This window comes from Paenibacillus lentus (genome assembly GCF_003931855.1).
GTDB classification, from domain to species: Bacteria; Bacillota; Bacilli; order Paenibacillales; family Paenibacillaceae; genus Fontibacillus; species Fontibacillus lentus.
In genome coordinates, this window is the sequence record NZ_CP034248.1 from 865,074 (window position 1) to 922,744 (window position 57,671).

General features: G+C 47.0%; 46 protein-coding genes, 3 tRNA genes, 3 rRNA genes, 1 other RNA gene, 1 pseudogene and 2 riboswitches (2 of these 56 cut by a window edge). Of the genes and pseudogenes, 17 read left to right on the forward strand and 37 right to left on the reverse strand.

Annotation, left to right across the window (positions count from 1 at the left end; all coding sequences use genetic code 11):
* From EIM92_RS03975 to ffs, 11 genes are all read right to left on the reverse strand, one after another.
* Window positions 1-2,544: ribosomal RNA gene (locus EIM92_RS03975) — 23S ribosomal RNA — on the reverse strand; it reaches 531 nt to the left of the window's first position.
* A gap of 359 nt (window positions 2,545-2,903) precedes the next feature.
* Window positions 2,904-2,979: transfer RNA gene (locus EIM92_RS03980), tRNA-Ala, on the reverse strand.
* Between the two features lie 44 nt (window positions 2,980-3,023).
* A tRNA-Ile gene (locus tag EIM92_RS03985) sits at window positions 3,024-3,100 on the reverse strand.
* 43 nt (window positions 3,101-3,143) lie between these two features.
* Window positions 3,144-3,260 (reverse strand): 5S ribosomal RNA (gene rrf, locus EIM92_RS03990).
* A gap of 165 nt (window positions 3,261-3,425) precedes the next feature.
* Window positions 3,426-4,980, reverse strand: a 16S ribosomal RNA gene (locus EIM92_RS03995).
* The 16S, 23S and 5S rRNA genes sit together here with 2 tRNA genes alongside, the layout of an rRNA operon.
* Window positions 4,981-5,317: 337 nt before the next feature.
* A complete protein-coding gene (locus EIM92_RS04000) occupies window positions 5,318-5,581 on the reverse strand; it encodes a pro-sigmaK processing inhibitor BofA family protein (RefSeq protein WP_125081580.1) in 264 nt (87 codons plus the stop codon).
* 34 nt (window positions 5,582-5,615) lie between these two features.
* Window positions 5,616-5,915: a DUF2508 family protein gene (locus tag EIM92_RS04005; protein WP_246021198.1), complete on the reverse strand. Its 300-nt coding sequence runs from the start codon at window positions 5,913-5,915 to the stop codon at window positions 5,616-5,618.
* 181 nt (window positions 5,916-6,096) lie between these two features.
* Window positions 6,097-6,696: a recombination mediator RecR gene (recR, locus tag EIM92_RS04010; protein WP_125081581.1), complete on the reverse strand. Its 600-nt coding sequence runs from the start codon at window positions 6,694-6,696 to the stop codon at window positions 6,097-6,099.
* Between the two features lie 27 nt (window positions 6,697-6,723).
* A complete protein-coding gene (locus EIM92_RS04015) occupies window positions 6,724-7,035 on the reverse strand; it encodes a YbaB/EbfC family nucleoid-associated protein (protein ID WP_125081582.1) in 312 nt (103 codons plus the stop codon).
* Between the two features lie 65 nt (window positions 7,036-7,100).
* Window positions 7,101-8,870, reverse strand: coding sequence for a DNA polymerase III subunit gamma/tau (gene dnaX, locus EIM92_RS04020; RefSeq protein WP_125081583.1), 1,770 nt, complete (start codon window positions 8,868-8,870; stop codon window positions 7,101-7,103).
* A 203-nt stretch (window positions 8,871-9,073) separates the two neighbouring features.
* An RNA gene (gene ffs, locus EIM92_RS04025) (signal recognition particle sRNA large type) lies at window positions 9,074-9,341 on the reverse strand.
* 142 nt (window positions 9,342-9,483) lie between these two features.
* Between ffs and EIM92_RS04030 the strand changes: the two genes are divergently transcribed.
* On the forward strand, window positions 9,484-10,746 hold the full coding sequence (locus EIM92_RS04030; protein WP_125081584.1) for a stalk domain-containing protein: 1,263 nt from the start codon (window positions 9,484-9,486) through the stop codon (window positions 10,744-10,746).
* A 109-nt stretch (window positions 10,747-10,855) separates the two neighbouring features.
* Here EIM92_RS04030 and rpmE read toward each other — a convergent pair whose 3' ends face one another.
* The 8 genes from rpmE to rpoE all read right to left on the reverse strand — a co-directional run bounded on the left by rpmE (window position 10,856) and on the right by rpoE (window position 19,592).
* Window positions 10,856-11,053: a 50S ribosomal protein L31 gene (gene rpmE / locus EIM92_RS04035; protein WP_110929797.1), complete on the reverse strand. Its 198-nt coding sequence runs from the start codon at window positions 11,051-11,053 to the stop codon at window positions 10,856-10,858.
* Between the two features lie 109 nt (window positions 11,054-11,162).
* Window positions 11,163-12,431: a radical SAM protein gene (locus EIM92_RS04040; RefSeq protein WP_125081585.1), complete on the reverse strand. Its 1,269-nt coding sequence runs from the start codon at window positions 12,429-12,431 to the stop codon at window positions 11,163-11,165.
* Window positions 12,432-12,495: 64 nt separating this feature from the next.
* Window positions 12,496-13,842, reverse strand: a complete 1,347-nt coding sequence (gene rho, locus EIM92_RS04045) for a transcription termination factor Rho (RefSeq protein WP_125081586.1) — start codon at window positions 13,840-13,842, stop codon at window positions 12,496-12,498.
* A gap of 165 nt (window positions 13,843-14,007) precedes the next feature.
* Window positions 14,008-15,261, reverse strand: coding sequence for a UDP-N-acetylglucosamine 1-carboxyvinyltransferase (locus EIM92_RS04050; RefSeq protein WP_125081587.1), 1,254 nt, complete (start codon window positions 15,259-15,261; stop codon window positions 14,008-14,010).
* Window positions 15,262-15,447: 186 nt separating this feature from the next.
* The gene (gene fba / locus EIM92_RS04055; protein WP_125081588.1) at window positions 15,448-16,302 is read right to left on the reverse strand and encodes a class II fructose-1,6-bisphosphate aldolase; all 855 of its coding nucleotides are present in this window, start codon (window positions 16,300-16,302) and stop codon (window positions 15,448-15,450) included.
* A gap of 298 nt (window positions 16,303-16,600) precedes the next feature.
* Window positions 16,601-16,978, reverse strand: coding sequence for a response regulator (locus tag EIM92_RS04060; protein ID WP_125081589.1), 378 nt, complete (start codon window positions 16,976-16,978; stop codon window positions 16,601-16,603).
* Between the two features lie 184 nt (window positions 16,979-17,162).
* Window positions 17,163-18,764 (reverse strand): CTP synthase, encoded by a 1,602-nt coding sequence (locus EIM92_RS04065; RefSeq protein ID WP_125081590.1) that lies wholly within the window; start codon window positions 18,762-18,764, stop codon window positions 17,163-17,165.
* 285 nt (window positions 18,765-19,049) lie between these two features.
* Window positions 19,050-19,592, reverse strand: a complete 543-nt coding sequence (gene rpoE, locus EIM92_RS04070) for a DNA-directed RNA polymerase subunit delta (protein ID WP_125081591.1) — start codon at window positions 19,590-19,592, stop codon at window positions 19,050-19,052.
* Between the two features lie 542 nt (window positions 19,593-20,134).
* Between rpoE and EIM92_RS04075 the strand changes: the two genes are divergently transcribed.
* Window positions 20,135-21,286, forward strand: coding sequence for a S8 family peptidase (locus EIM92_RS04075; RefSeq protein WP_125081592.1), 1,152 nt, complete (start codon window positions 20,135-20,137; stop codon window positions 21,284-21,286).
* Window positions 21,287-21,488: 202 nt separating this feature from the next.
* Here EIM92_RS04075 and argS read toward each other — a convergent pair whose 3' ends face one another.
* The 5 genes from argS to speE form a co-directional block, all read right to left on the reverse strand.
* Entirely contained in the window at window positions 21,489-23,168 is a 1,680-nt protein-coding gene (gene argS / locus EIM92_RS04080; RefSeq protein WP_125081593.1) for an arginine--tRNA ligase, read from the reverse strand.
* A 1-nt stretch (window position 23,169) separates the two neighbouring features.
* Window positions 23,170-23,589, reverse strand: coding sequence for a YwiB family protein (locus EIM92_RS04085; RefSeq protein WP_125081594.1), 420 nt, complete (start codon window positions 23,587-23,589; stop codon window positions 23,170-23,172).
* 175 nt (window positions 23,590-23,764) lie between these two features.
* A complete protein-coding gene (locus tag EIM92_RS04090) occupies window positions 23,765-24,784 on the reverse strand; it encodes a hypothetical protein (protein ID WP_125081595.1) in 1,020 nt (339 codons plus the stop codon).
* Between the two features lie 460 nt (window positions 24,785-25,244).
* Window positions 25,245-26,114: an agmatinase gene (gene speB / locus EIM92_RS04095; RefSeq protein WP_125081596.1), complete on the reverse strand. Its 870-nt coding sequence runs from the start codon at window positions 26,112-26,114 to the stop codon at window positions 25,245-25,247.
* Window positions 26,115-26,132: 18 nt separating this feature from the next.
* The gene (gene speE / locus EIM92_RS04100) at window positions 26,133-26,960 is read right to left on the reverse strand and encodes a polyamine aminopropyltransferase (RefSeq protein ID WP_125081597.1); all 828 of its coding nucleotides are present in this window, start codon (window positions 26,958-26,960) and stop codon (window positions 26,133-26,135) included.
* Between the two features lie 1,006 nt (window positions 26,961-27,966).
* Here speE and EIM92_RS24090 point away from each other — a divergent pair.
* The 6 genes and pseudogenes from EIM92_RS24090 to EIM92_RS04140 all read left to right on the forward strand — a co-directional run.
* Window positions 27,967-28,980 (forward strand): annotated as a pseudogene (locus EIM92_RS24090) (IS256 family transposase); the annotation flags it as partial.
* Window positions 28,981-29,104: 124 nt separating this feature from the next.
* The gene (locus EIM92_RS04120) at window positions 29,105-29,773 is read left to right on the forward strand and encodes a hypothetical protein (protein WP_125081598.1); all 669 of its coding nucleotides are present in this window, start codon (window positions 29,105-29,107) and stop codon (window positions 29,771-29,773) included.
* A 563-nt stretch (window positions 29,774-30,336) separates the two neighbouring features.
* Window positions 30,337-32,391 carry a transglycosylase domain-containing protein gene (locus EIM92_RS04125; protein ID WP_125081599.1) on the forward strand — a complete coding sequence of 685 codons (2,055 nt, stop codon included), beginning with the start codon at window positions 30,337-30,339 and terminating at the stop codon, window positions 32,389-32,391.
* A 54-nt stretch (window positions 32,392-32,445) separates the two neighbouring features.
* Complete coding sequence (locus EIM92_RS04130) at window positions 32,446-33,108, forward strand: DNA-3-methyladenine glycosylase (RefSeq protein ID WP_125081600.1); 663 nt, start codon at window positions 32,446-32,448, stop codon at window positions 33,106-33,108.
* Window positions 33,109-33,406: 298 nt separating this feature from the next.
* Window positions 33,407-33,793, forward strand: a complete 387-nt coding sequence (locus EIM92_RS04135) for an ArsR/SmtB family transcription factor (protein WP_125081601.1) — start codon at window positions 33,407-33,409, stop codon at window positions 33,791-33,793.
* Window positions 33,786-36,104, forward strand: coding sequence for a heavy metal translocating P-type ATPase (locus EIM92_RS04140; protein ID WP_125081602.1), 2,319 nt, complete (start codon window positions 33,786-33,788; stop codon window positions 36,102-36,104). The genes EIM92_RS04135 and EIM92_RS04140 overlap by 8 nt, the downstream gene beginning before the upstream one ends.
* Window positions 36,105-36,277: 173 nt before the next feature.
* Here EIM92_RS04140 and EIM92_RS04145 read toward each other — a convergent pair whose 3' ends face one another.
* Window positions 36,278-36,802, reverse strand: a complete 525-nt coding sequence (locus EIM92_RS04145) for a YwhD family protein (protein WP_125081603.1) — start codon at window positions 36,800-36,802, stop codon at window positions 36,278-36,280.
* A 192-nt stretch (window positions 36,803-36,994) separates the two neighbouring features.
* Here EIM92_RS04145 and EIM92_RS04150 point away from each other — a divergent pair, with 192 nt between their 5' ends.
* The 6 genes from EIM92_RS04150 (at window position 36,995) to EIM92_RS04175 (ending at window position 43,147) form a co-directional block, all read left to right on the forward strand.
* On the forward strand, window positions 36,995-38,986 hold the full coding sequence (locus EIM92_RS04150) for a M1 family metallopeptidase (protein ID WP_125081604.1): 1,992 nt from the start codon (window positions 36,995-36,997) through the stop codon (window positions 38,984-38,986).
* A gap of 236 nt (window positions 38,987-39,222) precedes the next feature.
* Window positions 39,223-40,044 carry a hypothetical protein gene (locus EIM92_RS04155; protein WP_125081605.1) on the forward strand — a complete coding sequence of 274 codons (822 nt, stop codon included), beginning with the start codon at window positions 39,223-39,225 and terminating at the stop codon, window positions 40,042-40,044.
* A gap of 219 nt (window positions 40,045-40,263) precedes the next feature.
* Window positions 40,264-40,401, forward strand: a riboswitch (cyclic di-AMP (ydaO/yuaA leader).
* 5 nt (window positions 40,402-40,406) lie between these two features.
* Window positions 40,407-40,898 (forward strand): C40 family peptidase, encoded by a 492-nt coding sequence (locus tag EIM92_RS04160; protein ID WP_125081606.1) that lies wholly within the window; start codon window positions 40,407-40,409, stop codon window positions 40,896-40,898.
* A 189-nt stretch (window positions 40,899-41,087) separates the two neighbouring features.
* Window positions 41,088-41,227: riboswitch (cyclic di-AMP (ydaO/yuaA leader) on the forward strand.
* Between the two features lie 4 nt (window positions 41,228-41,231).
* Window positions 41,232-41,708 carry a C40 family peptidase gene (locus tag EIM92_RS04165; RefSeq protein WP_125081607.1) on the forward strand — a complete coding sequence of 159 codons (477 nt, stop codon included), beginning with the start codon at window positions 41,232-41,234 and terminating at the stop codon, window positions 41,706-41,708.
* A gap of 339 nt (window positions 41,709-42,047) precedes the next feature.
* A complete protein-coding gene (locus EIM92_RS04170) occupies window positions 42,048-42,545 on the forward strand; it encodes a GNAT family N-acetyltransferase (RefSeq protein WP_125081608.1) in 498 nt (165 codons plus the stop codon).
* 242 nt (window positions 42,546-42,787) lie between these two features.
* Window positions 42,788-43,147 carry a c-type cytochrome gene (locus EIM92_RS04175; RefSeq protein WP_125081609.1) on the forward strand — a complete coding sequence of 120 codons (360 nt, stop codon included), beginning with the start codon at window positions 42,788-42,790 and terminating at the stop codon, window positions 43,145-43,147.
* 80 nt (window positions 43,148-43,227) lie between these two features.
* Here the strand turns inward: EIM92_RS04175 and EIM92_RS04180 are convergent, their stop codons facing one another.
* Window positions 43,228-43,533 carry a 4a-hydroxytetrahydrobiopterin dehydratase gene (locus EIM92_RS04180; RefSeq protein WP_125081610.1) on the reverse strand — a complete coding sequence of 102 codons (306 nt, stop codon included), beginning with the start codon at window positions 43,531-43,533 and terminating at the stop codon, window positions 43,228-43,230.
* A gap of 239 nt (window positions 43,534-43,772) precedes the next feature.
* Window positions 43,773-44,066, reverse strand: a complete 294-nt coding sequence (locus tag EIM92_RS04185; RefSeq protein WP_125084999.1) for a hypothetical protein — start codon at window positions 44,064-44,066, stop codon at window positions 43,773-43,775.
* A gap of 191 nt (window positions 44,067-44,257) precedes the next feature.
* On the opposite strand from EIM92_RS04185, the gene motA reads away from it, so the two are divergent.
* Window positions 44,258-45,061 (forward strand): flagellar motor stator protein MotA, encoded by an 804-nt coding sequence (gene motA / locus EIM92_RS04190; protein WP_125081611.1) that lies wholly within the window; start codon window positions 44,258-44,260, stop codon window positions 45,059-45,061.
* Complete coding sequence (gene motB / locus EIM92_RS04195) at window positions 45,045-45,854, forward strand: flagellar motor protein MotB (protein WP_125081612.1); 810 nt, start codon at window positions 45,045-45,047, stop codon at window positions 45,852-45,854. The genes motA and motB overlap by 17 nt, the downstream gene beginning before the upstream one ends.
* A gap of 77 nt (window positions 45,855-45,931) precedes the next feature.
* Here motB and rluF read toward each other — a convergent pair whose 3' ends face one another.
* Both rluF and EIM92_RS04205 read right to left on the reverse strand, forming a co-directional pair.
* A complete protein-coding gene (gene rluF, locus EIM92_RS04200; protein WP_125081613.1) occupies window positions 45,932-46,636 on the reverse strand; it encodes a 23S rRNA pseudouridine(2604) synthase RluF in 705 nt (234 codons plus the stop codon).
* A 72-nt stretch (window positions 46,637-46,708) separates the two neighbouring features.
* Window positions 46,709-48,589 (reverse strand): ATP-binding protein, encoded by a 1,881-nt coding sequence (locus EIM92_RS04205; protein WP_125081614.1) that lies wholly within the window; start codon window positions 48,587-48,589, stop codon window positions 46,709-46,711.
* A gap of 342 nt (window positions 48,590-48,931) precedes the next feature.
* Here EIM92_RS04205 and tadA point away from each other — a divergent pair, with 342 nt between their 5' ends.
* Window positions 48,932-49,423 (forward strand): tRNA adenosine(34) deaminase TadA, encoded by a 492-nt coding sequence (tadA, locus tag EIM92_RS04210; protein ID WP_125081615.1) that lies wholly within the window; start codon window positions 48,932-48,934, stop codon window positions 49,421-49,423.
* 96 nt (window positions 49,424-49,519) lie between these two features.
* On the opposite strand, the gene EIM92_RS04215 is transcribed toward tadA, so the two are convergent.
* From EIM92_RS04215 to guaB, 8 genes are all read right to left on the reverse strand, one after another.
* Window positions 49,520-50,587, reverse strand: coding sequence for a DUF6612 family protein (locus EIM92_RS04215; RefSeq protein WP_125081616.1), 1,068 nt, complete (start codon window positions 50,585-50,587; stop codon window positions 49,520-49,522).
* A 397-nt stretch (window positions 50,588-50,984) separates the two neighbouring features.
* A complete protein-coding gene (locus EIM92_RS04220; protein ID WP_125081617.1) occupies window positions 50,985-51,137 on the reverse strand; it encodes a small acid-soluble spore protein P in 153 nt (50 codons plus the stop codon).
* A gap of 583 nt (window positions 51,138-51,720) precedes the next feature.
* Window positions 51,721-51,809: transfer RNA gene (locus EIM92_RS04225), tRNA-Ser, on the reverse strand.
* 47 nt (window positions 51,810-51,856) lie between these two features.
* Window positions 51,857-53,155, reverse strand: a complete 1,299-nt coding sequence (serS, locus tag EIM92_RS04230; RefSeq protein WP_125081618.1) for a serine--tRNA ligase — start codon at window positions 53,153-53,155, stop codon at window positions 51,857-51,859.
* Between the two features lie 163 nt (window positions 53,156-53,318).
* Window positions 53,319-53,903: a pyridoxal 5'-phosphate synthase glutaminase subunit PdxT gene (pdxT, locus tag EIM92_RS04235; protein ID WP_125081619.1), complete on the reverse strand. Its 585-nt coding sequence runs from the start codon at window positions 53,901-53,903 to the stop codon at window positions 53,319-53,321.
* 44 nt (window positions 53,904-53,947) lie between these two features.
* Window positions 53,948-54,829: a pyridoxal 5'-phosphate synthase lyase subunit PdxS gene (gene pdxS / locus EIM92_RS04240; protein WP_110929747.1), complete on the reverse strand. Its 882-nt coding sequence runs from the start codon at window positions 54,827-54,829 to the stop codon at window positions 53,948-53,950.
* Window positions 54,830-55,006: 177 nt separating this feature from the next.
* Window positions 55,007-56,416, reverse strand: a complete 1,410-nt coding sequence (locus EIM92_RS04245) for a D-alanyl-D-alanine carboxypeptidase family protein (protein WP_125081620.1) — start codon at window positions 56,414-56,416, stop codon at window positions 55,007-55,009.
* Between the two features lie 131 nt (window positions 56,417-56,547).
* Window positions 56,548-57,671 carry the 3' portion of an IMP dehydrogenase gene (gene guaB, locus EIM92_RS04250; protein WP_125081621.1) on the reverse strand. Its footprint extends 334 nt past the window's final position, so only the last 1,124 of its 1,458 coding nucleotides appear in the window; the start codon falls outside the window, past its right edge — the gene reads right to left on this strand; its stop codon occupies window positions 56,548-56,550.

Below are 57,671 nucleotides of genomic sequence, written 5' to 3' on the forward strand. Positions count from 1 at the left end.
TGTCAGTCTCGCAGTCAAGCTCCCTTTTGCCTTTGCACTCTGCGAATGATTTCCAACCATTCTGAGGGAACCTTGGGGCGCCTCCGTTACTCTTTAGGAGGCGACCGCCCCAGTCAAACTACCCGCCTGACACTGTCCCCGAACCGGATCACGGTCCCAGGTTAGAACTTCGATACGATCAGGGTGGTATCCCAACGATGCCTCCACCGAAGCTGGCGCTCCGGATTCCTAGGCTCCCACCTATCCTGTACAAATCGCATCAAAGTTCAATATCAAGCTGTAGTAAAGCTCCATGGGGTCTTTCCGTCTTGTCGCGGGTAACCTGCATCTTCACAGGTATTAAAATTTCACCGGATCTCTCGTTGAGACAGCGCCCAAGTCGTTACGCCATTCGTGCGGGTCAGAATTTACCTGACAAGGAATTTCGCTACCTTAGGACCGTTATAGTTACGGCCGCCGTTTACTGGGGCTTCGGTTCACAGCTTCGGGATTGCTCCCTAACCGCTCCCCTTAACCTTCCAGCACCGGGCAGGCGTCAGCCCGTATACTTCGCCTTACGGCTTCGCACAGACCTGTGTTTTTGCTAAACAGTCGCTTGGGCCTTTTCACTGCGGCCCCCTCGTGCTATTCACACTACCGGGGCACCCCTTCTCCCAAAGTTACGGGGTCATTTTGCCGAGTTCCTTAACGAGAGTTCTTCCGCGCGCCTTAGAATTCTCTTCTCGCCTACCTGTGTCGGTTTGCGGTACGGGCACCTTCTCCTGGCTAGAGGCTTTTCTCGGCAGTGTGAGATCATGACCTTCGGTACTGTAAATTTTCCCTCCCCATCACAGCCCAGCCTTAACGATGTGCGGATTTGCCTACACATCAGCCTCACTGCTTGGACGAGCATCCATCAGCTCGCGTCACTACCCTACTGCGTCACCCCATCGCTCATAACGGATTATGGTGGTACAGGAATTTCAACCTGTTGTCCTTCGACTACGCCTTTCGGCCTCGCCTTAGGTCCCGACTTACCCTGAGCGGACGAACCTTCCTCAGGAAACCTTGGGCTTTCGGCGGATCAGATTCTCACTGATCTTTTCGTTACTCATACCGGCATTCTCACTTGTATGCAGTCCACCAGTCCTCCCGGTCCAACTTCAATCCACATACAACGCTCCCCTACCCCTGAATCGACTTCACTCCAGCTTCGAAGTGATCGGTTTAACCCCTGGAGCATTTGGCCGAAACCCATGAACCATTTCAAAGGTTGCTTTCGGCAAAAATGTCTCGTAGTATCCACCGCTTCAAAGAAGCAGTGAAGTCGATTCAAGCCATAGCTTCGGTGGTGTGTTTAGCCCCGTTACATTTTCGGCGCAGAGTCACTCGACCAGTGAGCTATTACGCACTCTTTAAATGATGGCTGCTTCTAAGCCAACATCCTGGTTGTCTGTGCAACTCCACATCCTTTCCCACTTAACACACACTTGGGGACCTTAGCTGATGGTCTGGGCTGTTTCCCTCTTGACAATGGATCTTAGCACTCACTGTCTGACTCCCGGTTATAAGTCCATGGCATTCGGAGTTTGACTGAGCTTGGTAACCCTTGGCGGGCCCCGCACCCAATCAGTGCTCTACCTCCACGACTCTATTCACCGAGGCTAGCCCTAAAGCTATTTCGGGGAGAACCAGCTATCTCCGAGTTCGATTGGTATTTCTCCGCTACCCCCACCTCATCCCCGCATTTTTCAACATACGTGGGTTCGGGCCTCCAGTGCGTGTTACCGCACCTTCACCCTGGACAGGGGTAGATCACCCGGTTTCGGGTCTACGTCCACGTACTAAATCGCCCTATTCAGACTCGCTTTCGCTACGGCTTCGGCTCTTCACCTTAACCTTGCACGGGAACGTAACTCGCCGGTTCATTCTACAAAAGGCACGCCATCACCCGTGCGGAAACAAGTTTCCGCATAGGGCTCTGACTTCTTGTAAGCACACGGTTTCAGGTTCTTTTTCACTCCCCTTCCGGGGTGCTTTTCACCTTTCCCTCACGGTACTGCTTCACTATCGGTCGCTAGGGAGTATTTAGCCTTACCAGATGGTCCTGGCAGATTCATACGGGGTTTCACGTGCCCCGCACTACTCGGGATCCGTCTCGGAGGGAACAGACTTTCAATTACAGGGCTTTTACCTTCTATGGCCGGCCTTTCCAGACCTGTTCGTCTAATCAGTTCCTTTGTAACTCCGTGTGAGACGTCCCACAACCCCAGAGAGCAAGCTCTCTGGTTTAGGCTGTTCCGCGTTCGCTCGCCGCTACTGACGGAATCACTCTTGTTTTCTCTTCCTCAGGGTACTTAGATGTTTCAGTTCCCCTGGTATGCCTCTTCACACCCTATGTATTCAGATGTGAGTGACTGCGTATTACCACAGCCGGGTTTCCCCATTCGGACACCCCCGGATCAAAGCTTGCTTACAGCTCCCCGAGGCAGTTTCGTTGTTCGCCACGTCCTTCGTCGGCTCCTAGCGCCTAGGCATCCTCCGTGTGCTCTTAGTAGCTTAACCATAATCGCTCGCATTTTGGGCTATTCGCTCTGTTGCTCCTTGATTTCTTGATCTTATAAATTCATATAAGGAAGAAATCAACTCACAAAGGATCGCCTATCCCAAAACGTTCGCTAGTATCACTACCTTTATTCACTTCCTTGGTCAATCACTTGACACAAGTTCAGCTATGATGAATTTAAATTTGGCTTTGCAGCTTATTTAAATTCATCAGAAAAGGATTGTTTCTAAAACGCAAATTTCGTTTCGTATATCCAGTTTTCAAGGATCAAGTTTCTTCGCCATTTGACTGGCGGAAGACTATCTTATCAAATCCACAATCACCAATCAAGCGGCAAGTTATGGAAAAGATATTGTTATGGTGGAGCCAAGCGGGATCGAACCGCTGACCTCCTGCTTGCAAGGCAGGCGCTCTCCCAGCTGAGCTATGGCCCCATACGCCACTCCAATAAGTACGTATAAGCAAATATGGAGTTGTATGGTGGGCCCTAGTGGACTCGAACCACCGACCTCACCCTTATCAGGGGTGCGCTCTAACCAGCTGAGCTAAGGGCCCAAAAAAATGTTAAATTTAAAAGGCAACCCATTAAATGGGCTGCGCTTGGCGACGTCCTACTCTCCCAGGACCCTGCGGTCCAAGTACCATCGGCGCTGGAGGGCTTAACGGTCGTGTTCGAGATGGGTACGCGTGGAACCCCTCCGCCATTATCACCAAACGCATAAGAGGCTTAACCTCTCAAAACTGACCAACGAGTGAGCTAAAAGCTTTACGAAGTAAAGCTACTTCGAAAGCATATACCTCTTTGCATCTGCAAAGGGATCGGCGACTTTCGTCAGCCTTTTTTTTGAATGTTCTCGTTGCAGAGAACGATTCTCCATAGAAAGGAGGTGATCCAGCCGCACCTTCCGATACGGCTACCTTGTTACGACTTCACCCCAATCATCTACCCCACCTTCGGCGGCTGGCCCCTTGCGGTTACCTCACCGACTTCGGGTGTTGTAAACTCTCGTGGTGTGACGGGCGGTGTGTACAAGACCCGGGAACGTATTCACCGCGGCATGCTGATCCGCGATTACTAGCAATTCCGACTTCATGCAGGCGAGTTGCAGCCTGCAATCCGAACTGAGACCAACTTTGATAGGATTCGCTCCACCTCGCGGTTTCGCTTCCCGTTGTACTGGCCATTGTAGTACGTGTGTAGCCCAGGTCATAAGGGGCATGATGATTTGACGTCATCCCCACCTTCCTCCGGTTTGTCACCGGCAGTCACCTTAGAGTGCCCATCCGAAATGCTGGCAACTAAGATCAAGGGTTGCGCTCGTTGCGGGACTTAACCCAACATCTCACGACACGAGCTGACGACAACCATGCACCACCTGTGTCCCCTGCTCCGAAGAGAAGCTCTATCTCTAGAGCGGTCAGAGGCATGTCAAGACCTGGTAAGGTTCTTCGCGTTGCTTCGAATTAAACCACATACTCCACTGCTTGTGCGGGTCCCCGTCAATTCCTTTGAGTTTCAGTCTTGCGACCGTACTCCCCAGGCGGAATGCTTAATGTGTTTACTTCGGCACCAAGGGTATCGAAACCCCTAACACCTAGCATTCATCGTTTACGGCGTGGACTACCAGGGTATCTAATCCTGTTTGCTACCCACGCTTTCGCGCCTCAGCGTCAGTTACAGCCCAGAGAGTCGCCTTCGCCACTGGTGTTCCTCCACATATCTACGCATTTCACCGCTACACGTGGAATTCCACTCTCCTCTTCTGCACTCAAGCCACCCAGTTTCCAGTGCGACCCGGAGTTGAGCCCCGGGATTAAACACCAGACTTAAATGACCGCCTGCGCGCGCTTTACGCCCAATAATTCCGGACAACGCTTGCCCCCTACGTATTACCGCGGCTGCTGGCACGTAGTTAGCCGGGGCTTTCTTCTCAGGTACCGTCACTCTTAGAGCAGTTACTCTCCAAGACGTTCTTCCCTGGCAACAGAGCTTTACGATCCGAAAACCTTCATCACTCACGCGGCGTTGCTCCGTCAGACTTGCGTCCATTGCGGAAGATTCCCTACTGCTGCCTCCCGTAGGAGTCTGGGCCGTGTCTCAGTCCCAGTGTGGCCGTTCACCCTCTCAGGTCGGCTACGCATCGTCGCCTTGGTGAGCCATTACCTCACCAACTAGCTAATGCGCCGTAGGCCCATCCCTTAGTGACAGATTGCTCCGTCTTTCATTGCTCCTTCATGCGAAGAAACAAATTATCCGGTATTAGCTAACGTTTCCGCTAGTTATCCCAGGCTGAGGGGCAGGTTGCCTACGTATTACTCACCCGTCCGCCGCTAGATTATTTTGGAAGCAAGCTTCCAAAATAATCCCGCTCGACTTGCATGTATTAGGCACGCCGCCAGCGTTCGTCCTGAGCCAGGATCAAACTCTCCAATAAAGATGAAAGGAAGTTTTACCCGTAGGCAAAATCTCTTTCAGCTAAGATGTTTGACTTGCTCATTTTGAATCTGACGAGATCAGATTTGCATCTGACTCTATTTTTAGATTTCACTTCCGTGAAACCCGCTCACTCGTTGTTCAGTTTTCAAAGATCAAACCTTATTTCGTATGCCGCTGTTGTTTCAGCAGCGACCTTTATAATATATCATGCTTACCATTCTCAAGTCAAGACCTTTTTAAAAATATTTTTTGAGTAACCAAGTTGTCCTGACCTTTCGAAGAAGCGATTTATAATGTAACACAAAACTTAAATTAACGTCAACCATGAAATATAATCAAAGTATTGCCAATTTAATCCCGAGCAGTAAACCCACACCCGGCAAGCCGAGAATAAGCACAGTACTTATCGTTACCGGATTCATTGGAATGTAGGCTTCGGTCAATAATCCAGAGAAGTTTACAACATAAATCCCAAGCGCGGCCAATACCATGTGAAGTCCCAAGCGAGTAAGCCATGCGAAACCCATCCTTCGCGAAAAAATAACGTAGCCTAATAACAGCAACGATCCAATAAGCACTAAGGATAGTATCAGTTTCATCTTTTATCACCTCTTCACCTTAGTTCACCTCGAACTATTTTCTAAAATACGAATCGAGGTATGAGCCAAATTGAAATGGCTCCCAGGTCACATTTGCCTGCTTGGCCGCCTTCAATTGCACCTGATACCGTCTTTCCGCAGCCTCTAAAGTATATATCGCGATATCCACCTCATCAGCGCCGACAGCCTCCTGCAACGCATAGTAAGCCTGTTCCCACTCTCGCTGCGCCTTCTTCACTTCATTGTACAGATGCTCCTTATACTCCAGCACCTCGTCGAACTCCTTGATCTTCTTGACTCTTAACAACCACTGCTTCCATTGCTTCCATATCACTAAATCGCCCCCTCGATCCCGTATATCTCATGTGTATCGGGAAAGGGACAAACTTAGAACTAGCCTATTTTCTTATTTTGGTCGTTGCTCGTGGCTGTAATTATTAAACCTGCACGCAGAAATAAAAAAGAAGCCAGGTTATCAACCCGTGCTTCTTTCCGAATCATTTCAATTTCTTTATTTATCTTAATTCGCGCCTGCCCTCGAGCGCTTTGGATAGGGTTACTTCATCCGCGTACTCCAAGTCTCCGCCAACCGGTAATCCGTGGGCAATGCGAGTTACACAAATTTCGAACGGCTTCACAAGACGAGAAATATACATCGCGGTCGCTTCTCCCTCAATGTTAGGGTTGGTCGCTAAGATTAACTCTTTAACCCGTTCATCGCTGAGACGGTTCAAAAGCTCCTTAAGTCGTATATCATCGGGGCCAAGTCCCTCCATGGGTGAAATAGCGCCTTGCAGTACATGATAGTAACCATCGAACTCTTTCGTTCGTTCCATAGCTACCAAATCTTTGGAATCCTGTACAACGCAAATGACCGAGGAATCTCGAGTTTTATCCTGGCAAATTCGACAGGGATCAGTGTCCGTAATGTTGCAGCATACCGAGCAATAGTGAAGGTTTCTTTTGACACTTACTAAAGCTTTGGCAAAATCAATAACATCGTCTTCCTTCATATTCAGTACATGAAAAGCCAGCCTCGCGGCCGTCTTCGGCCCGATTCCCGGCAAATGAGTAAAGGCGTCGATCAGCTTGGCGATCGGTTCGGGATAATACAATGAAAGTGTTCTCCTTCGGTTGTGTAATTAGAACAGGCCTGGAATCTTCATTCCGCCCGTGAATTTCCCCATATCGTTGTTAGCCAACTCATCCGCTTTGTTCAGCGCATCATTGACAGCTGTTAACACAAGATCCTGCAGCATCTCTACGTCATCCGGGTCCACAGCTTCCGGTTTAATATTAACGGACAATACCTTCTTATGACCGTTGACTTCTACAGTAACTACACCGCCACCTGCGCTTCCCTCGACCGTTTTACCGCCGAGCTCCTCCTGGGCTTTCAGCATTTGCTCCTGCATTTTTTTAACCTGCTTCATCATTTGGTTCATATTATTCATATTACTTACATCTCCTTTACCTTTGTCTTTATATATTATAGTTATTTGTAAAAAAAGTTAGCTCGTTACTCCTTCACGACAACAAGATCGTCCCCAAACATTTGTAGCGCTTCGTCCACCCACGGCTCCTTACTGCCGCTGCTACCGTCTTCTGCGACCTGCTCTAACTGAAAGGGCTCCTCTTTGGACGGGTCAACTGCCGCGCCCTCAATACTGTCGCTCCAATCCTTGAGCATCATCGTAACCAGCCGATATGGCGAGCCTAATACCCGCTCCATAACCATCTCAATGAGCTGCTTATTTGCTGGCTTCTCCGTAGTTTCACGATGGATATCGTTCTTGAATGCGACCAGCACGGCGTCCTCCAGGACAGAAACGGGCTCGCCATTGACGAACCAAGCATGAATGGTAATCTTCTCGTCCTTCACGCCTTGAAGCACCTGATTCCACTTTCCCTGTACAGCCAAAAATTCCGGACTGCTTCGCTGCGCCACATATCGATCTATTCCCGCAGGAATCTTGACCTTGGAGGCTACACGAGGCGCAGCCGTTCTCGCACTCGAACGACCCCCCTTCTGCGCAGCACCTTGCCCCCCACTCGTCAAACCTCCTTGCAGCGCACGTTCAAGCTTCTTCTCTAATTCAGCCAGTTGACGACGCAGCTGCTGAACCTCCGATTGACCACCAGAGGAATCAGCGATAGCCGAAGCGGCCGAAGATACAGACTGGGAAGGAACAGCATCTTCACTCTGAGGAATACTGCACAGCTTCAGAAGAGCAACCTCAAACAATGTTTGCGGCTGCAGCGCATATTTCATTTCAATCTGATAATGGTTCAAAGTATCGATAATCCGAAATAGCTGCGAACGCGTGAACAATTCTGCCATTTCTTTGAATTCCTGGGAGTCCAACACGCGTTCTGTCATCTTATCTGCATTTGGCACCATTTTAATCATTAATAAATCACGGAAATAATAGAGCAGGTTCTCCATGCATTTATCAGCACTCTTGCCTTCCTGCATAAGACCCTCAATCAATTGCAGCATACCGCCAATATCGCCTTCGACCAGCGTCTTCGCGATTTCCGCAAACTGTTTCGAAGGAATCCCGCCAGTCATATCAAGCGCCTGCTTGTAGGATACATGTCCATCTGAGAAAGATGCAATTTGATCCAGTATGCTAAGCGCATCTCGCATACCGCCATCCGACAATCGAGCTATATACTGGATCGCTTCATCCTCCGCAGTTATGCCCTCTTGTTCACATATAAGCCTTAACCTCTCGCTCTGCTCCTCCAAAGATACTCGGCGGAAGTCAAAACGTTGGCAGCGGGATATGACCGTGGCCGGAAGCCGATGAGGCTCTGTTGTCGCTAAGATAAACATGACGTGCGGCGGCGGTTCTTCCAGCGTCTTAAGCAATGCATTAAACGCTTCCGTCGTCAGCATATGAACTTCATCAATGATATAAACCTTCTGCCGCACCTCAGTAGGGGCATATTTCACCTTTTCACGCAAATCACGAATTTCTTCAACTCCCCGGTTGGAGGCGGCGTCAATCTCAAGCACATCCATAACAGCTCCTGCCGTAATCCGACGGCACGAGTCACATTCGTTGCACGGCTCTGGGGCCGGCCCCTCCTCACAGTTCACCGCTTTGGCCAAAATTTTGGCCGCACTCGTCTTTCCTGTTCCTCGGGGTCCGCTAAATAAATAAGCGTGCGAAAGCCGCTGCTCCCGAATCGCATTCTGCAACGTACGAATAATGTGCTGTTGTCCTACCATGTCCTGAAACGACTGCGGCCGCCATGCACGGTACAGCGCAATATGCTCCATATGCGGCACCTTCTTTCTTCATGAAACGATAATCGTCACGCATCCATTATACTATACTCGAACGAGGAGAAAAACTTCTAACTCACAAGTCGCTCACCGAAAGCATTACCACAAGCAATATGCTTCATTCCTCGTAAAATAAACATAAAAAAACATCTCTGCCCGAAAAGACAAAGATGTCGCTCTTTATAGATACTATGTAGCCGTGCACCTGTTATCGATCATTGCGATCCAAGCGGCACCCTTACGGCGCAACTCGAGACAGGCTTCCCCCCGGCACAAAAGTATGACTGCTTATGGCTGCTTCCTTCCGGACCTGACCAGGTTCACAGGTACTCATTGCGGAGGACCCGTCTGTCAACGTCTGCCGTAAAGACCAGACCTCACATCGGCAAGACCTCTAACAGGAATTCAACCTCGCTATAGCGGATTGCGAGTTACAGGGCACCGCTACCTCCCCATCTAGCACGGTGAAATTAAGTATATCTCAACCATGTCCAAAATGCAACCGGCGGAAAAAGTTGTCTTTTTCGCTAACTTAAGCATGCCTTCTCTCTTAAAGTTTGATATATTTATAGAATAATATGGAACTACATAGAGAGGATGTACCTGTATGAAAAAAGTAGGTAAACTCATGCTCGCCGCAGCAATCTGGATCGGAACACTTAGCGGAATAATGTCGCAGCCCCAACAGGTTTATGCTAACGTCCCGATTCAGATCATGCTTGACGGATACCCTCTTCAGTTCCCTGCAGAGCCTATCATCAAAGAAGGGACAACCCTTGTACCTTTTCGCGTAATATCGGAAGCGTTGGGCATTCAAGTGATATGGAATGCGAAATCCAAAAGTATCTCCGCTATAAAAGGAACTGGCCCAAATGCGGTTCGAGTTCAGTTAACCTTGGACAGCAAGAAGTCTAGCGTAAACGGGGCACCCGTCGATCTTGCCGTAGCACCGCAGATGGTCGACGGGCACACCTTAATCCCGCTCAGCTTCTTTAGCCAGCAGTTCGGGGCACAAGTCAGTTGGAATCAGAAGACGCGCACCGTCTCAATTTTGTCCCCCAAGCAAAGGATGTACACCATGGGCTTCTATGCGATCTCATCCTTTTCCGACGTAGCCATGATTCCAATCCTGGACTCCATAGCCTTTGGCTGGAGCAGAATCGATGAGAATGGGAAATTCACTCTGAACGGCAAAGACTTTAAATGGCCACTCCCCGCAGGAAATACAACTCCAGAGGTCCTGGTTAGCGAAGCCGCAAGATCCCGGACACTACCTTATTTGATGGTTTATTCTGGAGATGTCAATGGCGAACTGACCAAAATCATCGAAAATGCCGATGCCCGGAAGCAGGCAATTTCAGAAATGGTGGGGGCTGCAAAGAGCAATCAATTCCAAGGTATTTTGCTTGATTTTGAAGGCTTGGGCCTAACTACAGACAAAACAAGAACCCGTGCTTCCTTCACTGCCTTTGTTAAAGAAATATCCTTGCAAGCTAAATCTGAAAACCTGAAGCTCGCCTTGGCACTTCACCCGCTTAATTCGTCTTATCAAGGTTATGACTACAAGGCGCTCGGTCAGATTGTGGATGAAATTGTTATTATGGCCTATGACTACCGTAGCGGCGGCAAAAGCGGGCAGCCCGAACCGGCTGATAAAGTGGATGAAGCCATTCGCCTTGCGCTCAAGGAAACGAAGAAGAACAAGCTTGTGCTGGGACTCAACATGAACAGCGAAAATACCAAATCAGTTAATACGCTTATCGGTCTAGCCAAACGCTATGACCTTAAAGGTATCGCCATATGGAGACTCGGCCTAGTCAGCAGCGAAGAATGGACGCAAATGCAAAAAAGCATTGAATTTAAAAATTAAATTCTCCGGATAATCAGATCGGAAAACAAACGAATCCCCTGCCAATAGGCAGGGGATTCCGCATGTATTTCGAGATGCTGCATCGCAGCACGTCTCCATCAAATGTAAATTAGATACCGTATTTCTTCTTAAATCTGTCAACACGTCCGCCAGCATCCACAAATTTCTGTTTACCTGTGAAGAATGGATGGCAGTTGGAGCAAATCTCGACGCGCAGGTCTTGTTTCACAGAACCTGTTTCAAAGGTATTTCCGCAAGCGCAGGTTACCGTTGTCACGTGATATTTAGGTTGAATTGCTTCGTTCATGACTTCACCTTCTTTCCGCCCTGAGCCTCAAGCGTGCACAGAGTTATAAATGACACATAAAGTGATTATATCACGCGATGTTTTGTCGCGCAATTGGAATATATGAGGTTTATCCCCGCAATTTTACCCGCGCTAACTCGGCAGGTGGAACATGAGTATATGAGCCGATGACAACATCCGGCAGCTCTTGCTGGAATATCTCAATCGCCTGCTTCATACCAAAAATTTCGCCTTTGGCCGGAGGAATAAGCTCCATATAACTTTCAGGATCGATATTGAGATTGCGGAGCTGGATCAAGCGGAGCTTGGTACGCCGGGCAAATTCGATCATCGCTTCAATTTCCTCCTCCCGATCCGTCACACCAGGGAAGATTAAATAGTTAATCGACGTGTATACGCCTTGATCGGAAGCATAACGGAGCGAGTTCTCTACATTTGCCAAAGTGTACCCGCGCGGCCTGTAGTAAGCATTGTAATGATCGTCCAACGCACTAATCGTGCTCACGCGCATCAAATCAAGACCAGCATCCACTATACCGCGAATATGGTCACTAAGCCCCGCATTCGTATTGATGTTGATATACCCCATATCGGTCTGGCGCCGGACTTCGTGAATCGCTTCAATGATCAGCTTGGCCTGTGTCGAAGGTTCTCCTTCGCAGCCTTGCCCGAAGCTGATAATCGATTCCGGCGTCTTCAAATGCTCCAGCATAATTTCAACAAGCTCTTCCACGCGGGGGCGGAAGTTCATTCGCGTCTGTGGAGCAACGAACCCGCTATCATCCGGCTGTTCCGAAATACAACCAAAGCAGCCCGCGTTGCAGGAATAAGAGACGGGAACTGCTCCCTCCCAGCGATTCAGGAAGGTATTCGAAGCAGTTAGGCATTCATAACCTAAGGCACAATTGGATAAATGCTCGTACAAACGGTTATCAGGGTACTTTGTTCTGAATGCCTTGACCTGGCTTTTGAGCTCGAGCGGATCACAGTTTTGTGGATTCCATTTCTCGGGGTCATCGGACAACCGTGCCGTTACATAAAATTGGCCATCCTTCCATACCACCGCAGAATATCCGAACAACGGGAGTTTATATTCCTTATCCGTCTTTACATAACCGGGGAGGCAAAGTCGGGTGAAGCCCTGCGGAAGCAAAGCCCCTACAGCCTGCACATCTCCTGGAACGGGCATCATCTCACCCGTATCGGGATCCATTCCAACCGGCCTTGTTGAAGGCAGGCCTACTAATGTCGCCCCTTCCGGTAACGGAATCAGTTCATCCTCTAAAATTTCAACGATCATATCCGCGCTTCGAGCGAGGCCATACAACGAGGGGTGATCATAGACTTGTCCTTGTTTATCTGCATATACTAAATACATTTTGTTCTCCTCTTTAGCTTACGATACGGCCATTCCTAGCCAATTTATGACACCAGGTGCCATGTTAGGACCCAGATCCTGATCCAGGTCCTGACCCTGATCCAGATGAAGCAGCGGAGCGCGGCGAACGGCGTACACCGTTGCTACTGCTGGATGTTGAAGTATTTCCAGAGGTATCAAAGGAAGCCAGAAACTCTGCATTCGTCTTGCTGTCGCGTAGTTTCTTTAAGAAGCCTTCTACAAAATCATAGGAATCGTTCATATTTTTGCGAATCGACCAGATCGTATCCAACTCCTCTTTCGTTAAGAGCACTTCTTCCCGTCTTGTCCCGGAACGGCGAATATCGATGGCTGGGAAAATTCGGCGTTCGGCCAGTTTTCGATCCAAGTGCAGCTCCATGTTACCTGTTCCTTTAAATTCTTCATAAATAATATCATCCATACGAGAACCCGTGTCTACTAGGGCTGTGGCCAGAATCGTCAAACTTCCGCCCTCCTCCACATTCCGCGCCGAACCAAAGAATCGCTTTGGGCGATGGAATGCAGCAGGGTCGATCCCCCCGCTCAATGTACGGCCGGAAGGCGGAACAACAAGATTGTATGCTCTAGCCAAACGAGTAATACTATCCAACAGGATGACGACGTCTTTCTTATGTTCTACCAAACGAAGTGCACGCTGCAGCACAAGCTCAGCCACCTTAATATGGTTCTCCGGCAGCTCATCGAATGTGGAAGCAATGACTTCCCCCTTTACCGAACGCTGCATATCCGTAACTTCCTCAGGGCGTTCATCGATAAGTAACACAAATAGCTCAATCTCGGGATGATTAGTAGAAATACTGTTGGCGATTTCCTTAAGCAGCAACGTCTTGCCCGCTTTAGGCGGTGCTACGATCAAACCGCGTTGTCCAAGTCCAACAGGGGCTAGAACATCCATAATACGAGTGGATAAATGGTTAGGGGTTGTTTCAAGCACGAGCTTGCTTTGCGGATAAAGAGGTGTTAATGCCGGGAAATGCAGGCGTTCGGCTGCGATAGCCGGATTTTCTCCATTAACGGCATTCACTTGCAATAGTCCGAAGTATCGTTCATTTTCTTTCGGCGTTCTACATTTGCCAGATACCAGGTCACCTGTTCTCAAATCAAACTTACGTATTTGGGATGCTGAAATATAGATATCTTCAGTACTCGGCAAGTAGTTGATCGGTCTAAGAAAACCATAGCCTTCCGGCAGTATTTCCAGTACGCCTTCCATAAACATAAGGCCGCTCTGTTCTGCCTGAGCTCTCAAGATCGCAAAGATCAGTTCTTTCTTCTTAAGCTGTCCGTAATAAGGAATCTGATACTGCTTCGCCAGCTTATAGAGCTCCGTCAGTTTCATTTCTTCCAAGTCGGCAATTTGTAAATCCATAAAGTATACCACCTATTCAATTTTTTCATTTGTTATATTTGGATTCATTAATCAGGATGTCTATTACACTATGAAACCAGTATAATTCTATAAACGGGGAAAATGATAGACGCATTTTACTAATATTACCCGTTACTGCAAAATTATGCGTCAGGCAGAGATCCTTTACTCTGCCTGACGCCACACATCTGCACCAAGCGAGCGCAAATTTGTTACAAGATTATCGTATCCACGATCGATCAATTCAACACCGGATACTTCCGTAATTCCTTCCTTGACGGTAAGTCCAGCAATGACGAGCGCCGCTCCAGCCCTAAGATCGGTCGCTTTCACCTTAGCGGCATTAAGCTCTCCGCCCTCAATGATAGCCGAACGGCCTTCCACACGAATCTTCGCTCCCATACGCACAAGCTCCGGTACGTGTTTAAACCTGTTGCTGTATACAAAATCACTTAATACGCTGACTCCTTCTGCTTGCGTGAGCAGGCTGGTCATCGGAGACTGCATGTCCGTCGGAAAGCCAGGATAGATCAGAGCCTTCACATCGATATGCTCATATCGTGGCGCGCCAAGCACGCGAATCGACTCATCTATTTCTTCAACCGTGACGCCCATTTCGATCAATTTCGCCGTGAGCGCCTCAAGGTGCTTTGGAATGACCCCATCAATAATCATATCGCCGCGGGTAGCAGCTGCAGCGATCATATAAGTACCTGCTTGAATCCGGTCAGGGATAATCGAATGGCGGCAGCCGCTCATCTCCTTAACCCCTTCAATCCGGATCGTCTCGGTTCCCGCGCCCTTAATGCTGGCACCCATCGAGTTCAGCAATGTGGCAACATCTATAATTTCAGGCTCTTTTGCCGCGTTCTCAATAATTGTGGAGCCTTTGGCTCTTGCAGCCGCCAGCATAATATTAATCGTAGCCCCTACGCTGCAAACATCAAGATATATCTTCGCCCCTCGCAGCTCTTTGGCTTTAAGATGAATGGAACCATGCTCATTCGTTACCGTGGCTCCCAATGCTTCAAATCCCTTAATATGCTGATCAATCGGGCGGGGTTCAAAATTACAACCCCCCGGCAGTCCAATCGTAGCCTCGCCAAACCTCCCCAGCATGGCACCCATCATATAATAAGAGGCGCGCAATTTCTTCACGGGGCCATTAGGCATCGGAATAGACCGGATCTGGCTAGGATCAATTTTGATCTGTCCGTTTGTCCAGGTCACTTTCGCCCCAAGCTCCTCCAGTATTTCCGTATACACCGCCACATCACTAAGATGCGGCAAATTATCCAGAGCTACTTCCGATTCCGCTAAGATAGCGGCAGGAAGAAGCGCAATCGCGCTGTTCTTGGCTCCGCTGATTTGGACGGTTCCCCTTAGCGGTCGTCCGCCATGAATCATTAACTTTTCCATAAGAAGAAGATCCCCCTGAAGCCGAAAATAGTTCCATCAATAAATATTAGGCATAGTTACATTCGCTCAGGTAACTAAGCGATTCTTATTCATAATACCACTTCTGCAATGAAATAGGAAAGACACCGCTAAATAGCGGTGTCTCTCTTCTCATATGAAGTGCAAACTGTACCTAGAGTTGATTAATTATGCTTGGTTGTTGGAACCGAACTCGCGAATTTTACCGATGACCGTTTGTTTGATTGCTTCACGGCCAGGCTTCAGGAACACACGAGGATCGTAAGCTTCAGTCTTCTCGGCAAGAACTTCGCGAACCACTTTCGTGAAAGAGATTTGGTTCTCTGTGTTCACGTTGATTTTGGAAGTACCGAGGGAGATCGCTTTCTTAATGTCATGCAACGGGATACCTGTACCGCCATGCAGAACAAGCGGAACGCTAACCGAGTTGCAGATTTCCTCCATTTCCTTAAAGCCAAGATTCGGTTCGCCTTTGTAAGGGCCGTGTACGGAGCCAAGTGCTGGCGCAAGCGTGTCGATGCCTGTCTCTTTCACGATGCGAACACAATCTTCCAGCTTCGCATACATCACTTCACCGATGACATCGTCTTCTTGTCCGCCGACCATACCTACTTCAGCTTCAACGGATACGCCTTTCGAATGCGCATATTCAACGACAGCTTTCGTCGTTTCAATATTCTTGTCAATTGGGCTGTGGGAGTCGTCGATCATAACGGAAGTGAATCCAGCATCGATCGCTTCTTTACATTTCTCAACGCTTGAACCATGGTCAAGATGAATCGCTACAGGAACGGTAATTTTCAGATCTTCCATAAGGCCTTGTACCATTTTAACAACGGTATTAAATCCGCCCATGTAACGTGCCGCACCTTCAGATACACCAAGAATTACGGGTGATTTCTCTTCTTCTGCAGCTTCAAGAATCGCGTGTGTCCACTCCAAGTTATTGATGTTGTACTGACCCACTGCATACTTTCCTTTAAGAGCTTTGTTCAACATGTCTGTCATACTTACTAATGGCATGGCTCCAATCCTCCTAGGACGTTTGTTTGTATTCATTTTGCCGACATTCACACGTAATTATTATAACACAACCCGACAAAAATACTATTGAAGCTTTTCCTCCTATTTATGAAAATATGCAAGAAGAAAGACAGCCTTACTTACCCGCAATAAGGCAAAAAAGAAACCTCCTTTGAGGGGACATAGCGGGAACGAATTCCTCATCACCCCAAGGGAGGTTGTCTTCTTGACATATTAAATTCAAACACGGCAATCTCCATAGGCAATCGACCGCCTCCGGTTCTCTTGAACACCCAGATTAAAGCACTGCGCCGCCCTTAAGCTCCGTATTTACCGCCGTGCGCATTTCATCAATGTCGAAAGGCTTGGTAAAATGTCTCAATGCGCCGAGCTCTGTCGCTTCTTTGATCATATCCAGCTCGCCATAAGCCGTCATCATAATCACTTTAATGGCCGGATTGACCTCCTTGATATGCTTCAATATCTCTAATCCATCCATACCAGGGATCTTCATGTCGAGAAGCACCAGATCTGGCGAATCACTGCGGACGATTTCCAAAGCCATTTTGCCGTTGGCAGCTTGGAACGTCTTATAACCTTCGCTGCTGAACACTTCCATCAATAAAATACGGATTCCGTTCTGATCATCGACAATTAACACTTTCTTCTCTTCCACTGAGACACCCTCCTACAAGTCTAACCCTTGTAATTCCTATAGGTATAATTCGCCTCGATTTAGGAAAACCCTTCTAATTTGGTAAAAAGATACTGAAAAACATTCGCATTTTCCTTCAGTTAGGAAATTGCGAATGTTTTGTAGAGAAAGCTGTTTCAAATCGATCAAATCCATCCTAAAAAAATTAGGAATTATGCGTGATCGAAGCCTTAACGAACTCACGGAATAACGGCTGTGGCCGGTTCGGGCGCGATGTAAATTCAGGATGGAATTGAACGGCCAAGAACCATGGATGCTCAGGAAGCTCAACGATCTCGACCAGGCGGCCATCCGGAGATGTCCCTGAAATGCGAAGACCTGCAGCCTCAAGCTGTTCACGATAGTTATTGTTGAATTCATAACGATGACGGTGTCTTTCTTGTACTTCATCAGCTTTGTAGCATTGCGCTGCCAGAGAACCCGGTTCAAGCTTGCACGGATACAGGCCGAGACGCATCGTGCCACCCAAATCCTCGATATCCTTTTGCTCAGGCAGAAGATCGATAACTGGATGCGGAGTAGCTGGATTAATTTCCGAGCTATTAGCACCCTCCAAACCTGCCAATGAACGAGCAGCTTCAATCACAGCCACCTGCATACCTAGACAAATTCCAAAGAATGGAACTTTATGTTCACGAGCATAACGAATCGTCGTAATTTTGCCTTCGATGCCACGATCTCCAAACCCTCCAGGCACAAGAATACCTCCGACGCCCTTCAATTGCTCAGCGACGTTATCGGGGGTAATGTCTTCCGCGTTTACCCAACGCACCTTCACTTCGGCATTATTATCGAACCCAGCATGGGACAGCGACTCAACGACACTCAAATACGCATCATGCAGCGCTACGTATTTACCGACAATCGCAATCTCAACTGTCTTCTCCAGCTTGTTAATCCGCTCCACAAGCTTTTCCCATTCACTCATATCAGGTGCCGGAGCATTTAGTTTCAAATGATTAACGACGATTTCATCCAGACCTTCCTCTTGAAGATTAAGAGGAATTTCATACAACGTATCCGCATCGCGACATTCTACAACCGCATTGGCATCGATATCGCAGAAGAGAGCGATTTTCGCCTTCATGTCCTCGGACAGCTCATACTCCGTGCGGCATACGATCACATTCGGCTGAATGCCGATGCTGCGAAGCTCTTTGACGCTATGCTGGGTCGGCTTCGTTTTTACTTCACCGGCAGCCTTAATATATGGAATAAGTGTTACGTGAATGTACATGACATTGTCGCGGCCAACATCGCTCTTGATTTGACGGATCGCTTCTAGGAATGGCAAACTCTCGATATCGCCCACCGTTCCGCCGATCTCCGTAATGACCACATCCGATCCCGTCTCGCGGCCAGCCACGAATACACGCTCTTTGATTTCGTTCGTTATATGCGGAATAACTTGAACCGTTCCGCCGAGGTATTCCCCGCGGCGCTCCTTGCCGATGACGGAGGAGTAGACTTTACCTGTCGTAATGTTGCTGTTTTTGGATAGATTGATGTCGATAAAGCGTTCATAGTGACCAAGGTCGAGGTCTGTCTCGGCCCCATCGTCCGTGACGAACACTTCTCCATGCTGGTAAGGACTCATCGTACCCGGATCCACGTTGATGTAAGGATCGAATTTCTGGATCGTTACCTTTAAACCTCTATTTTTAAGCAGCCTACCGAGTGAAGCGGCCGTAATCCCTTTTCCGAGAGAGGATACAACCCCGCCTGTTACGAAAATATATTTTGCCACAGTCTAAAAACCTCCTACATAATAGTCCAGAAATTCAGGCGACTCAGATCATAGCGTAACCCAATAGCTCTCGAATCATAGCTAAAAAAGGTATAAAAAAACAAAAAAGTGACACCCGAATAGGTCGGGGCACTTTTTCTAATTTAGAACGTATTTATAGGTTTGAATCATAAGCCCATGCAATAGTTTACCCGTTCGCCACTCCCCTGTCAAGTAAAGAAGAGAGCATTTCAGGAGGTTACATTTTCGGCAATATTATGCAAACCCACAAGGTGATCAGCCACCTTATTTATCCTCGAATTCCTCTTCTTCCTCATCCGAGCTCTCATCGTCTTCATCAAGCTCTTCGTCAGCAAGTAGCGAATCATCTTCAACCTCATCGACTTCTTCGTCGTCTTCGTCCGAGAACAGCTCATCTTGGTCTTCTCCATCGATGGCGTCAAAATCTTCGTCCTCTTCAGTGAAGCTGTCTTCCTCGTCGGTAAAGTCTTCATCCTCCAAGTCGTCGTCGTCATCGTTAATGATGCGCGGACGCTTCGCATTCGCCACAGGATCCTCAGACTTCTCAATCGGGTACCAGCGCTTCAAGCCCCACAGGTTGGTGCCGACGCAAGCAAATCGTCCGTCGATGTTAATCTCCGTATACAATTGAGCAATAGCTTCATTAATCTCTTCCTCCGACATATTGCGGATCTTAGCTACCTCGCTCATCAGGTCGCGGTAATAATACGGTGTATTCGCCGCTTTTAAAATCAAAAAGGCCAAGTCAACCATCGGAATTTCATGAACTTTCTCCGGGTCGATTTTCAAATTAAGTGGGGTACTCACCAGGCGGACACTTCCTCTCACGCAAAGTTCAGAATATAGGTATCCGAAATCAAGTTGTAAATTGATTCCTTAACTAACATATCCATATCACACATAAGTAAAACCTATTTGGCATTAGTATGTCAAGTTTAATAGTCTGGTCAAGTGCATCCATAACGACTAACCTTTATAAACCGTAAAATATTCGCCTAATTTAAAAAGACGGGAACGAATTGTTCACCGCCTTCTGACTGTATCCTATCCGAAAAAAGTCTTTTTTCGGATCGGTCATGAAGGCTCCGAAGAACCCTCCCTCCATCCTATGTGTGTATTTATCCTTTGACACGCAACTTGGAGGCCAATCCTCATATTTCTTAACTTTTCTAAAAAGTAAGAATTTGTCGGCAATGGGCATAATAACACCTAAGTAAATGAAGATGACCTTTGAAGCGACTCCTCGAAGCCTGTATGCCCATTTCCTTGGTACTGGGTCACTTCCCCACTCCCGGTCAACAGTGCCATCATAATATACTCCAACACGCTAACTCAGGAGGATATTATGTATGGACTACGCCAAATTACTGCGCTTGTTGAGTAACTCCATCGACACCTCCGGAAAAAGCGGGCGGCATATCGTCCGCTTCTTGCAGCCAGACCATTATAACGAGTGCCTCAGTCAGTTGTTAAAGTATCGGCGTATATATCCTGCGCTTCGGTCAATTCGCTCATCATCCTTGCTCCAAGCCCTGTTTTGTTCTCTAAGGTATCCCGATTCTACATTTTTCGAGGAGCTTGGACTGCTTGTCGAAAGTGATTCCACGATCAGCGTTCATTCATCGGCTTCCTCTTCGAAAGAACGCGCCACCGATATCCCCTGGGGCGTCAAGCGTATCGGAGCCCCCGAGGTGTGGTCCGTTTCAACGGGATACCGCATCCGTATAGGCGTCATTGATACTGGAGCAGATTATAGTCACCCCGATTTACGTTATTCTCTGGGCCGCGGCATCCATTTATTGAATCGGGCCAGCCTACCTCACGATGATAACGGGCATGGCACTCATATCGCCGGAACGATCGCAGCAGCTGGCGGAGCACAAGGAATGATCGGCGTTGCCCCTCGTTCATTAATATATCCTGTCAAAGCATTTGATCACAATGGATCAGCATTCGTCTCCGACATTATTCTCGGGATCGACTGGTGCGTCAGAAGCCGCATGAATATTATTAACATGAGCTTCGGTATGAAATCGACAAGTCAAGCACTCAAAAATGTTGTAAGAAAAGCAAATGAGGCCGGCATTGTCATTGTCGCCTCTTCAGGAAACGACAAAAAGCAGCGTACCGCCGATTACCCGGCGAAATATGCCCAGACCATTTCAGTCGGAGCTACCAACCGCGACGGAAAAATTGCCTCTTTCAGTAATTCAGGGCCTTACATCGACATTTACGCCCCTGGAGAAAAAATAACGTCCTCCTGGCTCGGTGGAGGGCATCGGGAGATGAGCGGTACATCCATGGCGACATCCCATGTCAGCGGAGCTATCGCCCTGCTGCTCGCCGCCCGTCCGAATTTGACACCGGGCGAGATTAAGCGCCGCCTGCGCCGCACAGCCAGGCCGCTCTCCACGTCGCAGGCCCGTGCCCGTTCAAGGCCGGGCGAGGTGAGCGCGGTGCGTCTGCTGCGCGGCAAAATCGAGCGGCGCGGGCAGGGCTAGCATGCAGGCGTGCACGCGGGCAGGCGGCTCTGCGGGAGGCAGAAGCGGCGGCAGGCATGTAAAGCGGGAGGCCCCGCGTCAAGCCCGGCTGCACGGTAAGCTGGCTATCGACCGCTACCATAAAGCGAAAAAGCACCGCGCACGAGATGCGTGCGCAGTGCAACTTTTCGCTTGGTCGAGCCGCCAGCTACCAATGGCTGTGCTACATCCGTTCCGGCGCCGAGACGCCGATCAGCTTCAGCACATTGGCCAGTACCGTGCGAACGGCGCCTAGCAACGCCAGCCGCGCCGCCGTCTGCTCCGCGTCCTCCGTGATGACTCGCTCCGCTTTATAATAACTGTGGAACAGTGCTGCCAGCTCATACAAATAACGCACCAGGCGATGCGGGGCAAAGTTCTCGGCCGCTAGACCAATCTCCTCCGGCAGTTCTCCCAGCTTGCGCAGCAAATCGAACTCGTGCTCCGCAGTCAGCTTGCTCAGCTTCACATCCTGAATGGCAGGAATTTCAATCCCCTGCTCCTCGGCCTGACGGAAAATGCTGCAAATACGCGCATGCGCGTATTGAACGTAATAAACCGGATTCTCGTTGGAAGTAGAAATCGCGAGATCCATGTCGAAATCCAAATGCGAATCCATGCTCCGCATCGTAAAGAAATAGCGGATCGCGTCGACGCCGACCTCATCCATCAAATCGACCATCGTTACGGCCTTTCCTGTCCGCTTGGACATCTTCACCTTCTCGCCGTCCTGGAACAGGCTGACCATTTGTGCAATCAATACCGTCAGCTTATCAGGATCGTTGCCAAGGGCTTGCATAGCCGCCTTCACCCGCGGAATGTACCCGTGGTGGTCAGCCCCCCAGATGTTGATCATCCGATCGAAGCCGCGATCATATTTGTTGCGGTGATACGCAATGTCCGGCGTCAAATAAGTGTACGTGCCATCGTTCTTCACGAGCACGCGGTCTTTGTCGTCCCCGTACTCCGTGGATTTGAGCCATGTCGCTCCCTCCAGCTCATAAGTCTGTCCTTTAGAACGCAGCTCCTCCAGCGATTTCTCCACCTGCCCGTCGACATACAGGGAAGTCTCGCTAAACCACACATCGAAGCCTACCCGGAACCGATTCAGATCGCGTTTAATCTTATCTAGCTCTTTTTCCAACCCGTATTTGCGGAGGAATGCCTCTCTTTCCTCCGGTGGTAGGGACAAGAGCGCGTCACCCTTCTCAGCAACCAGTTCCTTCGCGAAGCCCTTGATATCCTCGCCATGATACCCGTCTTCCGGCATTTCCACGTCTTGACCCAGCTCCTGTAAGTATCTAGCCTCGATCGATTTCACGAGATTAGCGACCTGATTGCCGGCATCATTGATATAGTACTCCCGGGTGACCTCATACCCGGCGTAATCCAGCACATTACACAAAGCGTCTCCGACCGCCGCCCCGCGCGCATGACCTAAGTGAAGACTGCCCGTTGGATTAGCGCTAACGAACTCGACCTGCACCTTCTTGCCTTCCCCAAGCTTCACCCGGCCATAATTTTCACCCTGGGTATAAATCTGCTCCAACACAGGGTACAGATAACTTTTGCTAAGAAAAAAGTTAATAAACCCCGGGCCCGCAATCTCTGCCCGTTCAACCCCTGCTTGCTCATAATCGATATGCTTCAAGATTTCCTCCGCGATTTGACGAGGGTTTCTCTTGGCAATGCGCGTGAGTTGCATGGCAGCATTCGTTGCCAGATCTCCGTGCGCTTTATCCTTCGGCACTTCCAATACAATAGCGGGCACCTCATCGCGAGCTGCCAGATCTGCGGCCGCGATTGCGTTAAGAATCGCTTCCTTCACGGACTGATTGATTTGTTCTAAGGGATTAACTGTCATTTTAAACTTCCTCCTGTATATGTAGACTGATAATAAAGTGTCCGGTCACTTCTTCATGAACCAGCAGGTCATATTCCCAGGTCACAACGCCGTAGCAACCATCCAAGCGAGAGTCCAGCCTCTTCGTATCGGTAGATAAATTGAACCTCGTGTACGGGGATCTATAGAACCCCGGCAGCAGCCTCCCTTGCTGAAACGTCTGCTCGGACTCCACTTCGCCGTGACGCATGATTTTGAGCGCATCCTTCGATATTTTTACCGTAGCCCGCGTCGTACCGCCCGTTGGGCCTGGCTCAGGCTCGGTATATCTAATATATACGGCACTTCCCTTGATCAAGGATTCGCCCTTGATTCGCTGTTCTGATACCTCATCGCCCTGTCTGCTATTGATGACGATGATGGCTGGCTTCCAGTTAGGCACCCTATCCTCTCCATCCACATAGCCTGTTCTGCAACATTTTCTTATTGTACTACTATATCCAGTTCATCAGTGTAATTCAATGTTTTAGCAGCATCATATCTTCTATTCTAAACGAAAACACCCCTCTCGCGAGCGGTGTCTTCCCGTAAATATTCTCCAATTAGTATTCATACGACTAGAGCGGCTGAGTTAGTACCATATATTTAACCTTCGAATCATCAAAATAGAGATGAAATCGAAAGTAATCACCCACCCTATAGCTCCATTTGCCTGGCAGCTTTCTCGGGTCGGCATCAAGCTTATTATTAACCTCTGTCGTAGTTAAACCGACTTTGACTCCTCCCGGTGTCTCATGAGAGCCGCCACTGAAAATAATTTTGTTATTTAGCTGTATAATCCCGTCCTTGAATTTGCGAGCCTCTCTGACTTCACCGGTAGCATGATCGTAATAAGAAATTTCCCAGTCGGCTATCTCCGTTTTCAGGCGCTCTTCCCAATCGATGAATAAAAGATCGTCAACCGTAATCTGCTCCAATTCGATTCCCTGCGGCTCGCTCTGCTCTTCAAGCTGTTCCATTTCCAGCCGCGCTTTCTCCTCGAAGGTATCGTAAACGCCCAGCTCGGATTCAGGTCTGATCAGCCCGTGCATCAGCAGCAGCACCTGGTCATCGGCATAGTAGGCCTTGCCTGCTACTTCATAAGCGTTATTATCCATACTATAAGGCACTTCAATAACCCGCTGATTTGTTAAGTTGAATTGTAGGATGATCTGCTCCGACAAAGGAGATTCATCTGTTACTGCCGCTTGCATATCCGTGAACCGCAAAGACTGTAAGATCACATATTGACGCTCGGTCGGAACCTCTATTTTGATCCCGCTATGAATAACAGAGATGGAACTCACCTCTTCCTCTTTAATGGAACTCACCTCTTCCTCTTTAAATGGAAGATGATCGAGCAAGTAAAGGGAGTCTGCTTCTCCCATCTGATCCTCTTCTAATGGAGCTGGCTCCTGCCCTGAAGACTCTTCTTCCACCATCCGCTCAAAATTAACTGCTTCGTTTACCGCCGCATTCGTGGTTCTCAACAGCTTATCCTGTTCCTGCAGCTTAACGATCCCAATAATGAGAATCGCTGCCAGTGCAATCAAGACTCCCGCTAAAAAATAGCCTTTCCGATTGTTGTGATTGTTCATTTTTCCTCCTTAAGCTGCCCTGCATCGATATATTGTTCACTTACAAAGCGAAATCCTATAACGACATGCTTTAGTAAAGTAAATAATTGCAAACTAGAGTTGTGCCAAATCATACGCATTCGTTTATATGCTAAGTAAGTTATTCAAATTCCAAGTGATTAGACGCATTAAATGGGCAAAGGTTGCCATAAACTCTCACGCCCGAAATAAATTAGTTCCAAGGGCATACGACATACTATCGAGCAGGAAGGGGCAATTAACCACTAACCCCCGTCACACCACCGTACATGCGGGTCCGCATACGGCGATATGGACCGGCTACGATTCGTAACGCCAGCCCCATTCCGGACTTTCACCGTAGAGATGGCGCCCATACTGGGCGTACACAAAAAATACCCTGTCGCGATAGAACGCAACAAGGTATTTCATTTCTGAAGAAAAAATAATACATTCAATAAGCCTACTTTACGAAGCCAAGAAGCATCTCGCGAATCAGCTTGGCAGCCACGATTTGAGTCTGCTCAGTCGGGTCGTAAATCGGAGCTACCTCAACAAGGTCGCAGCCCACAACATTCACGTCAGATCTGGCGATCAAATGAATCGCTTCAAGCAGCTCTTTCGATGTGATTCCGCCTGCCTCGGCAGTTCCTGTGCCCGGGGCACAGGACGGATCGAGTACATCGATATCAATCGTAACGTACACCGGACGCGAGCCCATCTTCGGCAGCTCCATCTTCAGCGGCGCCGCCACCTCGAACGGGTGGAAATTGATATTCTGGCGGCCGTAAAGGAATTCTTCCTTCGAACCGGAACGGATTCCGAATTGGTAGATGTTCTTGCCGCCCATCAATTCAGCCGCTTTGCGAATCGGCGTAGAATGGGACAGCGGTTCGCCTTCATATTGATCGCGAAGATCAGCATGCGCATCAATATGAATCACGGCCAAATCTGGATACTTCTCGTACATGGCTTGGATCACTGGCCAACTGACCAGATGCTCTCCACCCAAACCGATGGGGAATTTATCATCTGCCAGCAGGCCGCGAACATAGTCGCCAATGACATCGAGACTGCGAGCTGCGTTACCGAAAGGCAGCAACAAATCACCCGCGTCAAAATAAACAGCATCCAAGATGTTTTTATCTAAATAAGGACTATATTCCTCAAGGCCGACAGAAGCTTGGCGAATGCGCGCGGGGCCAAACCGCGAGCCCGGACGATAGCTGACGGTGTAATCCATCGGCATCCCATAAATAACCGCTTTGGCGTCTTCATACGAATCCGAACTGCAAATAAAGACGTTTCCCGAATATGCCTGATCCAGTTTCATTGCGTGTTCCTCCTCCCTTTACTTCACGAGATCTTCTACGAACTTAGGCAGTACGAATGCGGCTTTGTGCAAACGCGGTGAGTAATACTTCGTATCGATTTCCGGAATTTGCGTCTCATCCACTTGAAGTGGGTCATGGATCTTGCTTCCCATCGTAAAGGTCCACAAGCCGCTCGGATACGTCGGAATATTAGCGGTATACACACGGACCACCGGGAAGATTTCCTTCACGTCTTTATTCACATTTCGAATTAAATCCGCTTTGAACCAAGGATTGTCGGTCTGCGCCACAAAAATGCCGTCATCCTTCAGCGCCTCATAAATCCCTTGATAGAAGCCGCGCTCAAACAATGGAGCAGCTGGACCTACAGGCTCCGTAGAGTCGACCATAATCACATCATATTTATTCTTGCTTTCTATAATATGCATATAGCCATCATTCACTTGAACCTCAACCCTCGGGTTGTCCAGTTCACTAGCGATTTCAGGCAAATACTTTTTTGAGTATTCAATCACTTTTCCGTCAATATCCACAAGAACAGCCTTCTCCACCTTCGGATGCTTCATAATTTCCCGAATTACGCCGCCATCACCGCCACCGACAACAAGCACATGCTTCGGATCTGGGTGTGTAAACAACGCCGGATGGGCCACCATCTCGTGGTATACGAATTCATCCTTTACCGTCGTCATGACCATATCGTCAAGCACGAGCATTCGTCCAAACTCTTCGGTATCAATGATCGCCAAATCTTGAAAATCCGTCTGTTCTCTCACCAATGTTTCCCGAATTTTTGCCGTAATGCCAAAGACGGGCGTTTGTTTCTCCGTAAACCACAATTCCATCGTATAACCCCTTCTTTCCCGTGAGAATAGTGTTTAGCCGTCATATTAACCCATACCGGAGGCCGGGGGCTGTCCAGATTCACTTCTTGCAAAGTTTCTCTTCCTATTGTACCAAACAAATTTGATAATAACACAAAATACGCACTGTTTGCGAGCGTTGGATTATGGCCCTACAGCTCGTTTAAGTCTGTGGATTTCACCGCAGTGTTTATAGTGTAATCATTGTCTTTGTGGTTCATTACGAGCAAAATGGACACAACGAATAGCGATGTTAATAGCCATTGCTTTTTCACCTCTATAGCCGCTAACTTAGCAGACATAATCACAGGTAGCAAAAAATCACTTTGGCTTATGCTATCGTGATTTTTATATTAAGTATCTTAGTATAAGGGCATATTTTCATATCATTACACCATCTATTGCATTTACAGAGAGCGTAAAACATCTTCGTATTATGAGATTAGCCACCTTATTCTGGTTAACCTCATTTTCATTTAAAATAGCTTTAGCCCGGTAGTACGATAAAATATGTGGGCAATCAGCCCGTTACACAAACTGTCCACCTGCTATTATGCAAACCATGATTAGGATGGTTGAGACATTGATCTCGAATAACATGTGAAGCTATGGACGTACAATGGTTAGTGGGATCCGGCAGCTTAACTGGACCGAGTATTTCCGTTGTATTCTAAACTGTTCGGTCAATTATTCTCTAAAACCTCACTTGAAATATATAGAAAATACCCACACCAGATAGCGTTCTAAGTGCGGGCCACTATGAACTAAAAATGTCTATTCATGCACAATGTAATCGGTCTCTCATTCTTCATGCCGCTCAAACAGTTTAGTCGTTGACTGCAGCCCTGTATAAGTCAAAGCATTTCTACTTATGATCAATTTACTGATAGAGTATCAAAGTCATCTTGCAGACCTTGAGCAAGCCATTAAAGAACAGACGGCTAATAACATTATATTAGCTGATTTGTGTAAATAGATGAATAGAAAAGGAAACTCTCGAAATGGCGGCTATACACGTACATTACACACCGAGTACGGAGATCTGATGATCACATTCCTAGAATCGCAATGGAGAGTTTAAGCAGCAAACCGTCGCTCCCTACAAACATCCAATGATACGCTGGAGGCCTTCGTCATTCACATATTTCAGAAAGGGGTGACGATGACGAGGATTGCCGACCTTATTGAGAAAATGTATGGACATCATTACAGTCCGTAGACCGTCCAAATATGACCAAAACGATGGTTAAACCCGTCGATGCCTCCACTACACGCAAGCTGGCGAAGCGTTATATTTGTGTGTATACCAATGCCACTTATGTTGCTGTGAAAGGGGATGTGGTATCTAAGGAAGCCGTCTATCTCGCGGTGGGATCCGTGAGGATCGCTCAAAAGAGGTATTAGCATACACCGTTGCTCGAGTCTGCCTACATGTAGAATGAACTGCTTCAGGACATTAAGGCACGGGGCACCGAAGAGATTCTGCCGTCATCTCGGATGGTTTAACGGGCATTGTATCCGCCATTGAACAGGTCTATCCTCAGGTGAGGTATCAGTCTTGCTGCGTCCATGTCGCACGCAGTATCCCATAAAGCTCGTGTAACCGACCGACTTGAGATATGTAATGACTATAAATACGTATATCGTGCTGAAAGCGAAAAACAAGGAAAAGCGGCTCTAGATAAGAGTTATGTACCAAGTGGAAATCCAGCTATCCTAAGGTTGTGAAATCTCTACAGGAATCCCCCATATCTTCACATTTTACAGCTTTCCAGAACCTATCTGGAGAAGCATATACTCTACGAATCTCATTGAGTCGTTCAACAAGCAAATCAAGAAATAAACCAAGTGCAAAGAGCAGAGCAGTTTCCAAATGAGGAACGTTGGAATAATTCTTGGTTGCTCAGTTTGAGAGCTACAATCACGTTTTGCAACCCGTTTCCACATTGGCTTTGATCAGGCGCATGCTGAACTTCAGGCTATGTTCACAACCACGGACTAAACAGAAACATCTACAAGTGATGGTTATTCTATTTACACAAAATCTTGACGTCACCCATTTACGATTAAATTCCATAATGATATATTAACTGTTGAGTAACCTAATAAATGGAGAGGATGGTTTAATGAGGAATACTAAGTTATTTTTTTCACTAAGCATCGCTGCAATCATTCTTCTTAGTTCTGTTGTTAGCGTCTCTGCAAAGAGTATTGATGATGTTTCAGCAATACCTTTTGATAGTTTCAAGTCAATTACACCTAACAATTCTACAATCTATGGTGGTATTGAATTAGAGAGGGACGAATTTGATAGAATATTTGAAAGTGATGAACCTATTTATTTAGGGAATGGATTATGGGCTGAAGAATTGTCATATGATGAGATGGTACAAAAAATTGCTAAAAATCGAAATATACCTACTACAAAAACATTAAGTACAAAAAGTGCAGAGGAACATACTTATTATGTGCATTTCTATCAACAATTTGAAGTTGGTGACACTGGTTGGTATCCACAATTAGATATATACGTTAAGTGCCAAGGGATATATAGAGACTTCGTAGGAATTGAAGATCTAAATCTGATTAGATCATATAATTATATTTCGAAGGTTGAAACAAATAAAAAAATCTATTGGGTTATAAATGGAGACTTTTATAATAACGGCACTACATCAACATCATTTGGTGGATCAGTTGGAATAGGGGATTATGCAGAGTTAAACTTTACTATTCAAAGTCAAAATAATCACTTTGGGTATGTATATAAGACTGGCTATATTCAAAATAGATAATTTTTAAGGAGATATACGTGATAAATACTATATTAAAAGGCATTGTGGGAGTTCTAACTGGTTGTATAATTCTATTTATTCCCAACTTCGTCGCTAATACTATGACTAATTCCCCTTATGAAGGTAGTTTTTATTCAATATTCTTTGTTACAAAGTGTATTTTTATGTTGCTAGGATTATTAATGATCTCATACGTTATCTGTTTCTTAATAAATAAAGAAAAGTAACAGAAACAGAATAAACATAAAGCACCCCATCATTAAATTGATAAAAAATGTAAGTCCCCTCAGTTCAATTCAATAGAACTGAGGGGACTTACATTTTTATTTATGCAGCTTCCAGAAACTCCGTCAGACGGTAAGCAATTTACACGATCTGTGTCGCTCGAATAATAGCCATCAGGTCTTCATCAGTGCTGTACCTCACTGGATTAAGCTTTCTACCTTAAATGTTCCAAAATCGTTTACAAAGCTGAATATCTCCCCCAAACTTTCCCATACTTAACAGTAACCGCATCGATTGTGAACACTACAACAATGACTGGAGGAGGCGACTATTAAGCTATGCATAGACTTGTTCGCAGCAACAGACAGGGCTCCCGGCGCGGTAAATTATTATTGCTGAAATTGCTGCTGGTCTGCGCTCTCATCGCGACTGTCGCCTTCGGGGCATTTTTATACTATTTACACCAATCCGACCTGCCCCTTGCTTACTCTGACCGGAACTCCCAGCTTCTCAGTCGCGAAGGGGAAGCGATCGCTGTCTTTTCCAGCACGGATCGAAGCCGCTCAAAAGTAACACTGGATCATATTTCGCCATATCTGATTCAGGCGACGCTAGCTGTGGAGGATCGGCAATTTTACGATCATTTCGGCTTTGATTTCAAAGGCATGGCCCGGGCCATCCTCGTCAATTTGCGGGAAATGAATAAAGTACAGGGAGCCAGCACATTGTCGCAGCAGCTCGCGCGTAATCTGTATTTATCCCATGAACGTACATGGTCACGAAAGATCAAGGAAGCGATGTACACAGCTCAGTTAGAAATGAAGCTGGAAAAGGATCAAATTCTGCAAATGTATCTCAACGAAATTTACTACGGACATGGTGCTTACGGCATCGAGGCAGCAGCCCAGATGTATTTCGGCAAAACTGCAGAGCAGCTTAGCCTGGCTGAAAGTGCCATGCTGGCAGGCGTGCCGAAGGGACCTACTTATTATTCTCCCTTTAATCAAATGAAGAATGCAAAGGATCGCCAGCGCCTTGTCCTCAACGCCATGGTGGAGACGGGACATATCACGGAACAGCAGGCGGAGCAGGCTTACGATGAAATCCTTCATTTCAAATCCCAAAAACTGCGGACGATCGGGGATAAAGCCCCTTATTTTCGCGACTACGTACGAAATGTCGTTATCAACGAGCTTGGTTTTGATGAAGGACTGCTTGAGCATGGCGGGCTTAACATATATACGACTCTGGATATGGAAGCTCAGGAGGCAGCCGAGCTTGCCGTTACTAACGAGCTCAAAGAATCCCCTGAGCTGGAGGCTGCCCTGATCTCCATCGATCCGCGCAGCGGCCATATCAAAGCCCTAGTCGGCGGAGTTAATTACAAACGAAGCCAGTATAATCATGTCTTTGCGACTGCCCGTCAGCCTGGCTCTACATTTAAACCGATCATGTACTTGTCCGCTCTGTCCTCCCGCAAGATGACGAGCGCCAGTAAGTTCACTAGCCAGCCGACTTTGTTCCATTATGATAATAATAGGAAAACTTACAGCCCCAAAAATTTCGGCGATAAATATTTGGGCGAGATCGATATGCGGCAGGCCATTGCCGCCTCGGATAATATCTATGCCGTCAATACGATACTGACGGTCGGGGCCGATCAGGTGATTGAACTCGGACGGCGGATGGGGATTTCGAGCCCAATGAGCGCGGTGCCTTCGCTCGCACTGGGCACATCACCCGTCAGCCCCTTTGAGATGGCGACAGCTTTCGGGGTAATCAGTAACCAAGGGAAACAGGTTAAACCCATTGCCGTCTTGAAAATTACAGATGACGAGGGACGCGTATTATATGAAGCTCCTTCATCCGCACCTGAGCAAGTCGTCGAGCCCGCCGCCGCTTATGTATTGACCCACTTGCTGGAGAGTGTATTCGAAGCCGGGGGAACCGGAAACCGGGTATCAGCGGATATTAAACGCCCAGTTGCCGGCAAAACGGGTACTACAAGTACCGATGCCTGGATGGTGGGATTCACTCCAGAGCTCTCCACGGCCGTCTGGGTCGGCTACGATAAGGGAAAAATGCTGGGTACGGCTGAATCACGGAAAGCGGCACCGATATTCGCCAAATACACTGAGAAAGCATTAGAGAAAGTGCCGCCGAAGATTTTCCCTATTCCTGACGGAGTCGTAAGTGTATATCTCGATCCCGCCACAGGGAAGCTTGCAACGGAAGATTGTCCGGATAAAAAACTGGAGGTATTCATCGAGGGAACCGAGCCGACGGAGGCCTGCGATGAGCATGGACACCAAGAGCCCGAGCCGGTTCCTGTTGAAAATAAACCCGAGACCCGTTCATGGTGGAGTGATCTGAAGCGCTGGTGGATGGACTAGCAATACGTCATGCTGTACCATGAGAATGACGTATAGATAAGGAGATCTTAAATCATGAGCCTAACACTGTCTCAATATCATGAAGGATCGCCGCTTCCCCCTGCATTCTATGAAATGACGGCTTTGGAAGCGGCTCCCCTGCTACTCGGGCATACGCTTGTACGTCGTACCGAGGAAGGGGATATTCGCTGCCGCATTGTAGAAACCGAGAGCTACGGAGGTGTTGAGGATAAAGGATGCCACGCCTATGGCGGGCGAAGAACAGCAAGAACTGAAGTGATGTTCGGTCGAGGCGGCATAGCCTACATTTACCTCATCTATGGCATGTACCATTGTCTGAATGTCGTTACTGGAGCAATCAATGATCCGCAAGCCGTATTGATTCGGGCCGTCGCGCCTCTGACCCCGGAAGATGAAACATTGATGCGCAAATATCGAAATACAGCGGTAAAAAAGCCGGTGGATTTATCCGGCGGCCCCGGCAAGCTATGTCGCGGACTACGTATCGATAAATCGCTGAACGGCCAATCCCTCCTAGAGCGGGGAGGCCCGTTATGGATTGAAGCCGGGCGACCGCTTACAAACGATGTTATCATGCAGTCGCCACGGATCAATATTGCCTATGCCGAGGAGTATGCTGCTAAGCCTTGGCGTTTCTTTTTACGAGATAATCCGTACGTTCCGCTTCTTGATAAAAATGTGACAGCATTTAAATAGTTAAGTCGAGAGCTTATGTATGATTTTTCATACACAATCTCCTTATTTGCATTAGTTATGCTGTTGTTGCTTGAAGATATTCCAACCCTTTTTCAAGAGTTTTCAGTCTCTTCTACATGCTCACGATAATTCACTCCCTTAAGCACGCCATTCCGGCGGCTTTTTTTCTTCTGCTACTTTACCCATTCACATTCAAGCAATCATTTGAATATTATAGCTAGCAGAAGTATACTATATTCAAACAATCAAACGAATGATTGAATGATTTTTCTTTATTTTTATTGGAGGTCTTTACCATATGACAAATTCCATTCCACTAGCTCAAACCGAAGTATGCGAGCAAGCTCACGTACACAAGGACATTACATCGGAGTTGCGTGAAAGCCTCAATGAGGAACTGATCGTTGGCATGGCGCAAATGTTCAAAGCGCTGTCCGATCCTAATCGGATGAAAATTGCCTACTTATTGCAGCAAAAGGAGGAGTTATGTGTATGTGATGTGGCCTCTATCCTCAACAGCTCGGTCGCTACAGCATCTCATCATTTACGTTTGCTAAAGCAAATGAACATTACCAAATCGCGCAAAGAAGGCAAGAACGTATTTTACTCCTTAAAGGACCATCACATCCAAATGCTAATTACAATGACGCTGGAGCACCAAAAGGAGAAGAATTGCCATGAATAAATCCCAACCTCAAGCTACTTCAGACAAAAGTCAGCCTGACTCCCAAATTGAATATCGTATTCAAGGTCTCTCCTGTGCGAATTGCGCCCGGGAAATGCAGGAGGAAATCCAGAAGCTCGAGCATGGGAAAAACGCCTCTATCCTTTACAACAGCGGCCGACTTCTCGTCTCCCCTAAAGTGGATCTTGCCCGTGTCAAAAAAATTCTCAAACGTGATGGGGCTACGCTAGTATCCCCGCTGGAACAGGGCAGTACCCTTGCTGCGGGGGGAGCCCCCCGCGGTAACCGACGTAGTGAACACAGTCACGCACATGGACATGGACATAACAACCTGCATGGACACGTGGCTCACAGGACCAGCGACGGGCACAGTCACGATGATGCACATCATCACGGCCATAGCCATGAACATGCCGGTAGCCGCTTAGGAAAATGGCTGCTTGGCATTGCTGCCGCTCTCTATTTAGCCACTTTCGTCCTGGATTCATTTATGCCGGATAGCGTCCTTATCCTCATGTATCTGTCATCGATTGCTATCAGTGGATATTCGACCTTTATTCGGGGTCTGCGCAACCTAACCCGTTTGAAATTCAATATGGATACGCTGATGACAGTAGCCATGGTTGGCGCTGTATTAATCGGGGAATGGAAGGAAGCTACGCTGGTTGCCATTTTATTCGGTCTGAATGAGCTTCTGGAAGGCTACGGAATGAGCCGAGCCCGCAAATCGATGGAGGCGCTGTTAAGCGCCGCTCCGAAGCAAGCCGTACTCATTACCAGCGATGGAGAATTAACGGTGCCCATTACCAGCCTGGAGGCCGGCGATAGAGTTCTCGTACGTGCAGGCGAGAAAATACCATCCGACGGAACGATTATGGAAGGACACAGTGCTGTAAATGAAGCGGCGATCACCGGCGAATCCATTCCCGTACCCAAAGAGCCGGGACATCACGTATTTGGCGGCAGTGTTAATACGGACGGTCTATTAAGAATACGGATCGATAAGGCCTACGAAGAGTCTTCCCTTGCGCGAATCATGCATCTGGTGCAGGAGGCGCAGGATACGAAGACACCGACAGAACTATTCATTGATAAATTCGCGAAATATTATACGCCTGCCATTATGATCATTGCCGCCCTAGTTGTGCTCGTTCCCCCTTTACTATTCGGACAATCGTGGATGAAATGGATCTACGAGGGACTGGCCATTCTCATTGTCGGGTGCCCGTGCGCTCTTGTGCTCTCTTCGCCCATCGCACTGGTCAGCGGTATGACAAGATGCGCGAGAAACGGAGTGCTTGTCAAAGGTGGCGTGCATTTAGAACAGCTCGGCAAAATCAACGCCGTTGCCTTCGATAAAACAGGCACCTTAACGATAGGTCTCCCTTCTGTCAGAAAGGAAATCGTGTACGATACAGATCACTTCCATCTCATCTCGGCAGCTATGGAGGCGGGCTCATTGCATCCGCTGGCTGAAGCCATCGTTCGTCAAGCCGAGTCACAGGGAATTCCAGTCGCATCTCTGCCTCAGCCTACCGAGCTCGTAACCCTTCCGGGTGTCGGCTTGTCTGCGGAAATCGAGGGCGTTCGTTATTGGGCCGGCAGTGAGGAATTATTAGAAAAAATAACACTTGAGGAGCACGCACGACAACAAGTCCTGTATGACCTCAATCAGCTCAAAACAGCAGGGCTCACTGTCGTTCTGATCGCAGATCACCACCATGTGCTTGGCTTATACGGACTAGCCGATGAGCTCAGACCAGAAAGCCCGAACGTCATTGCCGATTTGCATCGAAATGGCATCGTCCACACTGTCATGCTGACAGGCGATCACGCCGAATCTGCCACAACGATAGCAGCCCAAGCAGGCGTATCCGATTGGGCTGCCAGCCTGCTTCCTGAACAGAAGGTAGAACGGGTGCGCAAGCTGTCCGAGAGCTGGAATGTTGCCATGGTTGGAGACGGCATCAATGACGCCCCCGCGCTTGCAGCCTCGAATTTGGGGATCGCCATGGGGAAAGGCACCGATACCGCAGTAGAAACCGCCGATATTGTGCTCATGCAAGATCATCTCGGTAAGCTGCCCGGTGCCATAAAAGTGGCAAGGCAGGTAAATCGTGTTATTGTCTGGAATATCGGGATTTCGCTCACCCTGAAGCTGATTGCCTTGCTATTGACGATTCCAGGCTGGCTCACCCTCTGGATCGCCGTCATGTCCGATATGGGAGCTACCATCGTCGTAACGCTGCTCGGACTGACCGTCCTGCTAGGTAGAGACGCTCCAGCCCATCGCTCAGCAAGCTCCTCGTGAGTACAAGTAATTTAACTTTCTTTGTTAGCAAACAGAAGCACACGCTGGCCTAGAGATCTTTCTCTAAGTCGTCGTGTGCTTTTTGACTAGCCATTATCATATCAAAAAACAGCGATATCGCTTTTGCCACACGATTGATCGCTGTTCTGGTTTTACATTTTACTTCTGTGAGATTAGGACTCCAAAGCCGCCTTTAGCTCTGGCGAGGATTTCTCCCACCATTCTTCATTCGTTTCGATGAGCAGCTTTTTAAGGGCAGCCTTCTCTTGTGCTCCTAGCCCATCGAGAATTACTCTGCGCTTAAGGGCATAATCCATCTTGTTAACGTGATCGGCTAGTATCTTCCACCCGCGGCGTGCCTCTGTATCGATCCACATTTCGCATGCGGTCATTCCGCCGTAGAACTGTCCTGCTTCTGACGTGCGGTCTACAGCTACCCAGACGATCCATACCTGGCGACCATTCGGAACATCCTCCCGATTCGCCGAAAATTTGATCCCTTTCTCCACCTTGCTCTTAGCATGCATGGCACCGATATCGATGTATGCTTCATCTCCATCAATAATTACAGGCGACATACTGTTTAAGTCAATGGAGCCCGCTCCGAACCCTTTATGCTTGCTCTTATCGTCATTGCTAATAATATTCAAGGCAAATATCTTCTTACCCGTCTTCTTCGAAGTATCTTTATTATCCATAATTCCCTCCACCTGGCTTGTAGCGATCGCTATCATGGCTGAGAGCTGATCCCCAAGGCAGTTTTTACGTAATTTATTCCATTAGAACGGCTTGTTCATCCGACATATACATTAATTTTATTTTAGCTAATAATCTCCCGAATGCAAACATATACATGCTGTAGATGCTTGTCAACAGGAGGTATCCATGGAATGACCCGTCGAATTTTTATCATTAGTATTTCTATTTTTACTGTGTGTCTTCTAGGCGGTTCCATCATGTACATGCTTCTTAAAGACCACCAAATCGCTCCCTCATTCGCTCCCCAACCACAGGGCAATACCGCCGCAACAAAGGTCCCTGCTCCTCAGCCTGCAGAAAGCATCCAGCAGCCGACGGCAGAAATACTTAGTAATCGGGTTACAGAATACCATATTGACGTCAAGCTGAATGAACAAGAAGGGACGCTGACCGGCAACCAAACGCTAACCTGGACCCATCCCGGCAAAAAGACGCTGAATGAGCTGTATTTTCACCTATATCCTAACGCCTTCGCTTCTCCAGAAACCACCTTTATGAAGGAATCGGGCGGCCGCCTACGGGGTGACGTCATGCCCAAAGATGGCTGGGGCTCCATAGAGTTAACCGATATCCGCACGATGGATGGAATTTCCCTCCTGCACCGTGTTCAATATGTCCAGCCTGATGATGGCAATGTCAATGATAGAACACTAGCTAAAGTACGGCTGCCAATGTCGGTGCAAGGCGGCGAGACAATCACGCTCAAAATGGATTTCACCGTAAAGCTGCCCAAAATATTCGCACGGATGGGTACTGCCGGCGATTTTGTGATGGCTGGCCAATGGTTCCCGAAACTATCCGTATATGAACCTGCCTTCCGAAGGGGACGAAGCGCGGAGGGATGGAATTTGCACCAGTATCATGGAAACTCGGAGTTCTATTCAGACTTCGGCATATACAGCGTAAATATTGACGTGCCGAGCAAATACACGGTAGCGGCGACAGGGTTCCCTACCAAGCAAGCGGTACAGCGGGGCGATCGAAAAATCGTTCAATACTATGCCGATGATGTACATGATTTCGCCTGGGCAGCTTCACCCAACTTTGTATATGCAGAGGAACCCTTTTCAACGACGGAGGTTCCTGGGGTGCGCATTAAGTTGTATTTAGATCCAGCCCATGAAGATTTAAAGGATCGCTATTTTTATGCCGCCAAGGTTGCTTTGTCCAATTTCAGCAAATGGTATGGCAAGTACCCCTACTCCACTTTATCCATCGTGGTTCCTCCGGCTGAGGGAAATGGTGCAGGGGGAATGGAATATCCGACACTAATTACAGCATTTGGCGCGACCGGTGACTCCCCAGGCTATGACGAGCTGGAACGAACGGTAATTCATGAAATCGGGCATCAGTTTTTCTATGGGATGGTGGCCAATAATGAGTTTGAAGAAGCTTGGCTGGACGAAGCCTTTACCTCCTATGCCGAAGATCGTTTAATGGATCAAGAGTTTGGAATCACTACCAGGCTGCCCATCCAATCCGCATTCATTCATAATCCTAAGCCATTGACACAACCCTCTTGGGAATTTGGGACGGCGGACAATTATGCCAAAAATGTCTATCATCGCGGCAAGCTCGTTCTGCTGGATATTGAACGGAGAATCGGCAGCAAAACCATGAACCGCACTCTGTCCCTCTATGCTCGTAAATATCGCTTCAAACATCCTACCACAGCAGACTTCCAGCAGGTACTGGAGCAAACGACGGGGCGCTCCTGGAAAAAGTACTTTAACCAATATGTATACGGCGGAGAAATGGCGGACTATGCCATAGAGAACATCACTACCCTGGAAGTCCAACAAAACAATGAATTGTTGTACGAATCGATTGTAGATATCAAGCGAAAAGGCGGAACCCATCCGAAGGTTCCTCTTCTCTTCACCTTCCAAGACGGCCACACGATTCGAAAGGTATGGAACGGAGAGGAGGAGCAGGCACAATTAAAATTGCGCTATAAAGCCCCTCTCGCTTGGGCCATGATCGATCCGAACTATACGATAGTGCTGGAAAACAAGCACATTAACAATTACTTTAAAGCCAGCATTGATGAGAAGATCAGCACGCGCTCCAACGTCACAGTAACCAGGCTATTTGAAATGCTGATCAGCTCATTCCTGTGGTAGACCTACTCAGAGCGGTATTACTCACAAAACTAAGCTTAGGCTTACGAAGTAGTTTTGCTCGAGGCTTATTCAGAGGAGTACCGCTCACAAAACTTAGCTTAAGCTTACGAAGTAGTTTTGCTCGAGGCTTATTCAAAGGAGTACCGCTCACAAAACTTAGCTTAAGCTTACGAAGTAGTTTTGCTCGAGGCTTATTCAAAGGAGTACCGCTCACAAAACTTTTAGGAGGGAATGTCATGCCCTATATTCGCAATGGGTGGAGCAGCGTCAAAAGCCAGTTCCCCTCCGTCATCATTCTTTTTCTGTATCAGTTGCTGTGGGGAGTGTTTCTATATCGCCTAGTCAATACAGCTGTTATTCAAGTTCTGCACCGATTTCCAGATCCTCCACCCCATGAATTAAGCCGAATTTTGTTTCTAATCGAGGGACAGAGCAGGTTCTGGCAAACTCCCGAAGTTCACCATTACATATGGATCCTGTCCGGCATGGTCATGCTTCGACTGCTATTGACCCCTTTAATTCACGCTGGCATCTTATACGGACTGCTTCCAGCGGAAGAAAGGGCGGCTGGCCTCCCTCTATTCCGAGGCATGCAGAAATTCTGGAAGCCTGTGACTCTATTCTATTTTCTGGAGCTTATCTTAATTCTGATTCCCACCGTGTGGCTGCTGCCCAAAGTATACGCACCTCTGTCCCTCCTCCTCCAAGGAAGCAGTCATATCCCTACTTTCTTAATTACTACGGCTTATATCGTTGGCTGGCTTGGTTACAGCTGGTTTATTCGACAAAGCTTGCTATTCCTGCAGTTCGGCTATTTATTCAGACACAATCCCTGGCCATCCCTGCTCGTTTGCTGGAAGCATCTTATAACTGGTTTAGGAATCTCCGTCATTCTCGCAATTTCATGTTCTATAGTATTTATTCTATTCGGCACGATATCCTGGATCATGACCGGTCTCCTAGCGTTGATCCTACAGCAAGCTTACCCATTCTTTCGTAGTGTTCTCAAAATATGGAAAATATCCTCGCAATATTGCTTATGGCAACAAAAAAGTTAAATTTTCTTCATTTCTTTGGCTCCCTAGAGCCACAAGGCCTCCGCGCTTTTGCGGGGGCCTTATTCTATGCTTACTATATAATTCTCGCAAATTAACCATTGCCAAATGCTGCCTACCTTGTTACAATAACAACAGTACTTTTTAAGTAACAGTTTTGTAATCATTTCTGTCATCATTTACAAGATGTATGGCAGCATATCGAATAGGTTAAACATGGTGTTAAAATTACAGCCGAATTCCCTTCACCGGGGAAACGGGGGAACCACTTTGGGTGAATTGATCTCGCTTCAGAGGGATCATAGGGAACCTTCAAACCGAATCCTTAAGCTAACCTCGTAGGCATTGGAAGGAGCATAACTTCTTTGAAGAAAAAGTTGGCCGTTGCAGCAGTGAGTTTTTCCATTCTATTCTCATTAGGAGCTGGGAGCGCTTTCGCAGACTCCAAACTGGACACTACCATTCAGTCGGCTCTCGGCACGAAATACGTATCCGGCGGTACGACAACGGATGGCTTTGATTGTTCCGGATTTACCTCTTATGTATTCAAGAGTCTTGATATTAAGCTTCCCCGCACATCGGGATCCCAATATAATATGGGAACTGCCGTGAAGAAGGACGAACTCAAACCAGGTGACCTCGTATTCTTCAACACTTCTGGCAAGGGAGTATCCCATGTTGGTGTAATGGTTGATGGTGAAAGCTTTGCCCACGCTTCAACCAAAAAAGGTGTAATTATCAGCAAATTGAGTGAAGATTATTATGTCAAACGCTATGTCGGTGCCAAGCGCATCCTGAGCACAGACAAATACGAAGCTGTTGCTGTAGATAGTGAAGATCATGATGATGTAGAATAACATACGTCCAAAAACCTGCAAAGATTCCTCCCAGAATCGCCTGCAGGTTTTTTTATATTCAAATATACCGGATAACTTTACCAGTGTCTTTTCACATGGCTAAACTTGCAATAGATGGCGGCTTTTGATAGACTAACCAAAGAATAAGTAACAAACTTGTAATCATTATTGTAAAAGTTACGGGTGCGTACAACTGATAAGCCGAATTCCCAACACCCGGGAAGCGGGGGAACCATTTATGGGTGAATTGATCTCGCTTCAAAAGAGATGATAGGGGAACCTTCAACCGAACCCTTAAGCTAACCTCGCAGGCCTTGGAAGGAGTAATACAACTTGAGAAAGACATTGACAGCAGCGGCGACGAGCTTAGCCATTCTTTTTACGATGGGAGCAGCAAACGCTTACGCGGACTCGGACACAACATTGAACAAGACAGTTAAAGCAGTCTATGGCACGCCTTACAAATTCGGAGGAACGACGGCAAGCGGTTTCGATTGCTCCGGATTCACAAGTTACGTCTTCAAGAAGATGGGCGTTAAGCTGCCTCGCGTATCGTCGGCCCAGTACAAGCAGGGTACACCAGTTGCAAAGAATCAGCTGAAAGAAGGAGACCTCGTATTTTTTAATACGACTGGCAAAGGGGTATCTCATGTGGGCATATATATCGGTGACGGAAAGTTCGCCCATGCCTCTTCTTCCAAAGGAATTCGCACAGATAAGCTAAGTAACAGCTACTACAAAAAGCGTTACGTCGGTGCGAAACGGATTTTGAGCAAATACGGTTATTCTACCCATGCCGCTCAATCCTAATATTGCTATTTATTTGATGTTTACTGCCTCTTTGATACGCCGCGACGATTCCTGCTAGAATCGTCGCATTTTTTTTGTGATAAACCATCCTCTACTCCATTAACGAAACTTAAAAGAATAAGGTTGCATCTATACGCCTTTAGCACTATTTTCCTCCCTTGCAATAATACCGTTTTCATTATAATTCGATAAACATCCGGCACTAATCACATAACTCCAAAAAAAACAGCACCAATAGAGCCTTTACAATAAAATAAAATCCCGTTACAGTGATGGTAAAAAGATCGAGCCGGAAAAGTTCCATGGCACGGCATTTCCATTTGTACAAGGAGGCGCAAGATGGATAAACGAGATATTCAGTTTCACATCGTTCCTATGGAAGAACACCACGGGGAAGCAATCAGTACTTGGCGCTACGACTCCCCCTATGATATCTATAGCTGGCTGCCTTGGGAACAAATGAAAGCTCTTGATGTTGAATTCGGCAATCCTGTATTGCGGGCCGAGCAATATGTATCCGTGCTGGACGGGGAAGGCAATCTGGCCGGGTTCGCCCAGTATTTCCCTATGGAAAACATAACAAGGCTTGGAATTGGGATGAGGCCCGACTTATGCGGTCATGGATTAGGTAAGTCATTTGTATTAACGATTGTCAAAGAAGGGCAGCGACGCGCACCATCCAACGTCATCGATCTTGAAGTGCTTACCTGGAATACGCGGGCTATCCGAGCCTATCAGAAATCAGGTTTCGTCATAACCGACCTTTACGAGAAAATGACTCCTGGAGCTATATCCAAGCCTTACTATTGCATGGTATACCGTGGCGAACGATTATAGCATGGAGTTCAAGGAGTCTAAGGGCACCTGTAAGGCGTTCTCGGCTATTTTCATGCTATGAAACAGTCTTTTCTAGGAGAGACTGCACACCCCTTCCTGATGCGCTGTGAGAATGCTCATATATATTAAAAAATTTGAGCAATTATACATGGAATTCATTGCTTTTTTTGTCACAAATGCTATGATCAAATTGCATGTTCCGTTATAATAATAAGGTAGCTTACATAGGAGGGACGATTGAAATGCAAAAATGGGTTATGAGCGGGCTATTCTTTGTCGCATGTGCGCTGGCTCTCGTGCTTATCTTTACCCTGCCTGGTAAAGAGCAGGTCGCGCAAGAGAATAAGACACAAATGCCTGAGGTCACATTGAACGCAGAGCAAGCGGAAGCCATCGTCAAAGCTAACTGTATTAGCTGTCACGGGGATCAATTGGAAGGCTTAGCTGGGCCTAATCTGCAAAATATCGGTGCCACCATGTCAATTGAACAACTTTACAAAGTAATCTCGAAGGGTCAAGGCTCTATGATGCCTGGCTTCAAAGATAAGCTGCAGGATGAGGAAATTGCGAACGTTGCACTCTGGCTTGCTGAGAAAAAATAATTAGTATAAAAAAGACACGCCCACCGGACCTTAGCGTTCCCGGAGGGCGTGTCCCCTATTCGGCCAATATACCCAGTTCCTCAAACTTTCTCGGAAGAACTCATCTTTTCGAATGCTTCATTATATTGCTCAGCTTCCTTAATATCTATGGCCGTGATTCCACCGGCTTCCCATGATGTCAAACGAAGCGTAACGGTCTTATAATCGATCGTAATAAAAGGATGATGGTTAAAGGCCTCTGAGATCGCCGCTACCTCGTCTACAAAGGCAATACCCTTCATAAACTCAGAGAACGTATATTTGCGGACGATCCAGCGTCCCTCTTCCAATTCCCATCCTTCCAACTTCTCTAAATGCGCCTCAATTTCTTGTGGTGTAAACGGCATATTATTTCCTCCCTGTTCTTTTTCAAGAACTCCAAAGACTATGTAGTACGTCCATTGTACCTTTAAGTGCACGTAGTTTTATGGGTAAATTTTATGATACTTTTTGATTATTGTTATTCCTCATGAGCCTCGTTCATGCATAATAACTAAAGCTATAATTTGATTAGATACTCCTAATCTTACATTTTACCATGACCCAAGGCTCATGCAAAATCCTTTATAAGGAAAACCATTAATCATTAAATTAGCTTAACCGACGTTAGTTCCTCTTCTCCAACTAGTACATTAATACGATGTACTTCTGGGTCATATATTACAACAGCGCTTCCCACAGCGATTACCGGTTCGGATCCGAGCCCGAAGAATAGATCCTCAGCCAGTGCCTCCAATACCTCATGCTTCTCCTCATCCGTCAGCCCCTCCCATTCGGCAGGCTCCATCTCAAAGAAAACATAGCAATCCGGAATACGGCCAACAGCTTCCGTAAAATCTGCCAAAATATATTCATAATCCCTTCCATGCTTTACTCCCACGGGCGATTCGCTCCCTTCACGATCTCCTAAATAGGCCATTGTCTTATTATAAACGAAAATACCACTTAAAAAAAAATGGATTTCTGTCGATAAAAAATATAACCGTTTAATTTTGGATGGTTTCTGTCTTTTCGCAAGGATGCTTAAAGACGAAAGCACGGTTTCAATTTATCTCAAGGACGAGGTGTATAATGGAAATTTCATCACTCATCGGTATTATTCTCGGTTTGGTCGCCGTAGTTCTGGGGATGTTCCTTAAAGGAGCTCCAATCATCAACTTAGTCAACAACCCGGCGGCGTACGTCATTATTTTGGTAGGGACCGCAGCGAGCCTATTCATAGGCTTCCCTTCTTCAGAATTGAAGAAGATTCCAAAGTTGTTCAAGAAATTATTCGTCAAGCAAAAAATGATCAGCAAGGCAGAGCTCATCTCACTCTTTATGGAATGGGCTACCGTTACCCGACGCGAAGGGCTCCTGGCCCTCGAATCCAAGGTCGAGGAAATTGATGACGACTTCCTACGTAATGGTATGCGTATGATCATTGACGGCAATGACCAGGAGTTTGTCAGCGATGTACTTGCTGAAGATATTGCGGCTACCGAGGAGCGTCATCGGGCAGGTGCACTCATATTCTCCCAAGCCGGGATGTATGCTCCGACCCTCGGGGTACTCGGGGCCGTTGTCGGGCTGATCGCTGCTCTTGCCGATATGTCCGATATGGATTCGTTGGCAGCTGCGATTGCCGCCGCCTTCGTCGCGACGCTGCTCGGTATTTTCACGGGTTATGTCCTATGGCACCCCATCGCGAATAAGCTAAAACGTCTTTCCAAACAGGAAATTGAAATCCGCCTAATGATGGTGGAAGGGCTGTTATCCATCCAATCTGGTGTCTCAACGATTGCCATCCAACAAAAGCTGGCTGTATTTCTGACTCCATCGGAGCGCGCCGTTCTATTAGATAAGGTAGGTGAATCCGGTGAGCAAAAAGACTAGACAGGCCCCGCAGGAGGAGCACGCTGACGAATCCTGGCTCATTCCCTACGCGGATCTCATGACGCTTCTGCTGGCTCTGTTTATCGTTCTATACGGTATGAGCGCAACCGATGCCAAGAAATTCGAGGAAATGAGCGAAGCATTCAGCGGTGTCCTTACCGGCGGTATTAGCGTACTCGACCAGAATGCACTTAGTAGCAACTCCAAGAACTTTAATAGTGATAATCTCATACCTAAAGATTCTTCTGAAGGCTTGATGCGAAAAACGGAACTTATGCGCCGAGAGCAAGAGAACCTTGAAGGTCTCAAAAAGCGTCTGGACAATTACATTAAAGAGAATGGACTCACGACGCAGCTCGATACGCAGCTGAATCATTCTCGCCTCATGATTACGATTAGTGATAATGCTTTGTTCGACTCAGGTGATGCCGAAGTAAAACCGGAGGCTCGCAAGCTGGCTAAAGCCATTTCTGCAATGCTAGAGCAATTTCCAGATTACGAGGTCGTCGTCTCCGGGCATACGGACAACATTCCGATCTCAACAAGCCAGTTCCCATCCAACTGGGATTTAAGTTCCGGACGAGCTTTGAACTTCATGAAGATCCTCCTGCTTAATGACAAGCTGGATCCAAAAAAATTCAGTTCGACCGGACAAGGCGAATATCACCCTGTTGCTTCAAACAAAACAAGCGAAGGACGCGCCAAGAACCGTCGAGTCGAAGTATCGATTATCCGTAAGTATCAAGAGGAGTCGAAAACTGGCATTCCCGCGATTAATATGACATCGCCTTAGTCTCATACGATTTAGGAAACAATCAGGCCTCTAGCGAGGCCTGATTGTTTTTTTAATATGTAACAAAGGTGCTGCCCTTATTGCAGCTCATAATTTAATGCTGCGCCAAGCTCCTGCTTCTCCTGTGATGTCAATTCCCGCCAAGCCCCTATTGGCTGATTGCCTAAATGAATATTCATGATTCGAATGCGTTGAAGCTTACGTACTTCATAACCAAGAGCACTGCACATCCGGCGAATTTGCCGGTTCTTGCCTTCGGTCAGAATAATCCGAAACACTCTCTCTGAAATACGTGTCAGCTGAGCTGGTCTGGTCATCGTGCCGAGAATGCGCACCCCTTCACTCATAGCTTTAAGAAAAGAAGGGGTAATTGGCTTATCCACCGTCACAATGTATTCCTTCTCGTGTCGTCCCTCGGAGCGCAAAATTTTATTGACAATGTCGCCGTCACTTGTCAGTAATATTAAACCTTCCGAGTCTTTATCAAGACGCCCGATCGGGAAGATCCGTTCCTCGTGCCCTACAAAATCGACAATATTGCCTCGGATATGCTGCTCTGTTGTACTCGTAATTCCTACCGGCTTATTGAGGGCAATGTATACGTGCTTGGACGTCTTTAGCATCAACCGCTTCCCGTTAATCCTTACGTCATCTCCCTTCTCGGCCTGACTGCCGAGGACAGCTGTCTCCCCATTAATCGTCACTTGACCGGACTCCACTAGCTTGTCTGCTTCCCGCCGAGAGCAATACCCTGTTTCACTAATAAACTTGTTGATTCTCAACTTTGATGTCACCCCGTATGCGCTATCTCTTTACTTGGACTTCTTACATTACAAAACTGCAAGCCTGATAAATTACTCCATCAATTGGGGAACTTCCTCCTCCTGCAAACGCGGAAGCGTAATTGTGACCACAGTTCCCTTGCCAACCTCGCTCTCAATTTGAAAGCAGCCTTTATGAGTCTCAATGATTCTCTGGCTGATCATCAGGCCAAGCCCCGTGCCTTTCTCCTTATTCGTATAGAACGGCTCTCCGAGCTTCTGCATCCGCTCTTTGGAAATACCCTCGCCTTCGTCGATAACGCGAATAACGGCAAGATGCGGCTCCTCAGAATACAGCATTAACGTAATTTGGCCTCCGGAAGGCATAGCCTCCATGGCATTTTTCAGGATATTAATAAATACCTGCTTCAACTGATTCTCTTCACAGTGTACCAGAATTGTCTCCGCCGAGAAATGAACACTAAACTCAATGTTATGTAAGTGAGCTTCACTATCCAATAGCGAAACGACATCCCCAAGCGTATAACGGACGTCCTTAGTCTGGAAATTCACAGCTTGCGGTTTAGCTAGTATTAAAAACTCACTTACAATCAAATTAATTCGATCCAATTCCGAGAGCATAATGTCCGTATGGAGTGGATTCATGGTCTTGGAGTGCTGCTGCATTTGCAGAAAGCCGCGTAGTGTTGTAAGCGGATTGCGGATCTCATGGGCTACGCCCGCCGCTAACTGGCCAACCGTCGTCAGTTTCTCCGACCTGCGCAGGAGCTCTTCCATCCGATTGTGCTCCGTCATATCTCTAGAAATACAGATATAAGCCGAAATCCTCCCGAACTTATCAAAGATCGGAGATTCACTTATGCTTACCTCCACCAAGCTTCCATCCTTGCGCTTACGAACCGTCTCAGGCAGAATAACCGATCTGCCTTGCTCCAGTTCTCTCCTCCACTCTTCTTGATCCTGCTCTAAAAATGACGGAATATAATCTAGTTTCTTGCCCACAATTCCCTCGCTCGTCCAACCGTATAAGCATTCAAACGCAGGATTCACCCTTAGAATATTTCCCTCTAGATCAATCAGATGAATCGCATCGGCAGTCTGGCTAATGATGGATTCTAAGTACTCATTCATTGAACGAATCTCTTCATTTTTCTGCTCCAGCTCGGCCGTATAGTGCCCGAGGCTAACAGCCATCGTATTGATCTTCTGTCCTAACAGACCAAGCTCATCTCGGCGATTTACCCGCATTCTAGTCTCAAATTTTCCTGAAGAAAGCTGGTTTACTTTAATCAGAATATCCTGAATAGGCCTGATAATTTCACCGGCCAGAATATAACTTGCGAAAATGACAATTTGGAGCAAGACTAGAGAGATCGTTATCTGGCTAAACATCTGCTTGGAAATAACCGAAGAAATCGGCTCATAGCTGGAAACGATCCGTATGACATAAGGACCTTTATTTACAGGCGAAATGGGAATAAAGCTCTCCAGCCCCCTTTCCCCATTAATCGAGATATCTTGTAGGAGACTCTCTCCCTTCTGGATAACTTCTCTGACCGCCTTATGATCCATAGTATCATTTGCATAGTTATAAGTACCGAATAAGATCCTGCCGCCTCCCTGGAAGGTCTCGAGATCTATGCCCGTAATCTCAAGCAGATGTGGATTAGAGCGCAATGTCTCCTGGGTAATCCGTTCAGGGCTAGTCATCTGGAGCATTCCTTCCGCCATAACTCGACTGATCTCCCCATGATTCTGTCTCTTGATGTATTCATTAACAGAACGACTCTGTTCGACAGCCAAGGCGATCTGACGAGCTGTCACCATCATGTTAGCCTCGCTCAGATTCCTCAAATTATCCCGGGTCGAAAAGTAACTTAAGGCGATATTTAAGGAAAGTAGAACCAATGCGAAAAACGACATAATCAGAGACAACTTTGTTTTAATAGACAAGCTTCCCCCCACCCTTTAGAGACCGTCCTTTGGTGATTTTTGGAATTATTCCCCTCCTATTATCATAACTGTAACGACATGTTTTGCAAAGACGTTGATATTCCCACTCGCTTTCCCTACAATAAGTAAAAATACCTATAAACCATGTTAATAAAGATTGTATTCAGAATGTTATGCACAAGTTATGAACATATCAACAGTCTCAAAGTCCTTACTGTGTATAATAATGGGGATAAAACGACGGTTATGCACAGACTTACCCACAACATGTTAACAACGAATATTTGTTCGTTGGATAGAGTGCTTTTTTTCTTATTATTTTCAAGGAGTTGACTGTATTTTATGGATGTGTCTTATCCTGTAACCCCTCCCGCATCTACTTATTCCGACGAATATTGGATGCTTAAAGCAATCAAAGAAGCTCACAAGGCTGAAGCGATTGGCGAGGTTCCTATTGGCGCCGTTATCGTACTTGGAGATGAAATTGTAGGAAGGGGCCATAATCTTCGAGAGAGCACTCGCGATGGCACAGCGCACGCCGAAATGATTGCTATTCGGGAGGCGAGTCGAACCCTAGACGCATGGCGACTGCTCCATTGTCGACTCTACGTGACGCTGGAACCCTGTCCTATGTGCTCGGGCGCTATTGTGCAATGCCGTATCCCTAACGTAATTTATGGCGCCACTGACCCCAAGGCAGGCTGCGCAGGAACGCTTATGAATTTACTCCAGGAGCCTCGCTTTAACCATCGTACGGAAGTAACTGCTGGAGTACTTAGAGAAGAGTGTGCTTCTCTGCTAACGGAGTTTTTTAGACGGCTGCGTAAAAAATAGTTTGGTATAATACACCCATGCCATGCAAAAGGGCGTCCCAAGTTCAATATAAACTCGGAAACGCCCTACGCCCTTTTGCATACCTTTAATTAATTATTAATAGCCGAATGAGTTCATTTCTTGCTCCAGTTCTTCCATTGTAATAGCATCCTGCGGTATACCGATTTTGAAATTCGGCGCTTCGTTGATGCTCGTAAATTTACTGTTCATTTCCATAGCCAATTTTAATTTTTCCTGCGTATCCGGATCACTGAATTCAACATCCATGTTCATCTCTTGATAAGAAGGATAATTGTCTTTGTCAATGGCCGTATTAAAAGTAAATTCGTTAATTTTCAAAACCTTCTGCATTTCGTCTAAATCTTTCTGGAACTCATCTTCATTAAGTTCCCCGAGCTCCTTCTTTGCATCCTCAATATCCTGAGGCGTCAGCTGCAGCATTTCGCGATATTCGTCCTTAGCTACAATATCAAGTGCTTTCGGTAGAGCTTCTTTTATAAGAATGCTGATCGCATCCTTAAACGTATCATTCGTAATATAGAATTGAACAACTTGTTTCGCCTTAAAGCCTTCCGGCAACGTAAGTTCTTTCGGATCAACATCCTTAATAAACTTCTCTGAATCATACTCTGCAAGGATGACATTTGCAATCTCAGCCACAAGCTTTTGAGTCTTATCCGTATCTAGCAAGTCCGGATTAAAGCTCTCAGCGTTGCTTTCCGCCAATTCCTTCAAATCAAACTCAAGGAACTTCCCGGTTACATTCTCCGGCAAAGGCAGGAACGGAATACTAGGAATTTTGATGAATACCTTATCCTTGGTCATTACAAATTGCAACGTAATCGTCGTTGAGAAATCACCTGTCAGCTTCACTTCCAGCGAAGCCTCCGTCTGCATAGGATCTCTCTGGTACATTTGAGTTAAATTTATCTCAGCGTCCTTAAGCATGGAATAAACAGCTCCCAATTCAGGAGACGATGATGTATCAATCGTAAGATCCGTCAGTTTAATCTGACTCTCTGATACATAAGAATCCATTTTCATTGCTGTTGCAGCTGCACTTTGCAGCGCTTCTTTCGGCTCCTTCTTAGTGCCGCAGCCGGATAGAATCAATGTTACCGACATAAGTAAAATAAGTACCGACATATAAAACTTTCTTGACATACTAGCTCCTCTCCGTCTTATCCTCTCAGATGACGATATATAATATTTTTATATGACCCACCTAATATTTTAAACAACTTATGAAAAAATGAAACACTTTTTTTAATTTTATTATGAATTGGCTTTTTTTTACGACGCTCTCTTTCCACACTTTGAATATTTCCCGCAGTCTAAAATCAGACACCGAGTAAGTTACGATCCTTCTAGCTCGGCTTCCTTTCGCATTTAATTTAGAATTTGGCTATCTTCTAATTATGGCATGATTTGAACCTCATCTTCTGCATTATTGCAAATTAGAAAAATCCCTCAGCCAGTGGCTAGGGGAGTGGAGTGAACAGTTGTCTAGTTGGTGATTAATGTGGAAACGGAACAGTAAAACTAGCACAAATCGTTCTGCTTAACTGCCTTGAGGATTGTTATGGCTTACATGATTCTGATTTTTTACCTTTTTGGAACCCGATAAAGGCTCCGGCCCTCCGCCCCTATGCTCTCTACGCTGTTCGGCATCAGGCTGGGCTCCAGGCGCCGTATAGGACTTTGGTTTACTCATGAGATACATCCCCCTTTTTTCATCGAGCTTCGCTTACTCCTGTTATGTTGTGAGCAATCCTTTTCTTTTATACTTGGCGAACTTTGGTTAGAATTGGAGGGCCATCATTATCGCATATTAAAGCGCCTGAAGGCATACTTAACTCAATCCTTTAAGCCATAAAATTGGAAGGATAACCGATTTAGTTGGATTTTACGTATTACTTTGAGTGCCTTTGGATCAATACGAGAATATAAATGGATTTCATGTATACAAAAACACTTGAACCATAATTTCCGGTTTGAAACCTTGTTTTAATGACCCAGATTCCAGTTAATTGTACACTTTACGGCAGATACATATTTTAAATACCAAAAGTCCATTTATCTTGCTGGGTCAGGTGGGGAACCCATCGAAGGTATACATTCTGATATAATAAAACATCCTGGTATATTAAAAACCGCTCCCCATTCGGAAAGCGGCTTGATTTATAAGTTGTATATGTATGGCGGAGAGGGTGGGATACTCTCCCTTCGGTCGAGACTGCGATGTAACGCTAACGAAGCACAGGCTCCGACGAACCTCTGTGGGTTCTCAATATGTATGGCGGAGAGGGTGGGATTCGAACCCACGTGGGCTTGCACCCTAACGGTTTTCAAGACCGCCCCGTTATGACCACTTCGGTACCTCTCCAAAAGGTGAATCTGATTAGTGTAACAAATCAGATTCTACCATATAGTTTATTCGCGCGCAAGTAATTTATTACTGGAAATATATTCAACATTGCCCATGTATGGACGAAGCACTTCAGGCACTTCCACACGGCCATCTTCTAGCTGATAATTCTCCAGAATTGCTGCAACTGTACGACCTACTGCTAATCCTGAGCCATTCAGTGTATGCACAAATTCAGGCTTCGCTTTAGCCTCCGGACGAAAGCGAATATTCGCCCGTCGAGCTTGAAAATCCTCTACATTAGAACAGGAGGAAATTTCACGGTACATCCCGGATTCCGGCAGCCACACTTCCAGATCATACGTCTTAGCAGCAGTAAAACCAAGGTCGCCCGTACACAGAGCCAGCACACGATAAGGAAGATTTAGCAACTGCAGCACACGCTCTGCATTCGCTGTCATCTTCTCCAATTCTTCATAAGATTGATCCGGATGAACAATCTTGATCATCTCTACTTTGTTGAATTGGTGCTGGCGAATCAAACCACGTGTATCACGTCCTGCTGCACCTGCCTCAGAACGGAAGCAAGAACTGTAAGCCACATAATTCCGGGGCAGATCCTCTGCATTTAGAATTTCGTCCCGATGAAAGTTCGTTACAGGTACTTCTGCTGTTGGAATTAGGTAGTAACCATTCTCCGTTAGTTTAAATAGATCCTCTTCGAACTTCGGCAGCTGTCCTGTACCGTACAGGCTGTCCTGATTAACGATGTATGGCGGCAGCATTTCTTCATAGCCATGTTCATCGCTATGCAAATCCATCATAAAGTTGATCAACGCACGCTCCAGTCTTGCTCCCAACCCCTTGTAAAAGGTGAATCGTGAGCCTGTTACCTTGGCTCCTGCCTCGAAATCCAAAATGCCGAGATCCGCGGCGATATCCCAGTGAGCTTTTGGCGTAAAATCGAACTGGCGTGGCTCGCTCCAACGACGAACCTCCACATTCTCTTCTTCAGAAGCCCCTACAGGTACATCCTGATGCGGAATATTAGGGATAGCCAGCATCAGTTCATCGATCTGTGCCTCCAGAGCCCGGACTTCGTCATCCAACTCTTTTATACGGTCACCCACTTGACGCATTTCAAGGATTAGCTCATCCGCATCTTCCTTGTTCTTCTTGCGTTTAGCGACCTCTGCCGATACCATGTTACGGCGATTCTTCAATGATTCGCTTTCCTGCAGCAATTCACGACGCTTTTCGTCCAGTGGGGCGAAGCCCGATATAAGCTCCAATGACGCTCCTCTGTCCTGGAGCGCTTTCTCAACACGCTCGAAATCATTTCGCATTATTTTTACATCTAACATGGGTTGTCCCTCCTAGAATCGTCCCGCTTGGGCCTCCTTACTCAACCAAAGCTTAGGGAGAGCAAGTCAGCTCGCCATGGGATCACCGGAAAACTCGGGCGTCCTCCGTTTAAAACAAACAAACCTTAACCCTTGGGAAAGAGTCAAGGTGTCTGATCGGCTCTTATCTTGCAGCCGCATTGTGTTCCTGAATCATTTCTACAAAATATTTATGCAGTGAGACATCATCCGTCAACTCGGGATGAAATGACGATACAAGCAAATGCTTTTGACGTGCCGTCACAATCTCATCGTTATAAGTGGACAACGCCTCAACGCCTTCACCCACCTCTGTGATCAGAGGCGCACGAATAAATACCGCGCGTAGCGGCTCCTGGAGACCCTTCACATCCAAGTCGGTCTCAAAGCTCTCCCTCTGGCGTCCAAACGCGTTACGCGATACGCTGATGTCCATCAGTCCCAGATGGGGCTCTTCTCCGCCCTCAATCTTCTTCGCCATCACGATCAGACCCGCGCAGGTGCCAAACAGAGGCTTACCTTCACTGGAAAACTGCTGAACAGCCTCTATAAATCCGTATTTTCTCATGAGCTTGCCAATGGTTGTACTCTCCCCGCCAGGGATAATTAATCCATCGATATCCTGGAGCTGCTCAGGGTGCTTTACAGCAACCCCCTCCGCCCCAACGCTCTCAATGCTTCTTATATGCTCCGCAACGGCACCTTGCAGCGCCAGTACTCCTACTTTCATGGAGAAACCTTCTTTCTATCTGACTCAGAAAAACAGCGGATGAATTACCAACCACGATCCGACATACGCTCGGCTGGTGACAATTTGGAAATTTCGATGCCTTTCATCGGCGTTCCCAAGTTCTTGGATACTTCAGCAATCAACTTGTAGTCGGTATAATGTGTTGTAGCTTCAACGATTGCACGAGCGAATTTCTCAGGGTTTTCCGATTTAAAAATACCTGAGCCTACAAACACTCCATCCGAACCGAGATGCATCATTAATGCTGCATCTGCAGGAGTAGCTACGCCACCCGCAGCAAAGTTCACAACTGGTAGCTTACCGTTCTCATGTACTTCAAGCAATAAATCATAAGCTACGCCTAGATTTTTAGCTTCTGCATACAGCTCATCTTTGGACATACTTTGTACGGAACGGATTTGGCTGTTGATCAGACGCATATGACGCACGGCTTCAACAATGTTGCCTGTTCCTGGCTCACCCTTCGTACGGATCATGGATGCACCTTCGCTAATACGACGCAGTGCTTCGCCGAGATCCTTCGCTCCGCAGACAAATGGAACGGTAAAATCACGTTTATCAATGTGGAACACTTCATCTGCAGGCGTCAATACTTCACTCTCGTCCAAATAGTCTACGCCTAGAGATTCCAAAACTTTCGCTTCTACATAATGCCCAATCCGCGCTTTGGCCATAACCGGAATAGATACAACTTTCATAACTTCTTCAACGATTGTAGGATCAGCCATGCGAGCTACCCCACCAGCCGCACGAATATCAGAAGGAACGCGTTCCAAAGCCATAACTGCTGTGGCTCCAGCGGCTTCTGCAATCTTAGCTTGCTCAGCATTCATGACGTCCATAATGACGCCGCCCTTTTGCATTTCGGCCATACCTCTTTTTACACGTGATGTTCCTGTTTCCATATCCACGCCTCCCGATTTAATCTAAATATATCCCCATGCTATGAGGCATTGGCATATGACCTTATCCCCATAAACATTACTTCTGTCTCGAATCTACATGCGATAATCTAACTTGATATTTTACAATATTTACGCTAAATATACAACCCATTCACTCGGGATTTATCCTTTGTAGAATTAGAAAAGATTCTTGATTCCATTAAACAAATCCTTGAAAAAGTCCCCGATCGCGCGCAGGAATAGCTTAAACCAATTCGCCTTCTCTGCATCCTGGGCCGTGATCAGCTTCACTGTCTTCTCCACAGGCTCGTCAGAGCCTGGAACCTTGTAGGAATAGGTAACGGTACCTACCTCCGTACCTTGCTTCAGAGGGGCCACCAGAGCCGTCTCCTCGTTCAAAGCTACCGCAGATTGCAAGCTACTCATGTCTGCACCTTTAGGAATAACAAAGCTAACGCCCTGATCCGTAACGACAGGCACATCCACGTTCTTCGCCTTCTTGACGGTTACCGTCTCCGTTCCTTCTACCGTCGTTTTTGGAGCAACGACCTGCTTAGTCTCGAAGTTATTGAACCCGTAATCAAGCACTTTACGCGTTTCGATAAACCGCACATCCTCGGCTTTCATCGTCTTCGTAGCCTCTGTTCCCATAACGACGCTGATTAGTCGCATCCCGTTCCGTTCAGCCGTACCGGTAAAGCAGCTACCAGCTCGGGAGGTATGTCCGGTTTTCAATCCATCCAGTCCCTCATAAGCAAATTGTTTGAAGTTGGTTACATTCTTATTGGCTTCGAGCATGTAGTTCCAGTTCACCATCGGAGCCGTATCACGCTCTCGAAACTTATATTGCTGAATCGTTGTAAATTCAGTGAAATCAGGGTGATCCGTTACGATATACTTGGCGAGAGTCGCCGCATCCATCGCAGACATAACTGTTTCCTTATCATTTGCCGGTTGGAATTCCTTCGGCATATCTTTAATATCCAAACCTGTAGAGTTCGCAAAATAAGTATTGGTCATCCCCATCCGCTGTGCCTCATCGTTCATCATCTTGACAAAGGCCTGCTCAGAGCCGGCGACATGCTCAGCCAATGCTACAGTCGCATCGTTAGCCGAACCAACCGCCATAGCAATGTACAATTCCCGAATCGTATGCTGATCCCCTTCCGCCAGGAAGATTCTTGAACCAATCGTCTTAGAGGCATTCTCCCGAACGGTAACTACCTCATCCCAGCTGAATTTGCCTTGCTTCACTAAGTCCGAAACGATGTATTCCGTCATCATCTTGGTCATGCTTGCAGGGGGTAGCGGAGTATCCCCATTCACATTCAAAAGAACTTGGCCGGATACCGGCTCCAATAATATCGCAGATTTAACCTTCAGCTCCAGAGATTCCACGGACGGAATGCTCGAGTTGCTTTGCTGCACTGCAGGCGTGGTAGATGTAGCTTCTGTCTGCTGTCCTTCAGCAAGAGCGACTGCCGGTACTGTAGATAGACATAACATATTCAGTAACAAAACTGAGGCGACGCTTTTTCGAAGGATTTGTCGCTTCGATGTTCTAGATTTCTTTTCTTTCAGTTTCAATGATCTTAAAGCTCCCCTCGTATACTTGTTCAATTGCTTAATCTATTCTATCACAGCGGAATACGCAAAAAAAGACAGACCGAGCTGATTCCGCCCAGTCTGCTATGGAAATTAATGGTGTGGTTGATTAATTACAAAGAATAGTTTGGCGCTTCCTTCGTAATTTGTACATCATGCGGATGGCTCTCGCGAAGACCTGCTCCTGTAATTCGGATAAATTGCGTATCATTACGAAGCTCGTCCAAGTTGGCTGTTCCGCAGTAGCCCATTCCCGAGCGCAAGCCGCCCAGCAACTGATGAATCGTATCGGATAAAGGCCCTTTGTAGGCAACGCGTCCTTCGATTCCTTCCGGTACCAGCTTCTTGTCATCGTCCTGGAAGTAACGATCCTTACTGCCTTTCTTCATTGCTCCTAGCGAGCCCATACCCCTGTAAACTTTAAAACGCCGCCCTTGATAAATCTCGGATTCTCCCGGGCTTTCCTCTGTACCGGCAAGCAAGCTCCCCAGCATAACTGCATGAGCTCCTGCTGCGATTGCCTTCGTAATTTCACCGGAGTACTTGATGCCTCCGTCCGCAATAATCGGAATGCCATACTCACGAGCAACGGATGCGCAATCGTAGACCGCAGTAATTTGCGGAACGCCGATTCCGGCGATCACACGTGTAGTGCATATCGAACCTGGGCCGATACCTACTTTGATCACGGAGGCACCTGCCTCGATTAAGTCACGTGTTGCCTCGCCTGTTGCTACGTTTCCTGCAATAATCGTTAAATCCGGGTACCGTTTGCGTAGCTCCCTCACCGTATCCAGAATGTTAATATGGTGTCCATGCGCAGAATCTACTGTAATGACATCGACTCCGGCCTTCACCAAAGCCTCAGCTCGTACAAAGGTATCAGATGATACGCCAATAGCTGCCCCGACAAGCAGTCTACCCTGCTCATCCTTGGCCGCGTTCGGGAATTGGATCGCCTTCTCAATATCTTTAATCGTAATAAGACCTTTGAGCGTATTCGAATCATCGACCAGTGGCAACTTCTCAATTTTATGCTTCTGCAAGATGCCCTCGGCTTCTTGAAGCGTTGTTCCTACCGGAGCGGTCACCAGATTCTCGTGCGTCATTACCTCTTTGATCTTAATACTATAGTCGTGTACGAAACGCAAATCCCGGTTTGTCAAAATTCCGACCAGCTTTTGCTCCTCATTTACGATAGGTACGCCAGAAATCCGATACTTGCCCATCAATTCCT

What these genes read in the sequence shown, in the direction of transcription:
- rpmE (WP_110929797.1), bottom strand. Translation starts at nt 11,053, where the DNA reads ATGAACGAAGCAATTCAACCTAAATATCACGTGACAACGGTAACCTGC.
- EIM92_RS04000 (WP_125081580.1), bottom strand. Translation starts at nt 5,581, where the DNA reads ATGAAACTGATACTATCCTTAGTGCTTATTGGATCGTTGCTGTTATTA.
- EIM92_RS04090 (WP_125081595.1), bottom strand. Translation starts at nt 24,784, where the DNA reads ATGAACAATCACAACAATCGGAAAGGCTATTTTTTAGCGGGAGTCTTG.
- EIM92_RS04135 (WP_125081601.1), top strand. Translation starts at nt 33,407, where the DNA reads ATGACAAATTCCATTCCACTAGCTCAAACCGAAGTATGCGAGCAAGCT.
- EIM92_RS04175 (WP_125081609.1), top strand. Translation starts at nt 42,788, where the DNA reads ATGCAAAAATGGGTTATGAGCGGGCTATTCTTTGTCGCATGTGCGCTG.
- dnaX (WP_125081583.1), bottom strand. Translation starts at nt 8,870, where the DNA reads ATGGAGCATATTGCGCTGTACCGTGCATGGCGGCCGCAGTCGTTTCAG.
- EIM92_RS04220 (WP_125081617.1), bottom strand. Translation starts at nt 51,137, where the DNA reads ATGAGTAAACCAAAGTCCTATACGGCGCCTGGAGCCCAGCCTGATGCC.
- EIM92_RS04215 (WP_125081616.1), bottom strand. Translation starts at nt 50,587, where the DNA reads ATGTCAAGAAAGTTTTATATGTCGGTACTTATTTTACTTATGTCGGTA.
- EIM92_RS04170 (WP_125081608.1), top strand. Translation starts at nt 42,048, where the DNA reads ATGGATAAACGAGATATTCAGTTTCACATCGTTCCTATGGAAGAACAC.
- rho (WP_125081586.1), bottom strand. Translation starts at nt 13,842, where the DNA reads ATGGATTTACAAATTGCCGACTTGGAAGAAATGAAACTGACGGAGCTC.
- EIM92_RS04075 (WP_125081592.1), top strand. Translation starts at nt 20,135, where the DNA reads ATGGACTACGCCAAATTACTGCGCTTGTTGAGTAACTCCATCGACACC.
- EIM92_RS04130 (WP_125081600.1), top strand. Translation starts at nt 32,446, where the DNA reads ATGAGCCTAACACTGTCTCAATATCATGAAGGATCGCCGCTTCCCCCT.
- EIM92_RS04145 (WP_125081603.1), bottom strand. Translation starts at nt 36,802, where the DNA reads ATGGATAATAAAGATACTTCGAAGAAGACGGGTAAGAAGATATTTGCC.
- argS (WP_125081593.1), bottom strand. Translation starts at nt 23,168, where the DNA reads ATGACAGTTAATCCCTTAGAACAAATCAATCAGTCCGTGAAGGAAGCG.
- EIM92_RS04125 (WP_125081599.1), top strand. Translation starts at nt 30,337, where the DNA reads ATGCATAGACTTGTTCGCAGCAACAGACAGGGCTCCCGGCGCGGTAAA.
- EIM92_RS04150 (WP_125081604.1), top strand. Translation starts at nt 36,995, where the DNA reads ATGACCCGTCGAATTTTTATCATTAGTATTTCTATTTTTACTGTGTGT.
- EIM92_RS04050 (WP_125081587.1), bottom strand. Translation starts at nt 15,261, where the DNA reads ATGGAAAAGTTAATGATTCATGGCGGACGACCGCTAAGGGGAACCGTC.
- speE (WP_125081597.1), bottom strand. Translation starts at nt 26,960, where the DNA reads ATGGAATTGTGGTTTACGGAGAAACAAACGCCCGTCTTTGGCATTACG.
- EIM92_RS04155 (WP_125081605.1), top strand. Translation starts at nt 39,223, where the DNA reads ATGCCCTATATTCGCAATGGGTGGAGCAGCGTCAAAAGCCAGTTCCCC.
- fba (WP_125081588.1), bottom strand. Translation starts at nt 16,302, where the DNA reads ATGCCATTAGTAAGTATGACAGACATGTTGAACAAAGCTCTTAAAGGA.
- EIM92_RS04120 (WP_125081598.1), top strand. Translation starts at nt 29,105, where the DNA reads ATGAGGAATACTAAGTTATTTTTTTCACTAAGCATCGCTGCAATCATT.
- pdxT (WP_125081619.1), bottom strand. Translation starts at nt 53,903, where the DNA reads ATGAAAGTAGGAGTACTGGCGCTGCAAGGTGCCGTTGCGGAGCATATA.
- EIM92_RS04040 (WP_125081585.1), bottom strand. Translation starts at nt 12,431, where the DNA reads ATGTATTTAGTATATGCAGATAAACAAGGACAAGTCTATGATCACCCC.
- EIM92_RS04030 (WP_125081584.1), top strand. Translation starts at nt 9,484, where the DNA reads ATGAAAAAAGTAGGTAAACTCATGCTCGCCGCAGCAATCTGGATCGGA.
- pdxS (WP_110929747.1), bottom strand. Translation starts at nt 54,829, where the DNA reads ATGGAAACAGGAACATCACGTGTAAAAAGAGGTATGGCCGAAATGCAA.
- EIM92_RS04140 (WP_125081602.1), top strand. Translation starts at nt 33,786, where the DNA reads ATGAATAAATCCCAACCTCAAGCTACTTCAGACAAAAGTCAGCCTGAC.
- serS (WP_125081618.1), bottom strand. Translation starts at nt 53,155, where the DNA reads ATGTTAGATGTAAAAATAATGCGAAATGATTTCGAGCGTGTTGAGAAA.
- EIM92_RS04180 (WP_125081610.1), bottom strand. Translation starts at nt 43,533, where the DNA reads ATGCCGTTTACACCACAAGAAATTGAGGCGCATTTAGAGAAGTTGGAA.
- motA (WP_125081611.1), top strand. Translation starts at nt 44,258, where the DNA reads ATGGAAATTTCATCACTCATCGGTATTATTCTCGGTTTGGTCGCCGTA.
- tadA (WP_125081615.1), top strand. Translation starts at nt 48,932, where the DNA reads ATGGATGTGTCTTATCCTGTAACCCCTCCCGCATCTACTTATTCCGAC.
- EIM92_RS04015 (WP_125081582.1), bottom strand. Translation starts at nt 7,035, where the DNA reads ATGAATAATATGAACCAAATGATGAAGCAGGTTAAAAAAATGCAGGAG.
- speB (WP_125081596.1), bottom strand. Translation starts at nt 26,114, where the DNA reads ATGAAACTGGATCAGGCATATTCGGGAAACGTCTTTATTTGCAGTTCG.